Origin of the sequence: Acinetobacter terrae (assembly GCF_013004375.1) — a bacterium.
Taxonomy (GTDB): Bacteria; Pseudomonadota; Gammaproteobacteria; order Pseudomonadales; family Moraxellaceae; genus Acinetobacter; species Acinetobacter terrae.
This window is the reverse complement of the sequence record NZ_JABERI010000012.1, coordinates 1-57,671: the sequence shown is the minus strand read 5'-3', so window position 1 is coordinate 57,671 and position 57,671 is coordinate 1. Positions and strand designations below refer to the sequence as shown.

The 57,671-nt window shown below is 39.7% G+C and carries 47 protein-coding genes, 8 tRNA genes, 1 rRNA gene and 2 pseudogenes (1 of these 58 running past the window's edge); 18 read left to right on the top strand and 40 right to left on the bottom strand.

Annotated elements, in window-relative coordinates; all coding sequences use genetic code 11:
- The 4 genes from HLH14_RS06570 to HLH14_RS06555 all read right to left on the bottom strand — a co-directional run.
- Positions 1–58, bottom strand: partial view of an FKBP-type peptidyl-prolyl cis-trans isomerase gene (locus HLH14_RS06570; protein WP_067724328.1) — the 5' portion only. It extends 281 nt beyond the left edge of the window; the window shows 58 of its 339 coding nt (coding positions 1–58); its start codon is at positions 56–58; the stop codon falls past the left edge of the window.
- Positions 59–146: 88 nt separating this feature from the next.
- Entirely contained in the window at positions 147–287 is a 141-nt protein-coding gene (locus HLH14_RS15825) for a hypothetical protein (RefSeq protein ID WP_212815881.1), read from the bottom strand.
- A gap of 318 nt (positions 288–605) precedes the next feature.
- Positions 606–1,136 carry a YaeQ family protein gene (locus HLH14_RS06560; protein ID WP_067724329.1) on the bottom strand — a complete coding sequence of 177 codons (531 nt, stop codon included), beginning with the start codon at positions 1,134–1,136 and terminating at the stop codon, positions 606–608.
- A 42-nt stretch (positions 1,137–1,178) separates the two neighbouring features.
- Complete coding sequence (locus HLH14_RS06555) at positions 1,179–2,210, bottom strand: CobW family GTP-binding protein (protein ID WP_171532789.1); 1,032 nt, start codon at positions 2,208–2,210, stop codon at positions 1,179–1,181.
- Positions 2,211–2,798: 588 nt separating this feature from the next.
- Between HLH14_RS06555 and HLH14_RS06550 the strand changes: the two are divergent.
- Together HLH14_RS06550 and HLH14_RS06545 are read left to right on the top strand one after the other, a co-directional pair.
- Positions 2,799–3,019: pseudogene (locus HLH14_RS06550) on the top strand (hypothetical protein).
- A gap of 325 nt (positions 3,020–3,344) precedes the next feature.
- Positions 3,345–4,952 carry a bifunctional 3-(3-hydroxy-phenyl)propionate/3-hydroxycinnamic acid hydroxylase gene (locus tag HLH14_RS06545; protein ID WP_067723838.1) on the top strand — a complete coding sequence of 536 codons (1,608 nt, stop codon included), beginning with the start codon at positions 3,345–3,347 and terminating at the stop codon, positions 4,950–4,952.
- Between the two features lie 83 nt (positions 4,953–5,035).
- On the opposite strand, the gene HLH14_RS06540 is transcribed toward HLH14_RS06545, so the two are convergent.
- The 7 genes from HLH14_RS06540 to HLH14_RS06510 form a co-directional block, all read right to left on the bottom strand.
- Positions 5,036–5,650, bottom strand: coding sequence for a glutathione S-transferase family protein (locus HLH14_RS06540; RefSeq protein ID WP_067723840.1), 615 nt, complete (start codon positions 5,648–5,650; stop codon positions 5,036–5,038).
- A 141-nt stretch (positions 5,651–5,791) separates the two neighbouring features.
- Positions 5,792–6,685, bottom strand: coding sequence for a LysR substrate-binding domain-containing protein (locus tag HLH14_RS06535; protein ID WP_086193704.1), 894 nt, complete (start codon positions 6,683–6,685; stop codon positions 5,792–5,794).
- Positions 6,686–6,697: 12 nt separating this feature from the next.
- Positions 6,698–7,888, bottom strand: coding sequence for an MFS transporter (locus HLH14_RS06530; RefSeq protein ID WP_067723836.1), 1,191 nt, complete (start codon positions 7,886–7,888; stop codon positions 6,698–6,700).
- A gap of 27 nt (positions 7,889–7,915) precedes the next feature.
- Positions 7,916–8,485: a TetR/AcrR family transcriptional regulator gene (locus tag HLH14_RS06525; RefSeq protein WP_067723835.1), complete on the bottom strand. Its 570-nt coding sequence runs from the start codon at positions 8,483–8,485 to the stop codon at positions 7,916–7,918.
- 134 nt (positions 8,486–8,619) lie between these two features.
- Positions 8,620–9,141: an acyl-CoA thioesterase gene (locus HLH14_RS06520; protein ID WP_067723834.1), complete on the bottom strand. Its 522-nt coding sequence runs from the start codon at positions 9,139–9,141 to the stop codon at positions 8,620–8,622.
- Positions 9,142–9,508: 367 nt separating this feature from the next.
- Positions 9,509–9,706: a hypothetical protein gene (locus HLH14_RS06515; RefSeq protein ID WP_086193707.1), complete on the bottom strand. Its 198-nt coding sequence runs from the start codon at positions 9,704–9,706 to the stop codon at positions 9,509–9,511.
- A gap of 328 nt (positions 9,707–10,034) precedes the next feature.
- Complete coding sequence (locus tag HLH14_RS06510; RefSeq protein ID WP_067723833.1) at positions 10,035–11,027, bottom strand: patatin-like phospholipase family protein; 993 nt, start codon at positions 11,025–11,027, stop codon at positions 10,035–10,037.
- Positions 11,028–11,166: 139 nt separating this feature from the next.
- On the opposite strand from HLH14_RS06510, the gene chrA reads away from it, so the two are divergent.
- A complete protein-coding gene (gene chrA / locus HLH14_RS06505; protein WP_067723832.1) occupies positions 11,167–12,375 on the top strand; it encodes a chromate efflux transporter in 1,209 nt (402 codons plus the stop codon).
- A gap of 53 nt (positions 12,376–12,428) precedes the next feature.
- Here the strand turns inward: chrA and gltS are convergent, their stop codons facing one another.
- Positions 12,429–13,658 carry a sodium/glutamate symporter gene (gltS, locus tag HLH14_RS06500; RefSeq protein WP_067723831.1) on the bottom strand — a complete coding sequence of 410 codons (1,230 nt, stop codon included), beginning with the start codon at positions 13,656–13,658 and terminating at the stop codon, positions 12,429–12,431.
- Between the two features lie 588 nt (positions 13,659–14,246).
- Positions 14,247–15,545, bottom strand: coding sequence for a DcaP family trimeric outer membrane transporter (locus HLH14_RS06495; RefSeq protein WP_067723830.1), 1,299 nt, complete (start codon positions 15,543–15,545; stop codon positions 14,247–14,249).
- 387 nt (positions 15,546–15,932) lie between these two features.
- On the opposite strand from HLH14_RS06495, the gene HLH14_RS06490 reads away from it, so the two are divergent.
- Positions 15,933–16,640: a nitroreductase gene (locus HLH14_RS06490; protein ID WP_067723829.1), complete on the top strand. Its 708-nt coding sequence runs from the start codon at positions 15,933–15,935 to the stop codon at positions 16,638–16,640.
- 79 nt (positions 16,641–16,719) lie between these two features.
- Here HLH14_RS06490 and HLH14_RS06485 read toward each other — a convergent pair whose 3' ends face one another.
- Positions 16,720–17,937, bottom strand: coding sequence for a multidrug effflux MFS transporter (locus tag HLH14_RS06485; protein WP_067723828.1), 1,218 nt, complete (start codon positions 17,935–17,937; stop codon positions 16,720–16,722).
- Between the two features lie 136 nt (positions 17,938–18,073).
- On the opposite strand from HLH14_RS06485, the gene yccS reads away from it, so the two are divergent.
- The 4 genes from yccS to HLH14_RS06465 all read left to right on the top strand — a co-directional run bounded on the left by yccS (position 18,074) and on the right by HLH14_RS06465 (position 24,579).
- The gene (yccS, locus tag HLH14_RS06480; RefSeq protein ID WP_067723827.1) at positions 18,074–20,248 is read left to right on the top strand and encodes a YccS family putative transporter; all 2,175 of its coding nucleotides are present in this window, start codon (positions 18,074–18,076) and stop codon (positions 20,246–20,248) included.
- Between the two features lie 84 nt (positions 20,249–20,332).
- Positions 20,333–20,893, top strand: coding sequence for a YcxB family protein (locus HLH14_RS06475; RefSeq protein WP_067723826.1), 561 nt, complete (start codon positions 20,333–20,335; stop codon positions 20,891–20,893).
- A 176-nt stretch (positions 20,894–21,069) separates the two neighbouring features.
- The gene (locus tag HLH14_RS06470) at positions 21,070–23,694 is read left to right on the top strand and encodes a PepSY domain-containing protein (RefSeq protein ID WP_067723825.1); all 2,625 of its coding nucleotides are present in this window, start codon (positions 21,070–21,072) and stop codon (positions 23,692–23,694) included.
- Between the two features lie 102 nt (positions 23,695–23,796).
- On the top strand, positions 23,797–24,579 hold the full coding sequence (locus HLH14_RS06465; RefSeq protein WP_171532788.1) for a YdcF family protein: 783 nt from the start codon (positions 23,797–23,799) through the stop codon (positions 24,577–24,579).
- Positions 24,580–24,616: 37 nt separating this feature from the next.
- Here the strand turns inward: HLH14_RS06465 and HLH14_RS06460 are convergent, their stop codons facing one another.
- From HLH14_RS06460 to HLH14_RS06410, 11 genes are all read right to left on the bottom strand, one after another.
- A complete protein-coding gene (locus HLH14_RS06460) occupies positions 24,617–25,078 on the bottom strand; it encodes a DUF2750 domain-containing protein (RefSeq protein ID WP_171532787.1) in 462 nt (153 codons plus the stop codon).
- A 75-nt stretch (positions 25,079–25,153) separates the two neighbouring features.
- Positions 25,154–25,229, bottom strand: a tRNA-Val gene (locus tag HLH14_RS06455).
- Positions 25,230–25,320: 91 nt separating this feature from the next.
- Positions 25,321–25,397 (bottom strand) — tRNA-Asp (locus HLH14_RS06450).
- Between the two features lie 39 nt (positions 25,398–25,436).
- A tRNA-Val gene (locus tag HLH14_RS06445) sits at positions 25,437–25,512 on the bottom strand.
- Positions 25,513–25,543: 31 nt separating this feature from the next.
- Positions 25,544–25,620, bottom strand: a tRNA-Asp gene (locus HLH14_RS06440).
- 13 nt (positions 25,621–25,633) lie between these two features.
- Positions 25,634–25,709, bottom strand: a tRNA-Val gene (locus HLH14_RS06435).
- 21 nt (positions 25,710–25,730) lie between these two features.
- Positions 25,731–25,807, bottom strand: a tRNA-Asp gene (locus HLH14_RS06430).
- A 51-nt stretch (positions 25,808–25,858) separates the two neighbouring features.
- Positions 25,859–25,935: transfer RNA gene (locus HLH14_RS06425), tRNA-Asp, on the bottom strand.
- A gap of 25 nt (positions 25,936–25,960) precedes the next feature.
- Positions 25,961–26,036 (bottom strand) — tRNA-Val (locus tag HLH14_RS06420).
- Between the two features lie 288 nt (positions 26,037–26,324).
- A complete protein-coding gene (elsL, locus tag HLH14_RS06415) occupies positions 26,325–26,855 on the bottom strand; it encodes a cell wall-recycling L,D-carboxypeptidase ElsL (protein ID WP_067723822.1) in 531 nt (176 codons plus the stop codon).
- Between the two features lie 8 nt (positions 26,856–26,863).
- Positions 26,864–27,247 carry a YbaN family protein gene (locus HLH14_RS06410; RefSeq protein ID WP_067723821.1) on the bottom strand — a complete coding sequence of 128 codons (384 nt, stop codon included), beginning with the start codon at positions 27,245–27,247 and terminating at the stop codon, positions 26,864–26,866.
- 95 nt (positions 27,248–27,342) lie between these two features.
- Here HLH14_RS06410 and HLH14_RS06405 point away from each other — a divergent pair, with 95 nt between their 5' ends.
- From HLH14_RS06405 to dapE, 3 genes are all read left to right on the top strand, one after another.
- A complete protein-coding gene (locus HLH14_RS06405) occupies positions 27,343–28,212 on the top strand; it encodes a DUF1853 family protein (RefSeq protein ID WP_171532786.1) in 870 nt (289 codons plus the stop codon).
- Positions 28,213–28,338: 126 nt separating this feature from the next.
- Positions 28,339–28,488, top strand: a complete 150-nt coding sequence (locus HLH14_RS06400; protein ID WP_171532785.1) for an entericidin A/B family lipoprotein — start codon at positions 28,339–28,341, stop codon at positions 28,486–28,488.
- Positions 28,489–28,619: 131 nt separating this feature from the next.
- Positions 28,620–29,756 carry a succinyl-diaminopimelate desuccinylase gene (gene dapE, locus HLH14_RS06395; protein ID WP_171532784.1) on the top strand — a complete coding sequence of 379 codons (1,137 nt, stop codon included), beginning with the start codon at positions 28,620–28,622 and terminating at the stop codon, positions 29,754–29,756.
- Between the two features lie 70 nt (positions 29,757–29,826).
- Here the strand turns inward: dapE and HLH14_RS06390 are convergent, their stop codons facing one another.
- The 6 genes from HLH14_RS06390 to pilG all read right to left on the bottom strand — a co-directional run bounded on the left by HLH14_RS06390 (position 29,827) and on the right by pilG (position 38,310).
- Positions 29,827–30,285: a hypothetical protein gene (locus HLH14_RS06390; protein WP_171532783.1), complete on the bottom strand. Its 459-nt coding sequence runs from the start codon at positions 30,283–30,285 to the stop codon at positions 29,827–29,829.
- Positions 30,286–30,289: 4 nt separating this feature from the next.
- Positions 30,290–34,699 (bottom strand): hybrid sensor histidine kinase/response regulator, encoded by a 4,410-nt coding sequence (locus tag HLH14_RS06385; RefSeq protein ID WP_171532782.1) that lies wholly within the window; start codon positions 34,697–34,699, stop codon positions 30,290–30,292.
- A gap of 173 nt (positions 34,700–34,872) precedes the next feature.
- Positions 34,873–36,945, bottom strand: coding sequence for a methyl-accepting chemotaxis protein (locus tag HLH14_RS06380; protein ID WP_171532781.1), 2,073 nt, complete (start codon positions 36,943–36,945; stop codon positions 34,873–34,875).
- Positions 36,946–36,990: 45 nt separating this feature from the next.
- Entirely contained in the window at positions 36,991–37,527 is a 537-nt protein-coding gene (locus HLH14_RS06375; protein ID WP_067723814.1) for a chemotaxis protein CheW, read from the bottom strand.
- Positions 37,528–37,532: 5 nt separating this feature from the next.
- Positions 37,533–37,901, bottom strand: coding sequence for a response regulator (locus HLH14_RS06370; RefSeq protein ID WP_067723813.1), 369 nt, complete (start codon positions 37,899–37,901; stop codon positions 37,533–37,535).
- Positions 37,902–37,926: 25 nt separating this feature from the next.
- A complete protein-coding gene (pilG, locus tag HLH14_RS06365) occupies positions 37,927–38,310 on the bottom strand; it encodes a twitching motility response regulator PilG (protein WP_067723812.1) in 384 nt (127 codons plus the stop codon).
- A gap of 279 nt (positions 38,311–38,589) precedes the next feature.
- On the opposite strand from pilG, the gene HLH14_RS06360 reads away from it, so the two are divergent.
- The 4 genes from HLH14_RS06360 (at position 38,590) to HLH14_RS06345 (ending at position 45,361) form a co-directional block, all read left to right on the top strand.
- Positions 38,590–39,231, top strand: coding sequence for a hypothetical protein (locus HLH14_RS06360; RefSeq protein WP_067723811.1), 642 nt, complete (start codon positions 38,590–38,592; stop codon positions 39,229–39,231).
- Positions 39,232–39,291: 60 nt separating this feature from the next.
- Positions 39,292–40,422, top strand: a complete 1,131-nt coding sequence (locus HLH14_RS06355; RefSeq protein WP_067723810.1) for an efflux RND transporter periplasmic adaptor subunit — start codon at positions 39,292–39,294, stop codon at positions 40,420–40,422.
- Between the two features lie 22 nt (positions 40,423–40,444).
- Complete coding sequence (locus tag HLH14_RS06350) at positions 40,445–43,549, top strand: efflux RND transporter permease subunit (RefSeq protein ID WP_171532780.1); 3,105 nt, start codon at positions 40,445–40,447, stop codon at positions 43,547–43,549.
- Between the two features lie 96 nt (positions 43,550–43,645).
- Positions 43,646–45,361 carry a proline--tRNA ligase gene (locus HLH14_RS06345; RefSeq protein WP_067723808.1) on the top strand — a complete coding sequence of 572 codons (1,716 nt, stop codon included), beginning with the start codon at positions 43,646–43,648 and terminating at the stop codon, positions 45,359–45,361.
- Positions 45,362–45,417: 56 nt separating this feature from the next.
- Here the strand turns inward: HLH14_RS06345 and HLH14_RS06340 are convergent, their stop codons facing one another.
- From HLH14_RS06340 to HLH14_RS06315, 6 genes are all read right to left on the bottom strand, one after another.
- The gene (locus HLH14_RS06340; protein WP_067723807.1) at positions 45,418–46,842 is read right to left on the bottom strand and encodes a hypothetical protein; all 1,425 of its coding nucleotides are present in this window, start codon (positions 46,840–46,842) and stop codon (positions 45,418–45,420) included.
- A gap of 18 nt (positions 46,843–46,860) precedes the next feature.
- Entirely contained in the window at positions 46,861–49,164 is a 2,304-nt protein-coding gene (locus HLH14_RS06335; protein ID WP_067723806.1) for a DUF6160 family protein, read from the bottom strand.
- 29 nt (positions 49,165–49,193) lie between these two features.
- The gene (locus HLH14_RS06330; protein ID WP_067723805.1) at positions 49,194–49,916 is read right to left on the bottom strand and encodes a hypothetical protein; all 723 of its coding nucleotides are present in this window, start codon (positions 49,914–49,916) and stop codon (positions 49,194–49,196) included.
- A 12-nt stretch (positions 49,917–49,928) separates the two neighbouring features.
- Positions 49,929–51,818: a hypothetical protein gene (locus HLH14_RS06325; protein ID WP_067723804.1), complete on the bottom strand. Its 1,890-nt coding sequence runs from the start codon at positions 51,816–51,818 to the stop codon at positions 49,929–49,931.
- A 244-nt stretch (positions 51,819–52,062) separates the two neighbouring features.
- A complete protein-coding gene (gene dcd, locus HLH14_RS06320) occupies positions 52,063–52,632 on the bottom strand; it encodes a dCTP deaminase (RefSeq protein ID WP_067723803.1) in 570 nt (189 codons plus the stop codon).
- A 127-nt stretch (positions 52,633–52,759) separates the two neighbouring features.
- On the bottom strand, positions 52,760–53,353 hold the full coding sequence (locus HLH14_RS06315; RefSeq protein WP_067723802.1) for a LysE family translocator: 594 nt from the start codon (positions 53,351–53,353) through the stop codon (positions 52,760–52,762).
- A gap of 278 nt (positions 53,354–53,631) precedes the next feature.
- Here HLH14_RS06315 and HLH14_RS06310 point away from each other — a divergent pair, with 278 nt between their 5' ends.
- Complete coding sequence (locus tag HLH14_RS06310) at positions 53,632–54,174, top strand: DUF2062 domain-containing protein (RefSeq protein ID WP_067723801.1); 543 nt, start codon at positions 53,632–53,634, stop codon at positions 54,172–54,174.
- A gap of 291 nt (positions 54,175–54,465) precedes the next feature.
- Here the strand turns inward: HLH14_RS06310 and apbC are convergent, their stop codons facing one another.
- Positions 54,466–55,746, bottom strand: coding sequence for an iron-sulfur cluster carrier protein ApbC (gene apbC, locus HLH14_RS06305; protein WP_067723800.1), 1,281 nt, complete (start codon positions 55,744–55,746; stop codon positions 54,466–54,468).
- Positions 55,747–56,172: 426 nt separating this feature from the next.
- Between apbC and HLH14_RS06300 the strand changes: the two genes are divergently transcribed.
- Positions 56,173–56,457, top strand: coding sequence for a hypothetical protein (locus tag HLH14_RS06300; protein WP_131271618.1), 285 nt, complete (start codon positions 56,173–56,175; stop codon positions 56,455–56,457).
- A gap of 97 nt (positions 56,458–56,554) precedes the next feature.
- On the opposite strand, the gene HLH14_RS06295 is transcribed toward HLH14_RS06300, so the two are convergent.
- Positions 56,555–57,019 (bottom strand): hypothetical protein, encoded by a 465-nt coding sequence (locus HLH14_RS06295; RefSeq protein WP_067723798.1) that lies wholly within the window; start codon positions 57,017–57,019, stop codon positions 56,555–56,557.
- 290 nt (positions 57,020–57,309) lie between these two features.
- Here HLH14_RS06295 and HLH14_RS06290 point away from each other — a divergent pair.
- Positions 57,310–57,456 (top strand): annotated as a pseudogene (locus tag HLH14_RS06290) (dihydrolipoyl dehydrogenase); the annotation flags it as partial.
- A 119-nt stretch (positions 57,457–57,575) separates the two neighbouring features.
- On the opposite strand, the gene rrf reads toward HLH14_RS06290, so the two are convergent.
- Positions 57,576–57,671, bottom strand: a 5S ribosomal RNA gene (gene rrf, locus HLH14_RS06285); the annotation flags it as partial.

The window sequence follows — 57,671 nt, the reverse complement described above, 5'->3', positions numbered from 1 at the left end:
TAACTGCTTCTTTACCTTCACCCACTTTTAAATCAATAATTTCTAATTCATTTGTCATCGTCATTTACCTAAACTGAGTACTAAATTTTCAATACTTAGTATAAACCCGATTCAAGCGGATTCTTTATGATTTAAGGTTTCAGTATTTAAAAACTAAGCTCTTGAATATTCGAATCGTTGAGTAAATAAGCGGTCAGTTTTTTATGATTTTCAGCTGAACCAATTAAAATCCAGCGTCCACTAATTCGATGTTCGGTTTTATGTTGCACACTGCGAACCACCTTCATGTCATAAGCCCTAAATAAATCTTCATATTGATCTAGAGTCTTGCATTGATCAGGACAAATAATTCGATGCTTGTATGACTCAGGGCTTCAATATGCTCCTGAACATAGATCAGAAAAATAAGAACGATCAGCACAATCAAAGTAGCAAACAGGCTTAACCGTCATAGCCTGCACCGCTAATGGCACCAATAACCCAGGGCTATAAGCAAACGATATAAATCAGGAGGCATGTATTTCCCCCTTCTTCATTTTTATTATTTTCAGGTATACGCAATTTTGTGATCAGGATGCAAGCCTAAACCCACATCCTGCTTATATTTACTGTAACTGTTCCCATTCAACCACGACTTGCGCATGCTCACCAATCAGCGTCCATTCACCATCCATAACGTTTAATTGTAACTGCATGGTGCGTTCGCATAATTGTGGCAGTGCATCTGTGGTTGCTGTAGAAAGCTTCCAGACTTGAACATTACTTAAAGTTTTTAATTTGCTGTTGCGCTTATACCATTCATCAACCGATGAACCATAGGTGACCACTGCAACTTGCTTACAACGGGCGCTGGCTTTTTTGACTTTATCTTCATCTGGACTACCCACTTCAATCCACTTGATCAGCTGACCGGTTAAGTCTTTTTCCCACAAAGCCGGTTCATCAGTTTCAAACAGATCTTTGGTAAATTCTAAAGCTTCGCCAGCAAAACGCGCATAGGCCAAAATACGCACCATCAAGCGCTCAATGGTTTCAGAGGGATGTAGAGCCATCGTCAATTGATAATCAGCATATTGATGATCATCCATATTGGCAATATTCAAATCAGCCTTATAAATCGTTGCTTTAAGCGCCATAAAAAAGTCCTCAAATTTGGCGCTTAGCATATAAGATTTGGACTACTTTTGCTGAGTTGTTTTATCAGTTTCGCCCATATTCAGCTGACACTGAAATAATTGATCTTCAAAGTGTTGCCAATCTCGCTGATCTTGCACAATGATTTCAATGCGGTTATCAATGCCTTCTTCTGCAGACTGATAATTAAATTGATCTGGATTAAAATTAAAAGTTTTCCAACCCTGATTGGTATAAAAAATTCCTTTAATGCGAAGCCAATCCTTTTGCTCACAAAGCAAATCCAATAAAAGATAAAAATCGAATTGCCAACGCTTGGGTAGCTTCCAACCCGCCACACTATAGCCTTGAGTAGTCTCGACGTAATGATAAGGTAATTGTTTAATCTCTGGCAGACTTTGCCCGGTAGAAAATGTTTTTTGAATTTTCAGTAAGGGCTGAATCTTACGTTCAGTACCTACATACGGCAGATCAATTTGCTTAAGGTCAATTTCACCCTGCCCACTCATCAGCCAGATTTGCTGATAGGCTTGATATTCGCTCTTTAATGCTACCAAAGCCTGATCGTCTGCAAAATCCATGCGATCTGCATGAGAAACCACAATAATCTGCGCAGCTTTTAACTGATCTGCATACAGGTTTTGCTTGCTCCAATCTGCATCATGCAAACGCGAGCCATCCACCACCGTGACTAAGGCACGCATGGCAATACTCTTTTGCCAATGCGGTTCGGTAAGTTGTTCCAGTAATTGTGCAGGATGCCCCAAACCGGTCGGTTCGATAAATAATCGATCCGGTTTACTTTCCGACAATAATCGAGATAAAGCAATTTGCATCGGTAATTGACTGCTACAGCAAAGACACCCCCCCAATAACTCTTTGACTTCATAGCCTTGTGTTTGCGGCAACATCTGCTGATCTACACCAATTTGTCCGAACTCGTTCATCAGCACCGCCCAAACTTCATTTTCAGGTTTTTGACTGAGTAAATGCTTGAGCAAGGTGGTTTTTCCAGCCCCTAAAAATCCAGAAATGATATGCGTAGGGACAGCTTGTGTGGGAGAAATCAGTTTCAAAACTTACTCGCTATTCATTTGGTGGAAATCAATCAATGCAGTGGTAAGAGCAACTCACCTCAAAAATCTGCATATTGCTCCACTTTAATTTCTTCCTTGAGCTATGGCAACGTATTCACACTCTTTAAAAGGACTTACACAGCCTTATTATTAAATTTTACTTATATAAATGAATTAAATAATGAAATTAAACCTATCACTAACACGCTATTTTTACTGTATTAAAAGACCAAGTAGATGAAATACCTCATCATAATTTGAAAGATTTATTTACATTTAATACCAGAGCATAATTACTAAAAAATGATGATTCAGGCAGGTTTTGTTTGTTATTGGTGAAAAATAAGTCTTATAAAAGCCTATATAGAAATATCTACACACATTTTTCCGGCAATACTTTGAGCATTTTTTACACTAAATAAACAGTGAAGGTTTAGTTGTATTTCTCAGGTTAACCGGACTGTTTCACTTTGTTGCTTTGATTGCACCTCAATCCCATGCTCTTTAGCATGAGCTCTGTCCATATTTATGTGATGATAAATATAGACCCAATACAAATAATTTTTAAAGAATAAAAGGATGCTTAAAATGAAATTAACCCAAATATTACTTGCTTCTACTTTTACCATTGCTGCAGCAATAACTTTTGCTGCAAGTAATGATAAACAAAAAAAGAAGAAAAAGTGATTGTTTCTACCCAAGAACAACCTGAAGCTGCACCCTCTGAAAGTGCTGCAACCAAGCCAACATCAGCTCAACCTAATTCAGAAGGCGCTATTGAAGAAGCAACTGCTAAACCTGCTCAATAATACTCAAAAAGATCTCAATCAAATTGTTATCTCCACCTTGTTCACTCAAGTTAATGATTTAGAGATAAAAGCTGAATTATTTAAATAGTTCAGCTTTTTTATTTTTAACAAAGATATCTATAAATGATAGAAATAAATGATCATTGATTTAAAAAACCGTATAGTTAAATATCAATATATTTATTATCTTTCAATATCTTAATAAATAAATAGCATTTCATCTTTTTTATTTTCATTCAACATATCTACTATGGCATAGCTTGTTTAGACCCTCAATTTCACCGTTAATACACTTAAATGTGAATTGATTGAATGGACATTCGCTATGAGCAACAAAACAAATTACACCACTGAAGTGGCAATCTTGGGCGCAGGCCCAGTTGGTTTAACAATTGCGAACTATTTAAGCAAACAAGGTGTTCAAGTCACTATTATCGAGCAGCTGGATAGTTTGATTGACTACCCCCGTGCCATTGGTATTGATGATGAATCTTTGCGTACCATTCAATCACTTGGTTTAGTCGATCAAGTATTGCCGCATACTACACCAAACCATGCGATGCGTTTCTTGACCCCTAAAGGTCGCTGTTTCGCAGATATTCAGCCACTTACCCGTGAATTTGGTTTCTCACGTCGTAATGCATTTATTCAACCTCAAGTAGACAATGTCTTGCTGCAAGGTTTAAAACAATACGAAAAAACTGAAGTGCTTTTTTCACGTCAGCTCAATGAGTTTAGCCAAGATGCAAATGGCGTAACACTTAAGATTCAAGATAAAAACCAGAAAGAAGAAACTGTTCAAGCAAAATATTTAATTGCCTGTGATGGTGGCAACTCAATTGTACGTCGTACTTTAAACATTGCTTTTGATGGTAAAACTGCACCGAACCAATGGATCGTGATTGACATTGAAAATGATCCATTAGCAACACCACACATTTACTTATGCTGTGACCCAGTACGTCCATACGTGTCTGCTGCGCTTCCGCATGGTATTCGTCGTTTCGAATTCATGGTGATGCCAGGTGAAACTCAAGAAGAATTAAGCAAGCCAGAAAATATCGCCAAATTACTGTCTAAAGTCTTACCGAATGCTGAAAATATTGAAGTGATTCGTCAACGTGTCTATACACACAATGCACGTATTGCCGATAAATTCCGTGTCGACCGCATTTTACTTGCCGGTGATGCAGCGCACATCATGCCGGTATGGCAAGGTCAAGGGTATAATAGCGGTATGCGTGATGCTTTCAACTTGGGATGGAAAGTTGCACTGGTTGTCCAAAGTAAAGCGACTGCAGATTTATTGGACTCTTACCAAATTGAACGTAAAGACCATGCTAAAGCGATGATTGATCTTTCTGTGATGGCAGGTCACGTACTTGCGCCACCTAAAAAATGGCAAGGTTTTGTCCGTGACGGTATTGCCTTCGCATTGAATTACATTAAACCGATTAAACAGTATTTGCTTGAAATGCGTTTCAAACCTATGCCGAAATATAACGATGGTGCATTGCTAGCAGATGGTAAAAAAGAATCTCCAGTCGGTAAGATGTTTATCCAGCCACATTTGAAACTTGAGTCTGGTGAAAAAGTTTTACTGGATGATGTGATTGGCAACGACTTCGCAATTATTGCTTGGGGTGTTGATCCTCAATGGGGACTCTCAGATGCCACTATGCAAGTCTGGAAAAATTTAGGTGTTAAATTTATTCAGATCATTCCTGAAGTTCAATTCGGCAATGAAAACCGTAAGAAATTTGACGGCGTGATTACCCTTGGCGATATTGGTACCGATATCCGCACATGGTTTGGTAAAACGTCTGAATCGGTTGTGATTTTACGTCCTGACCGTTTTGTGGCCGCCCTTGCGATTCCACAAACCTTAGATCACGTCAGCCAACAGCTATTCAAAAAGCTACATGTAAAATAACAAATCAACTGAATCATATTTAGAGGCCTGACCACGCGAAAGCGTGGTCTTTTTTATTCAGTTTTTTCACTGTTCAAATAACATTAAGCATTTATTTTTTGAAACCACGGCACATCTTTCATCGAATCCCGGCTTCCGATGAGTTGAATAAACGGCTTAAATTCATCTAAATACGGTAAAATTTTAAAAGAAATTGCAAAGACCAACCAGTAAGCCAAATATAAATCTGCTGCCGAAATTTTCTCACCTAGTAAATACGGATTTGCCTGTTGCATGCCACTTTTTAGAAATAAAAAGACGCTGTCTTCATTCCCAAAGGTCAAACTGCTTCTTTTCGCTTCAATCTGTTCATTAGAAATATGAAAGCCTTTTATATCCATATATTCAGTCAAAGGACCATGACAAAAGAACATCCATTTCAAATATGCGCCACGCTTGGGATCATCCAAGGCGGGTGCCAAACCTTGTTCAATATATTTATCTGCCAGATAGGTAAATATGGCTGCAACTTCTGAAATCACGATACCCTGATCCACCAGACAAGGGACTTTCCCCATTGGATTAATGCTGGAATATTCAGCTTGATGCATCTCTTCATAAGGCACTTGAATCTGTTCAATCTGGTCTTCAATACCCAGCTCTTTCAGCAAAGGCAGAAGCGTCATTCCACGTGATTGTGAATTGTTATACAGCTTCATCATTTTTGTTCGACCTGTCTTGTTGTTTTAGGTTTTAAGTATAAATCGTTTTAGATGATGTGTTGATTATTGTTATGTGAGGCATGACTTTGACGACGATGCTTTTACTTAATGAAAAGCATCGTGTGATAGAGATAATTTTTAAAAGAAACCCATATAAAATTGTTCTTTTAAGATTTTCAAAATCAGTTCAATCACTTCATTTTTTTGACCTTTACGGTAACTTACGTACAGGTCAATCATCGGTAAAGGCTCAATGGTCTTTTTCACCACAATTTTGTCGCCCAACAATGGAATGACATAGGCAGGCACCAAGCTCCAGCCCACTCCCATTCCGACTAAATTGACATTCAATAAAATATTGGTGGATTGCTGCACCACATTGACATTCAATTTGGACTGCTTAAAGAAGTCGGTAATAATTTTATGCAACTGAGGTGAAGCAATTTCATCACTAATAATAAAATCCTGGTTGTTAAAACTCTTGATACTGACGTGACGTTGCTCGGCAATCGCTGAATCTTTTGGAACAATTAAAGCCAAAGGCTCACTAAAAATTTGTACATGCTCAAGTTCACTGGACTCATCAATATAGCGAGTAAAAGCGATATCAATATCGCCTTTCTTGAGTGCCTTGAATTGATTGGCATCGGTCATACTGTGAAAGTTGATTTTAATTTCTGGAAAATGCACCCGAATATTCGGCATGATATAGGGGAATATTTTCATTTCAGCTACAGGCACAAAACCAATATTCAATTGGTCTTTATTTAAATTAGCAATTTGACGTGCATCCTGAATGGCTTTTTCAGCATGTTCCAAACTTAATAGTGCTTCTTTTAAAAATGCTTTACCTTCTTCTGTCAGTTCGACTTTACGATTCGATCGAACCAGCAATTGCACCCCAACTTCCTGTTCAAGATCTTTAATCTGCTGGCTTAAAGATGGCTGTACCGTGCACATACGTTGTGCAGCTTTAGTAAAATTCAGCTCTTCTGCCACTGCAACAAAATAGCGTAAATGACGTAATTCCACAGCCGTACCTCTTTATTTGGGTTGTTTAAGTGATGCTGAAACGGTGTATTTATAGACACCTAAAGTTGCCACAGTAATGACCGCACAGAATAGATAAGTCATTTGATAACCATAATAGGCAATGATCAGACCCAGAATCACTGAACCAATCGCCATACCTAAATCAAATAAGGTGAAGAAGGTCGAGATTGCATGTCCCATTCGCTGTTTAGGCACAGACTGAATCGCCAGAGTTTGAAAGCATGGAAATAATGAGCCATAGCCAATCCCAATAAATATAGCAGATAGCCAAAGAATCCATTGGTTTGAAACAAAGCTCACCACCACCAAACCTAAAGCAAAGAAAATAAACGAAGGATAAATGACGGCGCTGGCCCCTTTACGATCATAAACTTTCCCGACCCAAGGCCGTACTACAATCATGGAAATTGCAAATACAATAAAAAAGAGACTGGTATAGGCCAGTAAATCCTTGGATTCACTATAAGCAGTAATGAAACTCATAATGCTGGAATAGGCAAATGCAGTCAGTAAGGCCACAAAGCCAATTGGAACTGCACGAATTTCAATAATGTCATGAAAAGCTAAAGGTTTTTCTTCTACTGTGTTGGTTAACTTGTCGAGTTTATTTTCTTGTACCGGAACCATCAAACAGAACATAAAGCCCAGACAAATTACGGCAGTCAATATTGCAAACAAGTTGATAAAGTCAGTAAATTGCAGCACGGTTAAGGCAATCAATGGTCCAAATACCACGGCAAGGTTGGTCGACATCACGAAATAGCCCATCCCCTCGCCCTTACGATGATCAGGAATGAAATCATTGGCAATCGGCACGGTCACGGTAGTCAATATGCTAAACCAAATTCCATGGATAAAACGAATCACCAATAAAGCCCACATGCTATCGGCAAATAAATAGCTAAAAGCAAAAAGGACAAATAAAAACTCGGAACCACGAAAGGATATTTTTTTCCCTAATTTTTCGACAATCAGTCCAGAAAATGGGCGAACTGCAATTGAAGAGATCAGAAATAAAGTCAGTGCCAAACCTGCTTCTTTGACCGTTCCACCTAAATTTTTCATGATATAAATCGGTAAAATGGTCAGTAGCGCATAATAATAAGTAAATAAAAACAGGTTATTGAACAGACACAATATGAAAGAGCGATTCCATAAGCGCTCGGTGTTCGGGGTAGTCATAACGATCAACTTTCTGTGTAGCCATGGCTACTTTTGAACAAGAGCGGGTTGCATAAGTAGATGCACTAGATTTTGAATGTAGCTTTCATCGGGCATGCGATTGAAGAAAATAATTTGATAATGTATCGGCCCATACAGTGCATCCAGCATCAGCTCAAAAGGATAGTCAGCAATAATTTCATGCCGTTCAATTGCAATTTGAATCAGCTTACGGGTTTGCTCACGGCGTGGTAATAAATACTGTTTAAAGAATTCACCCGCAGCTTCGCGATGCTCTGCCATCACCACCAACAAGGCTCGACCAACAGGATGATTCAATGCATGCGATAACTTTAAAAGTTGCTGATTGAGATTAAATTCCAGACTTTGCTGAAAATCCAGTTCAAATACTGAAGCGGTTTGTGCTTTGAAAGCATCAAAGACCAAATCAGACTTATGCTTCCACCAGCGATAAATCGTGGATTTCCCGACCCCTGCCCGTGCCGCAATATCTTCTACAGTCAAATGACTGTAGTCATATTCTTCTAATGCTGTGATTACAGCTTTCAAAATACATTGCTTACGGCGTGAAGTTTTCTCTACCTCTACGTCAGTCATAGCACCACCAAATAAAACGAAACGATACGTATCGTTTTATATTATGCCGATTTAATGCTGCTGTATAGACCAGAAGCACATTTTCATATTAAAAAAAAGACCGCTTCAAAGCGGTCTTTTTCATTCAATACTGATTAGCATTGTGAAGTTTTCTTATAAATACTGCATGATGGATGATGACTTTCTTGTAAACGTGCCACTTTACGATGCTCTGCGGCTTCAAAACGGCAACGTTTCCAGTCATTGTCTAGCTTTAAGGCAGGAATTTGTTTGGGTTTGCCCTCTTCATCCACAGCGACCATGGTGAAATAGCAACTATTGGTATGACGTACAGTGCGCTTTTGAATATTCTGCGCCTCTACACGAATCCCGATCTCCATAGAGGTACGCCCGACATGGTTGACACTGGCAAGGAAAGTAACAAGTTCACCGACATGAATCGGTTCTTTAAAATTGACTTTATCGACCGACAAAGTGACCACGTAGCTACCAGAATAACGGCTGGCACATGCGTATGCGACCTGATCCAACAATTTTAAAATTGTTCCACCGTGAACATTACCTGAAAAATTTGCCATATCTGGAGTCATTAAAACCGACATAGTTAATTCAGACTGGTCATCTAATGCTGGAGCAATTTGATCTAATGGGGACATCGCGTTCTCTAGACTCTTGGATAGACAATAGTATTTAGTCATTATTATATCGTTTTTCTACGAAATAGAATGTCCAAATCGGCAATAAAATCATCATTATTATTTATAGTGATTTCACTATCATTCAAAAAAATATATATCAATCTGTTTAATACACTGTATCTGCTATCTTTTTAATTTATTGCGGTTTTTATAGAATAAATACTCAAAAATATGATTACAAAAAATACATCAGCATTCATTTAAAAGCATTCCATTTTAAATGAATGCTGTGGTTAGTCTGATGAAGACTCAATGCAAATCCATTTGCAGATATTATTTTAAGGATTTAATTGCTCAAAAATAAAATACAGCCTATTAAATAAAATTACGAAGCGATTTTACGCAACATCTCTTTGGAAATATTGCCGTAACTGAGCACATTCTGCTGATCAAGCTGTGTTTCGATACTAAAGGTACCGTCCGCATTTTCTGCAATCACAGTAAAAACAAGATGTTCCATAGTAGCCATTTTGACTTTATGCCCGATGCTAATTTTTTCTATATTCATACTGCTGTTATTCATTTAACTATCCTTACAGAAATATGTTTTGATATCGACTTTAATGAAATGAAGTTTATTGACTTTCCACCTAGCGGTAAACTTAAATCATTGAACAAAAACATATTAATATAAAAATAATATAGTATGAAACTTTTAGCCACTTAATTGATTTTATTCAGCAATATCAATTGATTAATTAATCTTTACAATAGAATCGACCTTAATTAGCTCATTGATTAATCAAAATAAAAATATTCATGACACTATTGAAAGCAGGAACAAGACTTCATCCAGTAAAAAATTTATGCCTTGTTCTTGGTTCACTCATCATTTCAGTTAATTTATAGCTTCAATCATGCGCACTCAATTGTTGAATTTTATTCAGTGGTGAATAGTGCTTTTGATTGAATACTGTTGAAATGGCATTTAATTGATTTTGTGCTGCTTCAGCGCCCGCTCGCATGGTCATTTCACGACCTTTGACATCAAAAATATGTGCTTTTTCTCTTAAATCGGGCTGAATCACAATATCTGCATGTTTAAGTTCTTCTCTGGCCAAATGGTTCTGCATGATATTAATATTTTGGTTAAACAAGCCCCAAACATTGCTGGTTTCAGTATTCACCGGTTGAGCCAGAATATCGACTGCAATAATAATATCTGCACCTAGCTCACGCGCGACATTAACAGGTACAGGACTGACCAAGCCGCCATCTACATATTCATCTTTACCAATTTTAGTGGGCACAAACATACTTGGAATAGATACGGAAGCACGTACTGCTTGCCCGGTGTTGCCATAATTAAAGACCACTTTTTTGCCTTCTTTTAATTCTGTCGCCACTACATACATGGGCGTTTTAAGCAATTCCAACGGTGTATTATTGACTTGCTGATTAACGTAGTTTTCAACTTTTTTGCCGTCAAAAAAACCTTTCATATCCAGTTTTACATCACGGACATCATTGGCTTTCATATTTAAAGCAATTTCACGCAATTCATCCGCGGTTTTGCCGCTGGCATAAATTGAACCCACAATACTTCCTGCGCTGGTACCGACAATAAAATCAGGATGAATGCCTTGTTGTTCTAATACCTGAATGACACCAATATGTGCATAGCCGCGTGCCCCACCACTACCCAGTACCAAAGCTACAATCGGACGATTTTCCTGTTTTTTTAATTTTTTAAAATCAATGCGGTCAGCATGTACTTGTGCATCTACACTTGGGGATTCAGATAAGCCTGTAGAGCCAACAGTAAGCTTAGAGTGTGGAACACTTTGGCATCCCACTACACTTACTACCGCTAAAGCAATATAACCAAATTTGATATTTATCATGAATCACCCAAAGATTAATAAGCTTATCTTTTAAAAGTCGTACAGTTTAAGAACTATATGTTTTTCACATTGTAGTATTTCGTTAAACTGCCATCGAAAAATATTAGACTTTAAAAAATTGACCCTAGTGAAATTGCCAATGCCATCTCTTCATTATCGCACTATTTTTCTGATTTTTTTAAAATTAGGTTGTCTGGCATTCGGTGGTCCCGCCGCACATTTGGTCTTTTTTCATCAAACCTTTGTAAAACAATTAAATTGGTTAGATGACCAGCAATATGTCCAACTGGTCGCATTGGCACAAATTTTACCTGGACCGACCAGTAGCCAAGTTGGTTTAGCCATTGGCTATGTGAAAAAAGGCTATTGGGGTGCCATACTCGCATGGCTGGGTTTCACTTTACCTTCTGCACTACTGATGACCCTAGTGGCACTATTAGGCAAACAATTTTCCCCACTGCTTTCTTCAGCCTTTTTTCATAGTATTCAATTGATTGTTTTGGCTGTGGTGACATGGGCTTTCTGGCAAATGCTACGAAGCTTTTGTACCAAACTTTGGCAATACATTTTAATGCTCTGTTCCACCCTATTTATTTATACTGTTTCACTGCCGATGAATCAAATCATTGTGATTTTTATCGCGGCATTGTTGGGGATATTCTTCGCACAAAAAAGTATTCCCACAAAAGAAAATAAAGTGGAAACCTCTTCTTTAACAGACGCTATTTCTTCTACAAAAAGATCATATGCTTATCTGTGGTTAGTGCTTTTTATTCTGCCTTTCTTTATCTTTTCAGTTCTGAACTGGCTACACAGCAGTGTGTTCAGTCAAAGTGTTGAAAGTTTTTATCGTACAGCTTCGCTGGTGTTTGGTGGTGGTCATATCATTCTGCCTTTTTTACATCAGGATTTCGTTGCCACAGGTTTACTTTCAGCAGAAAAATTCGATTTAGGTTATGCCTTTGCTCAGCTGATGCCAGGTCCTTTATTTAGTTTTGCCAGCTATATTGGTGCGTTAACACCTTTAACCCCATTTCCTGTACTTAATGCAGGTATTGCTACCTTGGCTATATTTACTCCTTCCTTTTTGCTAATTTTTGGAACCCTGCCTTATTGGTCATGGCTGATGAATCAAACTTATATTCGTCATGCGGTAGTTGGTATCAATGCGGCGGTAGTTGGATTGCTCCTGTGCATGGTTATACAAATGGCGCAGCATTATATTGTACAGCTGACTGATCTTTTATTTGTAGTAGTGGTCATTGGATTACTTAAAACCAAACTTCCCGTCTGGTTGTGCCTAATTGGCAGTTGCATAGGCTACCAACTTATCCTGACTTTTTTATAATATTCAGTACTAAAAAAGCCCCAGTTTTCTGGGGCTTTTTTAACATCAATCAATTAACCAAAGATTTGTAAAATCCCTTGAATCACAATGACGTTTACAAGGTCAATAAAGAATGCACCGACCAATGGAACAATTAAGAATGCTTTATGCGATGGTCCATACATGTTGGTAATGGCTTGCATATTGGCAATTGCATTGGGGGTTGCACCCATACCAAAACCACATAAACCCGATGCCAACACGGCAGAGTCATAATTTTTACCCATCACCCGGAATGAGATATAAACGGCAAACACCCACATCGCAATAGATTGAGCAATCAACAAGATAATCATTGGAATCGCCAAATCAGCCAACTGCCACAGTTTCAATGATACCAAGGCCATGGCTAAATACAGTGCTAAGGCTGTATTACCAAATACATCAATTGAACGATCAAAAATTTCACGTTTGAAGCCTGTTTCTACCACATTACGCAGCAGAATACCGCCAGCCAATGCCCAAACAAATGTGGGAAGCTCAAATGCTGTACCTATTGTCAGATTTTTCAAGATTTCTGCAAATGCCAAAGCAAAAGCAAACATTCCTAAGGTGACAATCGCGTTATCGGCAGTAATTAAACGAACTTTATAGGGTGCTTCAAATGCATATTCATGTTCAGTTAAAGGTACTGCATTTTTTTCCTTACGTACTTCATAATTTAACGGTGCAGCCAGTTGATGCTTTTTAATCAGATAGCGCGCTAAAGGTCCACCCATTAAACCGCCAATCACCATACCAAAGGTTGCACTGGCAATCCCCATCGGTAATGCGCCTTCAACGGCATATTTGGTTTCAAAAATTGGACCCCAAGCACCGGCTGTACCCAAACCACCAATTAAAGCAATAGAACCTGCTATTACCCCCATCAATGGATCAAGACCCACCGCACTTGCAACCGCCATTCCTACGCCATTTTGCACCACAACAAAGGCTGAAATTGCAACCAGAAAGATTAACAAAGGTTTGCCACCTTCCCTGAGTTTGGCAAAATTTGCACTTAAACCAATCGATGCAAAGAACATCAACATAAATGTTTCTTGCATCGGCTTGTTAACTGAAATGGTATAGCCTGCAAAGTGGTGAAGAAGATAAAAAATAATTGCACCCACCAGACCACCAGCCACAGGTTCAGGAATATTATATTTGGTCAAAAATGGAATGTATTTATTTAAAATACGTCCCATATACAGCACCAACACAGCAAGCATTAAACTGAATGTTGGACTTAAGATGTAATCCATAACTTTTTCCTAAACGACCAAAACTGCACTTTTGTATGCACTATTGATATAAATCTTAACTTAGCTTTTTACAATGAATCAGGAGAAAACCTCATAAAGCAATCAACAAAAAATAGAACCTTTTCTTGATAAAAAATGTGCCCTATAACACTAAGCTAAAATTCATAACAAACACAAATTTGGTTGATTTCGCACCAAATTTAATGGCATACAATGCGCTAAAACACGATCTAAAAATCAAAATTTTAATCAAACGGACAGCAAGAAATCCCTTTCACAATGTGATTTATAGAATTTCTATGTCATCGGTATTTAATCCATAAAGCACTAATTACCATCAGTGCAGTATTCACATTCACAATGAAATCAAGACCTCAAAAAGATGAATGTGAATAAAAGTGCGACATTATGCAGTTTTTTTGAAAGAAATCTTTAGTTTTTTACAATTTTATCTATCACTGTAAATTATAGTTTTTTTATATTTATTTCTTAAATAAATAGCTTTTACAAACAATGACTCATATTTTCAAACTTTCAATAAAAAAGAGGCGATTTATTCGCCTCTTTTTTCAAATTTCTAGTTTTTAATTAGAAATTATATTTTGCCATTAAGCCTACACGATTATCTTTGAATGACTGTCCAGCAAAGGTATCACGTTTTCCGTTGATGTATTCAATACCTAAGTCAATCGGTGCAGCCGGTGAATAGATAAAGTTAATCCATGCTTGTTGAACCTTTTCATTCGCTGCAGTATTGAGTCGTGCATAGTCAGTACCATCATCAGCAAAGAGTGCACCATACGCCAATGTTGAACGTAACTTAGGCGAAATTTTATAAGTTGCACCCACTTGAACAGCATTAAATTCATTCTGCTCAACACTATTATTCACAGTATCAACTGTATAAGCTGAATTGCTGCCATATAAGTAATTACTGTTACCAACGACATGTGAAACATCAGCGGAAACTTTTAAAGGTTCAGCCACTTGATAATTTACACCTGCAGCTACACCCCAGCCTGTTTGATCATCATCAGTTGTAGTCGCTTTATAATTTTCAAGCAATGCACGTGCAGATACTGAACCCTTACCTTCTGCAAAACCTTGAGTTAATTTTGCTGTCAAATTCGGTAGACGATATTTAATTCCTGTCCCTGAACTATCCCCTTCTTCTGCAGAAATAAGTAACTGAGTAGCAGGAGCGAGTTTAAGACCATAACGTACTTGTGGAACACGGGCCGTACCACCACCAATATTTGTACTGAAGTCAATCATTTCCGGCGCATGATTGGATAGGAAGTTAGAAGTGGTTTGACCGAATAACCAGTCGTTATAAGTCAAATAAGCATGACGAATACGCAAGCTTTCAGTTGTACTTGCAAAGTCAACTTCTACTTTACCACCGACTTTTGCATCACCTACCGGGGTATTAAAATCGAGACCAATACGTGTGGTTTTAGCAGTCGCACGAAGTTTGTCATTTACTGATTTAGGATCTGTAATTCCCGTCCCATTTACTTTATGTACCGCATTAAAGTCATCATCTGCACCTTCAATGATATAGTTCGCATCACCACGGACAAAACCATATAAATTTACACTTGCACCCGCTTTGGATTTAAAGCCGGTTAATGCTGATTCAGACTTCGCTGCAGGTGCTGCCGCAAGTTGAACAGGTTGCGCCTTAACTTGCTCAATTTGAGTTTGCTGCTGTTGTTGAACTTGATGTTGCTGTTGAATTAAAGATTTTAATGCTTCAACTTCTTGACGTAGTTCTTGAATTTGTTGTTGCTCAGCTTTACCTGCATGTGCTGTGCTTACCATTACAGCTGTGACTGCCAATGCTAAACTTTTAGCCATAAATTTACCGTTGAGTAAACGACTCATTCTAATCTCCTATTTAAGTATTTCGCATCCGTGCATAAATGACCCTTAAAAACTCAACAAATCAATAAAAAATCATGATTCAAAATTTTAAAAAGCTTCAAAAATCATTGCATTTTCTGCTTATCAGTACAGTGAAAAAAGCTTAAAATTTTATAAAAGTACAACATATGTAACCCATATGTAGCCATCAATCTATCAAGTTCTCTACTTGATTAAAATCAGTTTTATTGAACAATGATTAAAAAATCATCTTGTTTTTAGATATTATTTCAAAATAATGAATACATTCTTTAACTTAGCAAAAAACCACACAAAGTCTTACGTACAAATATTCGACTAATGTATATAGTCATAAGCGCTAAAAAACTCATTTCAAAAGGAATTTTTATGAATTTGCAACAAGTTCGTCATGTTGATGAGGCAATGACTTCACGCCATTCAGTACGTGCTTTTTTGAATAAAGCGGTTGATCCGCAAATCATTAAAGACATTTTAACTGTGACAAGTCGAGCACCCTCTGGAACCAATACACAACCCTGGAAAGTTTATGTTGTGACTGGGAAAAAACGTGATGAAATGGTTGAACGTGTATATAAGGCACAAGTCGAACTGTTCACCAAGCCAGAACTTGCAAGTCAGTACCAAGAAACATTTGCCTATTATCCAGAAACGTGGATTTCACCCTTTATTGAGCGTCGTCGTGAAAATGGCTGGGGTTTATATAGTTTATTAAATATTCAAAAAGGTGACAAAGAAAAAATGGCGCGCCAACAGCTGCGTAATTTCCAGTTATTTGATGCACCTGTTGGCCTATATTTCACCGTGAATAAAGTCATGGGTATTGGCGCTAAAATGGATATTTCCATGATGATTCAAAATGTCATGGTCGCGGCTAAAGCGCGTGGTCTGGATACCTGCCCTCAAGCAGCCTGGAATCATTTTCATTCCATTGTACTGGATGTACTGAATGCTCCAGAAAATGAAGAACTGGTCTGCACAGTTGCGCTCGGTTATGCCGATACGGACGATATCATCAATACCTTTATTACCCCGCGTATTGCGGTTGAAGAATTTTCCGTATTCTTGGATGAATAAATTGATTCACTTCATCTAAACCCAAAAGAGACCTCATTCAGGTCTCTTTTTAATTCGATTTTTGCTTTTCTTTGCAATATTAAGTGTTTGTTCGCTCATGATGTACAGGCGTGTTTAATTGCATGATTGCCAGAAAAGCCACGACTACAAACATGAGCATCACCAAGCCCATGTTTACGAGTGCATTCCAAATCAGAAAATTCAAGATCACACCACCGAGCAAGCCACAGGCAAACTGCATACTACCCATAATGGCACTGGCTGTTCCTGCGCGCGAACCTTGTTCCGACATCGCCAAGGCCATGGCATTTGGTCCGGTAAAACCAATACCTGCAACCGCCAAAAACATGCCTGAGAGTATAATCCACAACGGGATCTGACCCATTAAACCGGCAATGAATAAAATAGATGAGCCTATCAGCTGAAGCATAGCGCCTATTTTCAAACGACTGAGTACTGAAAATTGATGCGCGAGTCTTTTATTTACAGTTGATAACAACACAATACCAAAAGCATTCATACCGAAGGCATAACCGAATTGCTGCTGATTCAAGCCATAATCATCCATCAATACTGAAGCCGATGAACTGATATAGCAAAACAACACCCCGCCCGAAAAACAGCCGGCCAGCATCGGCAATCTAAAGCTACGGTCAGTAAAAATCACAGCATATAAATTGCCTATCTGGTTTAGATTCAATTTTAAACGGCGTTCAGGCGTTAGACTTTCCTTAAAGAAAAAGTGTACGCACAGCAAGCAGATCACACCTATCAGCGTTAAAAACACAAATACGGCATGCCAAGTAAAGAACTTCAATACCATTGCCCCTAAACTTGGCGCAATAATCGGTGCAATCCCCATCACAATCATCATACTGGCAAAAGCCTGCGCCGAAGCTTGCATATCTAAACGGTCACGAATGGCAGCTCGCGCAATAACGACCCCGACACAGCCCCCAACGGCCTGTAAAATACGTGCTGCAATTAAGCTCCATTCATTGGTCGCAAAAACGCATAGCATGCTTGCCACGATATAAAGCACTAAACCAAAATAAAGTGGCTTTTTACGGCCAATTCGATCGCTCAAAGGCCCATAAATCAGCTGTCCCAATGCCAAACCTAAAAAATATGCAGGTAAAGTATTGGCCACCATTTGTGTGCTTACCCCAAAGTCATTGGCCATTTGTGGCAATGCCGGCAAGTACATATCGATGGAAAGTGGACCCAATGAGGTCAGTAACGCCAACAACATAATCCATGCCGTAGAATATTGTTGAGTAGACTGCTGTTCAGACATATCGATATTTAATTTTTAAATGGCTACCTTGAAGACAAGCTTACACTGTACATAGTATTATTTCCCAGAATTGAGAGTGAAAAATCACATAATTCACCTCGCTGATGCATAGATCACTTTGTGGTAAGGACATAATTTGAAATCTTGGCTCACACGTCTTAAACAAGCGACGTATAACACCACCTTCATGTATAACCTGCGCATGGTGATTGCGTTTTCGGGTACGGCTTTTGTTCCTTATTTTATGGGATATCAAATTGCCACTATTCCGCTCACACTAGGTGTAGTCGCCGCAGGTTTAAGTGATATTGATGACCGTTTCTCGGTTCGGATCATGAACCTAATTTATACCTATATCGGCTTCTTTATTACTGCCTGCTCTGTTTATTTCTTGTTTCCTTATCCGATTTTATTTGCCTTAGGCTTGATTGTCTCCTGTATTGGCTGGATTCTGCTGGGGTCATTGGGACGCCGTTATGCCACCATTTCCTATGGCTGTCTGGTGATTTCAGTTTATTCGATGTTGGGCGTTGAGCTATTTGACAACTGGTATAGCCAAGCCTTGCTGTTGGTTGCAGGTGCTGCATGGTATGGCCTGATTTCAACGATCAGCTTTTTATTGTTTCCTGTTCGCCAAGTGCAAGATAAATTGTCGCAGTGCTATTCATCCTTAGGCGATTTTCTGTTTGCAAAATCAAACCTGTTTGATGTCGACATGACACCAAGCAGTTATCAACAAAGCATGATTGAACTGTCTTTGGAAAATGGCAAACTGGTCGGCATTTTCAATGAAATGAAAACTGCGCTCCTGACCCGTTTAAAGGGTGACCGTGGGCAAAAAGATACCCGTCGCAGCTTACAATATTATTTTGTGGCACAAGATATTCATGAACGCGCCGATTCAGCGCACATTGACTATCAAAAACTGGTTAAAATTTTTGAACATAGTGATATTTTATTTCGCTTCCAACGAGTTTTATACCTTCAAGCAAAAGCCTGCAAAGATCTAAGTTACAGCATTTTGCACCGTGAAACCTATCAGCATAACAAGCGCTTTAAGCCTACTTTTGCCAATTTAAAACTCTCTTTAGAGAAATTACGTGCTGAACAACAATATGACCCAGTCTGGGTCAATGCCCTGTTTTCCCTGTATCAAAATTTAAAGTCGATTGATGCGCAACTACGCAATGTAGAAACAGAACGTCATATCAAATTCGATAAAGCTAAACATATTGAAAACCAGCTTAAAGATGATGACTTAAAAGGTTGGAATGATGTGGTGATCCGCATCAAACAGCACTTAACCCCGGAATCTGTGTTGTTTAGACATGCAATCCGTGTCTCGATTGTGTTGCTGATTGGCTATATTTTTGTCCAGGTCACCAATATTGAATATGGTTACTGGATTTTATTGACAGCTCTTTTTGTTAGCCAACCCAACTTTAATGCCACCAAACGTCGTTTACGCCTGCGTATTGTCGGTACTTTAGTCGGTATTATTCTGGGTTATGCCGTTTTGTACTTTATCCCGTCGATTGAAGGACAATTATTATTATTAGTGTTCAGTGGTGTGCTGTTCTTTGAATTGCGCAGTAAACAATATGCGCAAGCCACCGCATTTATTACCATTCTTGCGCTGATTAACTTTAATCTGGATGGTATGGGCTTTGAAGCAGCCTTACCGCGCATGATTGATACCTTAATTGGCTGTGCTTTGGCATGGTTTGGGGTCAGTTTTATTTTCCCGGATTGGAAATTCCGTCGCCTGTCGCGCACCATCAATCGCTCTCTCACGGCACAATGTGACTATTTGGCCGAAGTGATTGAACAATATAAACAAGGTCGTAATAACGGTTTGAAATATCGTGTGGTTCGTCGTGCCGCACATAATAATGATGCTGAAGTTGCCTCCCTGATTTCAACCCTAGCTACTGAGCCTGATTTCGATCCGACCCAAAAAACTTTAGCTTTTGAATTCTTATGTTTGAATCACACCCTGCTCAGCTATATTGCCGCGCTCGGTGCGCATCGTGAAAAAATACAAGATCAAGAAGTGTTAAAGCTTTTGGACTTGGCTTTAGAGGATATTCAAGGTTCTTTATTAAAAGATGAAGTTCCCGATCTGACAGCGCAAAATATGTTGAATACGATTCGTCAACGCTTAACCCACAATAATGAAGATGATCAGAAATCGCTGATTGTTTTGCAGCAACTCTCTTTGATGTTAAGCATTCTGAATCAACTCAGTCGCTTAAAGCAAAGTTTGAGTCATGACCGTGATGAGAAAGCCACCGAATTGGCTTCCTTATAATTCGAATGATTTTGGAACAATATACTCACTGAATTGGTATAAATAATGCTAAACTTTTTACAGTTCTAAATTTGTTAATTCACTATGACCACGAAAAATTTATACGCTTATACCCTACAGCCTGTGAACTATGAAATTTCAGAGGCTGAACAACGTCAAGCTCAACTTGCTATCTGGCGTAGCACCAACAAAATCGGCACTAAAACATGGGCGATCATGGCTGTCGTGGCTGCTCTATCTATTGTTGGTATTATCTTATTAAAGAACTATTCGACTATTTTTTGTTGGGTTGCATTGGTCTGCGTCGTGGCGTACTTCCTTATCCGTAAATTTGGCCTGGAATGGTACGTTAAACGTAAAATGAATGAATTTCCGGTGCAGGAAATCAAAGGCATTCGTTTAGGCGTACAGCCACACGGCATTATCATGCGTCAAAAAATGGGTGCGCAAGAAGGTGTTGGTTCAATCGGCTGGAAAGATATTTATGAATGGTATAATACACCTGACTTTATGTTGATTAATTTCAAAGTGAAAGGTCAGCAAGGTGCTTATATTCTGCCAAAACGTATGGATTCAAAGAATTTTCCATTCAACACCATTCGTAAGCATTTAACTGAAACAGTGGGCGAAGCTAAACAGGTTTAAGCCCTGCTGTAATCAAAAAAATGGCATAAAAAACCTCCAGAATTTTGGGGGTTTTTTAATAAAACAACTATAAATGATAATGAGAATGAATATTACCTGCAAAATCCATATGATTTGCTAAAAATTCAGTTATAATTTGCGCTAATACCATTCACCTCCCGCATCTTTTTTCAGCTATGTTAAAAAAAATCTTTTTTCAGATCCATTGGTTCCTCGGGATTAGCGCTGGGTTAATCCTCTCGATTATGGGGGTTACCGGTGCCATTTATTCATATGAACAACCGATTCAAAAATGGCTGAATCCAGATAGTTATACCGTACAAGCTGAAAATCGTGACAAGTTAACACCTGCAGAACTGTATCAGCACTTTAATAAAGCTGCTCCAGAGATGAAAATTAATAGCATCACTGTTGCCAAAGACCCCACTGCATCTTCTAGCCTAAATATTGTCAAAGAAGGCGCACGTAAGGGTTATAACATGATGATTAACCCCTACACGGCCGAAGTTTTACCAGAAATCAAAGGGCGAGAGTTTTTTAAGTTTATCGAGCAGTTGCATCGCAATTTAACCATCGGACCAGTCGGCAAGCAGATTACCGGTGCATGTACCCTCATGTTGCTGTTCTTTGTGTTGAGTGGTTTATACTTGCGTTGGCCTAAAAAGCACTCTTTCAAACAATGGTTGATGATTAAACCGCAACTGAAAGGTCGTAATTTCCTTTGGGACTTACATGCGGTTGTGGGTACTTGGGTGGTTATTTTCTTCCTGATTATCGCATGTACCGGCTTAACCTGGTCTTATGGCTGGTGGCGTAGCGGTCTGTATACCGTGATGGGCGTCGAACAACAAAAAGAATCAAAAGGTGAAGCTCCACAGCGTGGCGCTGGAGAAGGACGTGGTGGCGCTGAACTGGCACAATCCAGTAACAAAGATCGAGAAAGTTCTAAACAGGGTTCTCGTGCTGAAGGTGGTGATAAACCTGGTCTAAGCCCTGAGCAAATCAATCTTGCCCTAAGCCAAACCTGGACAGGATTTAATGCACAAGTCGGTCGTGATTATTCAAGCCTGACCGTCAATTTGCCGAAAAAAGCCAATGGCGAAGTTGAACTGAGTTTTGTAGATGCTGTTCCACAACATGAACGTGCACGCAATAAAGCCACATTTGACTATAAAACTTCATCCATTAAAGACATGGAAATTTATGAAGATAAAAAGTTAAATGAAAAAATCATGAGCAGTATGTTACCTGTTCACCGCGGTAGCTTCTTTGGTCCGGTTTACCAATTCTTGGCCATGTTGGCCGCTCTATCTATGCCATTGTTCTTTGTAACGGGTTGGATGCTGTATCTTAAACGCCGTAAACAAAAGAAACTGACTCAAGCTGCGCGGAATAGCTTAACTGCTGTCAATATTGATCCAAATGCCAAACCTTGGCTGATTGCTTATGCCACCCAAACCGGCACTTCTGAACAACTGGCTTGGCGTACAGCAACAAGTTTACAAGAGGCTCATCAACCTGTAACCGTGAAATCCGTACAACATTTAAGTCTAGATGATTTAAAAAATGCTGAACAAGTCTTATTTGTGGCAAGTACTTACGGTATAGGTGAAGCCCCGGATTTAGCTTCAAGTTTTGCCAAAAAAGTACTTTCATCACAGGTTGATTTAAGCCATCTGCACTATGCTGTCTTAGCTTTGGGTTCGAGTGAATATCCAGATACCTTCTGTAGTTTTGGTCATGAAATTGATGCCTGGTTAAAGCAAAATGGCGCGCAACAATTGTTTGCCACCATTGAGGTGGATAATGCCAATAATCAGCAGATTCAGGCATGGAATAGCGCTTTAGCCAAAGTGACCAAACTTGAGTTACAAGCCATGAATATCGAAAAAACTTTCGATACCTGGACATTAACAAAACGCGATGTGCTCAATCCAAATAGCTTAGGTGCACCTGCCTTTAATATCGAATTAAAGCCAACCCATGAAGTGATTTGGCAAGCCGGTGATATTGCAGAGATTCAACCTGGCAATAGTGCTGAACGTATTGCAGCCTTTCTGCAGAAGCATCAAATACAGCCGCATACACAAGTGGATTCGTTACAAATTAGCATTGAACAAGCTCTATGGGATAAAGATTTAACCACAGAGGTTGAACCTTTTGCCAATATGGAACATTTACTGGAACAGCTAAATACGCTGCCTTCGCGTGAATATTCAATTGCCAGCATTCCATCGCAACAAGTGCTGCGTTTAGTGGTGCGTCAACAATCGGATGCTCAAGGGCACTTAGGTTTAGGTTCGGGCTGGCTGACTCAACATGCCGCATTAAATAGCCAGATTGCATTACGTATTCGTACCAATGAATCTTTCCATCTGATTAATGATAATCGCCCAATCATTTGTATTGGTAACGGTACCGGTCTTGCTGGCTTAATGAGCTTGTTACATGCGCGTACCCGTCAGAACTACACGCAAAACTGGCTCATCTTTGGTGAACGTCAACGTGAACATGACTTCTTCTATCAAAGCACGATTGAAGCTTGGCAAACGACAGGCATGCTGCAACGCCTTGATTTAGCCTTCTCCCGTGATCAAGAAGAAAAAGTCTATGTGCACCATAAACTACGTGAGCAAGCCCAAGAACTTAAAGCCTGGGTGGATAATGGTGCGGTGATTTATGTTTGCGGTAGCATTAATGGTATGGCCAGTGATGTTGATCAAGCACTGATTGACATCCTAGGTGAAGCAACTGTCGATCAGCTTCGTCAACAAGGTCGTTACCGTCGTGACGTTTACTAAATATTAAAGCCCAAAAAAACCGAGTCTTAGCGCTCGGTTTTTTATGCTTAAAACATACAAATTGTTTAAACTAACAGCAACATTCACCCAGACTCTCAGCTTATGTCGGACCCTCTAAAACGCAGCTTCAGTTTTATCATAGGCAGTTTATTGGCACTGGATGGCTTATGGTTACTTTCACTGGATAAAATCCATTTAGGCATTATTCTTCCGGTGATTATCGGCATCGGCTTAATCCTGTATGCCCTATGTTTCAAGTGGATTCAAAAATTTATCCAAGCCAGTAAGCTACGACAGACTTTATGGCGTTGTGCCTGGGCAATATTTTTTCTGTGGATTACTACGCTACTGATTTTTTTCGGTTATCTGCAATATACGATTCAGCAGAACACCACACCACAACCGGCAGCCGCCATTATTGTACTCGGTAGTAGCATAGAAAATGGTCAGCCCTCTCCGATTTTAAAACAGCGTTTAGATGTCGGGGCAGCCTACGCCAAGCAATATCCGGAAGCTATCCTGATCATGACTGGAGGTTTAGGTTTTAAAGAACAAATGACTGAAGCAGAGGTGATGTCCACCTATCTGCAAAAACAACATCAAATAGATCAATCACGGATTTTATTAGAAGATCAAAGTACCAGCACGGAAGAAAACCTGCGTAATGTGCAGCCCTTACTTAAAGCACGTCACATTTCATTGAGTGAGCCCATTGTCATTGCCACCAGTGATTTTCATATTTTACGCGCCAAAGCCATCGCCAAACATCAAGGCTATCAACAGATCCTCACGATCAGCGCACCAACACCCTTGTATATTCGCTACAACTCTTGGCTGAGAGAATACTTTGCCTTTATGAGTGGATGGGTATTTAATGAATATTAAACCAATGCACAACCTTAAAAATACTGGATAACAAGCATTAATTTAAACGAATGCTACGTGGCATAGGCAATTTGGTGTCTTTAAATAGCTCTGGTTTTTGCAAATAGATCTGATACAGATAATTTTTGATGTCTAATAATAATTTTTCAGGGGCAACCAAGACATTCTGCCCTTCAGGCGTTAAATCCATAGACACAGAGGTATTTTCTTGACGTAAAAAAGGAATAACTTTTTCAACAAAATCTTTGAGTGAAATATCCTGAATTTGATAATGTTCCCAATTATCTTTGATTAGCAATTTTGCCAGACTTTTATGTTGCCAAACTGCAAAAGAGCGCTGACCTGTAGGCGTCGCACATAAGGCCCAGCCATCATCATATAAAGCACTAACAGAACCTTGAGCAACAATGGTTTCAATGAATTGTTTATAAATATCTTGAGCATTATAGGTGGTATTTAGATTTTTGGAGGCAGCTTTGCGTTGATATGGATTTCTCATCGTTTTTCAATAGTTAAAATTATTATAGTCTTGAGATTCTATGAAAAAAACACGATTTGAGCAAGGATAAATATATGGTGGGCGCTGACGGGATCGAACCGCCGACATTCTGCTTGTAAGGCAGACGCTCTACCAACTGAGCTAAGCGCCCTTGAGGAATAAAAATAGCATGGCCATTTTTATGACGCAAGAAAGAAATCTTGCTGGATGTAACCATGATCTAGAACAAGGAATCTAGAAAATGGCGCAGCGGACGGGACTCGAACCCGCGACCCTCGGCGTGACAGGCCGATATTCTAACCAACTGAACTACCGCTGCACGGCAAACTTATAAAAACAAGTTTCATATCCGAAGATATGGTGGGCGCTGACGGGATCGAACCGCCGACATTCTGCTTGTAAGGCAGACGCTCTACCAACTGAGCTAAGCGCCCTTAAAGGGTGTTACATTTTCGATTTTAGGGATGGCGCAGCGGACGGGACTCGAACCCGCGACCCTCGGCGTGACAGGCCGATATTCTAACCAACTGAACTACCGCTGCATCACAAAAAATCTGGTGGGCGCTGACGGGATCGAACCGCCGACATTCTGCTTGTAAGGCAGACGCTCTACCAACTGAGCTAAGCGCCCTCAAAAGGTCTATCATGTAAATGGCGCAGCGGACGGGACTCGAACCCGCGACCCTCGGCGTGACAGGCCGATATTCTAACCAACTGAACTACCGCTGCATCTACACAATGTCTCTATTGTGGTACAAACAACTTGTTATCTGAATTAAGTGGCGCAGCGGACGGGACTCGAACCCGCGACCCTCGGCGTGACAGGCCGATATTCTAACCAACTGAACTACCGCTGCACTTAAAACATTTAACGTAAAGGCTTGGTGGGCGCTGACGGGATCGAACCGCCGACATTCTGCTTGTAAGGCAGACGCTCTACCAACTGAGCTAAGCGCCCTTTACGACTTCATCGTTTGTGTGGTGCATTATAGAGAATCTATGCAGCCTGTCAAACGCTTTTCTACCTGTTTTTGGTTTTTTACGTTTGAGTGATTAAAAAATAGGTTAATCGCTATAAAAACAAACAATTTCTGTAATTTATTTAGAATTTTATGCAAAAAACCACAAATTCATACTGTAGTTTTGACTTAAATTTCTCAGGTTTTTTGAACAACTGGGAAATAATGCTATTTTTTAGCCAACATCGATAACGGAGTTTTCACTTTTCATCTCTTAAGATGGTGCTTTAGATGTTTGTGCTTATTTTACAGTCAATTAAATTTAAACCGTGTTCAGAAATATAAACCAAAGCTTGTTCAGGAATAAGGTCGAACAGTTCAACCACATCATCATTACGCATACGGATACAGCCATGTGACATCGGGATACCCATAGGCTCTGTATCGGGTGTGCCATGAATGTAGATATAACGTTTAAATGTGTCGCAGCCCTCACCCTGATTAAAGTTCTCTTCCAAACCACTTAACCAGAGAATACGAGAGAGAATCCAATCCCGTTCAGGAAACTGTGCTGCTAATGCTTCATCATAGACTTCGCCAGTTTCCTGTCGCGCTTTGAAAACTGCATTTTTAGGTGCGCTGTGACCAAACTTGAGTGCAACCTTGTGCCAGCCTCTAGGGGTCTTGCCTGAATCTTCCTGCTCCCCAATACCATTCTTACCTGAAGAAATCACATAAAACTTATTATGCTTTGGCAAAGTTAAGCTTTGTTCAGCCAAATCAATCCAGACATCTGCTTGTTCTAAGGCATATGACATGATGGGTATCACTCTGCTTCTTTTATCTGTTCAGTCGAGGGTTCAGGACGTAGCCACAGCCAGATTGAAACTGAAAGCATGGTCAAGTCGGTAAATACCTTGACCAATAACGGCGCATAGGTAAAAAGCATAATCATAGCGCTGATCAGCATCATGATACTGGCGAACCATTTCGCTTTACGCGGTACGGTGCCGTTTTCACGCCATGATCGCAAGGTCGCACCATATTTAGGATGGTTGAGTAACCATGCATCCATTTGCGGCCAACCTTTTGAGGCGGACCAAGCGGCTAAAATAAGAAATACTGTTGTTGGCATACCCGGTATAAGTGCTCCGATAAAGCCCAGGATGACGAAAATCATCACCAAACTTCGCCAAAACAACATCTTCATAGCACTGCCCTACACGACTAATTGCGGTAGTATAAAGTGTTTTTAGCTATTATCCGTTGTAATTCTGCACTTTTAATTTTGCGCTGGGTGTTTCTATGTTTGCTTTAAATCAAGCCTCTGATCTTGATGAATCTTGGCTTCAATTTAAAAATTTACTGGTTCGACAACTGGCATTTTGTGTATCCAGTCCGAATATTTTAGCGACTATTCCACCAGAACTGATACTCAAGCATTCTTTTCAATTACATTCCAATGAAACATGGGCAAGGCATTTTCAGAATTATCGTTCAAGACTGCTTTATTTAGATCAACATCCTCAAGAACTAGAAATCTTTTTACAACAGCTGAAAAGTACCCGTTTAGGTTTGCGCTTTGAAATGTTTATCTGGTTTTGGCTGCTCGATCAAAATTATCATCCTTATGAATTACTCGGTCATAGCATTCAAAAGATAGCGGGCCCTAAAACCTTGGGTGAACTCGATTTTCTATTACTCAATACTGAAACCAATAAAATTGAACATTGGGAAGTTGCTTTAAAATATTATTTGGCTGAACGGGATTTTTCTTTAGCCTATTGGTATGGCTTAAACCGTAGCGACACCTTAATTCGAAAATTAAATCACTTTAGTCAAAAACAGTTTCAATTTGAGGAAGCACTTGATCATCAAATTGATCAACGTTTCGCCATATTAAAAGGTCAACTCTATCTTCCTGTTGAACATACCCAGCAAGTTATTCCGACTTGGGTGAATCTCAAGCGGCGTTTAGGCTATTGGGGAAGCCATGTTCCTCCTCAAAATGCACATTTTTATCGTTTACAACGCCAAGAATGGATTTGCCCGCAACAGCATATCAGTAGCGATACAGCACAGTGGTGGAGCAATGGTTTATATATGCAAAAAGATGAAAACAATTTCTATATGTTCAGACATGCACCGCTGCTTTCTCAGAAGTCTAAGCATTAACTTTATGAGAAAAGTCTACCTTTATAACAATTGATTACTTTTCTACCATCAAAAACTCATATTTTTTACGCTGAGTATTAATTAACCTGAATCCACATCAAAATAATGAAATACTTGGAGATGATGATGAAAAAAATTCTAGCTGCTTCGCTTATTCTTGCGTTTGTTTTAACCGGTTGTAATACATTTAAAGGTATGGGTAAAGATGTATCCAAAGCCGGAGATGCCGTAACCAATACTGCAGAAAAAACTTCTGAAGAAATCCACAAAAGATAGTTGGTCTTTTGTGCATATAGAACCCTATCCAAGATAGGGTTTTTTTATGGCAATTTTATGGCAGTCATTCACATTCAAGGGCATATTCGCCTATTATAGTGCTGACAAATTTATCGACTGATGAAAATCGCATGACATCTTCCGCTACCCTTGATTTAAGCCTGCAACTGTTACGTCAGCCTTCTGTAACACCGATTGATCATAGCTGCCAAAACATTATGGCCGATCGTTTAGAAAAAATTGGTTTTAACATTGAATCGATGCGTTTCGAAGATGTCGATAATTTATGGGCACGGAAAGGAACTGAAGCGCCTGTTTTATGTTTTGCAGGTCATACCGATGTTGTCCCAACAGGCAGTTTAGACGACTGGAACTCCGACCCATTTGTACCCGAAATTCGAGATGGTAAGCTTTACGGTCGTGGTAGTGCAGACATGAAAACTGCACTTGCAGCCATGGTAGTTGCATCTGAACGCTTCGTTGCTAAACATCCAGATCATAAAGGCTCTATTGCATTTCTGATTACTTCTGACGAAGAAGGTCCGTCAATCAACGGAACGGTAAAAGTGGTTGAAGCTTTAGAAGCACGTAATGAGAAAATGACCTGGTGTCTCGTTGGTGAGCCATCAAGCACCAATCAACTCGGTGACATTGTTAAAAATGGTCGTCGTGGTTCGTTAAATGCCAATTTAACCGTTAAAGGCAAACAGGGGCATGTGGCCTACCCTCACCTTGCGATTAACCCAATTCATACCGCTTCTAAAGCCTTAGCTGAACTTTGCGATACAGTTTGGGACAATGGTAACGAATATTTCCCTGCGACTTCTTTCCAAATTTCAAATATCAATGCCGGTACCGGTGCAACCAACGTTGTTCCTGGCACAATGAACGTGTTGTTTAACTTCCGCTATTCAACTGAAGTGACAGCAGAAGAACTCAAGGCACGTACTTTAGAAATTCTTGACCGTCACAATGTGGACTATGACATTTCATGGACGCTTTCAGGTTTACCGTTCCTTACTCCAGTCGGTGAATTGGTTAATGCTGCAAAAAATGCGATTCGCAATGTGACGGGTATTGAAACTGAACTTTCGACCAGTGGTGGTACTTCAGATGGTCGTTTTATTGCTCCTACCGGCGCACAAGTACTTGAGTTAGGTGTTTTAAATGCCAGCATTCATCAAATTGACGAACATGTAAATGTGGCTGATTTGGAACCGCTTGCTGAAATTTACGAACAGATTTTAGAAGGCTTATTGGCTAACTAAAACTCCAACAAAAAAAAGGAACTTAAATAAGTTCCTTTTTTTATCACTCACATTTGAGCTGTCGCTAAAATTACACCCCTAAAGAGGATTGAATTTGCGCCAGATTAGGGATATGAAAAACTTGGTCGGCCATGCGTACGTATTGAAATACAGCCGGATCATTTAAAGCCTGTTCTTCATCGACTACTTCCGAAATACGTAGACGAATGGTTTTTGGCATCTTATTGCACATCAGGGCAAAACGTTGACTCACGTCATCACCTTCAATCACCAAAGCCACCCCTGCTTTCTGTTCTGGATTATTCACCGCATAGACAGGTAGCTTGAGTTCATGCCACTCCACAAATGGAACTTGCGTAGCACTGTCCAGTGCGGACAAGACAATATTTTGCGGCAATAACATCGCCCCTTTACCATGACAATCGATAATATAAGCATCGATAAATCCAGTCGACACGGTAATAAGGTGATGTAACTCTTGTTGCGTCATTTGATGTGCAGCAGAGTTTGAAATGCTATTTTGGCTCATTTATTTACCCCTGACTGGTCTCTAACAAGTTTTCAACATTGCTCACCAATTCGGCTTCCTGGAACGGTTTACCCATATAGTGGCTTACACCCAGACTGAATGCTCGTTCACGATGCTTCTCACCCGTTCTTGAAGTAATCATGATAATTGGTAAATCGCGATGCACTTCATGGTGACGAACCAGATTCGTTACTTCAAAGCCATCCATACGCGGCATTTCAATATCCAGCAACATCAAGTCCGGTTTGACATTTTCCAGTTGTTCCATCGCATCGACACCATCTTTTGCCGTCACAATGTCATAACCATGACGTTCAAGTAAACGTGATGTCACCTTACGTACAGTCACCGAGTCATCCACGATCATAATCAAACGACGTGCATTATTATGACGCGATAGCTCACGCTGATCTGATACGTGTTTAATGCGCTGCGTGGTTTGAATTTGTCGAGCAATGTTTTGACCATCCAGAATCAGACAGACTTGACCATCGCCTAAAATGGTTGCTCCGGCAACAACACCTACACTAGAGAATTGCTGACCAATGGGTTTCACCACAATTTGTGCACGTGAACCAATCAACTGATCCACCAATAATGCGATGGTTTGACCACTATTACCTTTAATGAGCAACACCGGTAAAGAATGCGCAATATTACTTAAACGCGGTAATGGCTGGTTTGAAACAAACTCGGATAAGTAACGCAGTTTGTAGTTGGTATTATCAATTTTAAAGAAGTCATCTTTACTATTGAAATACTCTTCCAAGGTAGAAGGTGCAATTCGGACAATACGTTCAATTTGAGCCAATGAAATCGCAAATTGCTGATCGCCCGCTTTCACCATCAAGGCATCACTTACCGCTACTGTGGTTGGTACACGAATGGTAAAGGTTGTTCCTTTGCCCAGCTCTGAATCTACAGAGACATGACCACCGAGGGCTTTAATTTCACTCTGAACCACGTCCAAACCTACGCCACGACCAGAAATCTGGGTAATTTCTTTCGCAGTACTGAATCCGGGATGGAAAATCAGTTGCAGGATTTCCTGTTTATCAAGGAATTGATCAGCCTTAATTAAACCTAAGTTTAAAGCCTTCTCTTTAATCTTCGACTCATCAATCCCTTTACCATCATCACTAAACGATACCAGTACGTCCGTACCTTGACTGCTGATATTTAAGACTATTCGTCCTACTTCAGGCTTCTGTACTTCTTGTCGTACTTGAGTGTCTTCCAGACCGTGGTCAATCGCATTACGAAGCATATGTTCAAATGGCGTCACCAAACGCTCAAGAATGGTACGATCCAATTCACCTTCAGTATTTTGAACAATCAACTCTGCTGGACGGTTCAAGGTAGACGATGTTTGACGCACGATACGTTGTAAACGTGGCAATAGGCGATCGAATGGTACCAGACGCGTACGCATCAGGCTTTCTTGAATCTCGGCTTGAATACGTGATTGTTGTAACAGCAAACCTTCTGTATCACGAATTTTATCGGCCAACGTTGTTTTAAAGTCAACCAAGTCGGATGCAGATTCCGCCAAAGATTTTGACAATTGATTTAAAGATGAATATTGATCCATCTCTAATGGGTCAAAATCGGCATAGCGTGAATTTTCTGAACCATGTTTTGCAATAATGTGTGATTCTAGCTCACCTTCCATTCGACGTAATTGGTCAGCTAAACGCTTCATCGCCAATTCCATCTCATTCAAGGTGTTGCCGAGTTGGCCCAAGTCCATTTCGATACGTGAACGGTTAATTGAATTTTCACCAGACAAATCGATCATCTTCTCTACCAGGTCGGCAGAAATACGGATCATTTCATTGCTGTTATCTTGTTGCGAACTTAAGTCCCACTCACCCAGCATTGCTGGTGGTTCAGCACCATCACCTTGAACAAATTCAAAGGTTTTCGGTGCAGTTAACAGATCGGATTGCGTAACACGATTTGGTAATTGAACGGTTACATCAACAAATCCAATCGACTCTAAACTTAATTTCAGACTATCAAAATTGCTGTAATCACGTTCGAAGATGGCCTGTTTTAACCATGCAAACGTGGTTTGTAATAATAAGTCGTATGCATTTGAATTAAAGTGATGGACCGCGAACTGCTCGAAGGTGGTTTCCAATTGATACGAAATGACAGCTACAGGTTCATTTTCAACCATACGCGCGCCACCTTTCAGACTGTGGGCAGCACGTTGTAATTGAAGCAGTAAGCTACGGTCGCTTCGTTGATCAAACCATTGTTTTAATAAATTATCGGTAGCTTCCAGAATCTCTTCCGCTTCTTCTAGGAAGGTTTCTTCTGCAATTAAGCGAATACTATCCTCAGGATCCTCAACCGTTGCTACATTTTGTGAAACAGCTTCTTGTTCTGTTTCAAATTTTTGTTCTGTTTCAACTTCTGAAGCGAATATCTCAGCTACTGGTTCTGCTAATTCATGACCCTCGATTTCAGCAGCAACATTTTCAACCACGGCAGCACTTGCAAACTTGCCTTGCGCAATCTGTTGGATATTACGCAAAATCTCAATCGATTCAGCACCAGAGTAATCTATATTATCTTCACGAATGGTTTGAATTCGATCTGATACATCATCTTGGACTAAACGGATAATACTAATCAGCTGTGGCGTAACTGTAATTTGTTGACGAATCACGCGCTCATAAATCGACTCTAATTCATGTGAAATTAAGCCGATATGAGTCGCTTGAATCATATTTGCACCCCCTTTCAAGGTATGCAAATAACGCATTAAATTATTCAATGCAGTGGTATGGGCTGGATCTTTGCTCCAAGTATTTAAATCTTGGTCAATACCCCCCAATAACTCCTCTGCTTCTTCCAGAAAAATATCCAGTAAATCCGCATCAAAATCACTGTTTGCATCCGCTGCATGCATTTGAGCACGATCAGAACGCATTCTTTGTGAAATCTGTGCCAGATCAACCGTCGTAGATGCGGTATCTGGTATTGTTGCAAGCAGTTCTTCAACGACAGATTTACTATTTTCAAACTGTTCAAGGTCTTGCTGAACAAAGGCAGAAAGATCACTCAATATTTTCTGAACTTCATCGGTTAATATGACACGTTGCCCTGCGGCCAAGGTATCAAACAAATGAATAAATTCTTGGTGCGCCTGTCCAAACAACTCATATGCATAATCAATATTGAGTAATTCTGGCTTTAACACCAGCGCTTCATAACCTGACTTTAATTCATGGGTAAATTGGTGAATACCCACCGCGGCACGATTATCAGTATGATCCAATAACTGTTGAGCTTGTTCACTTAAGGCCTGAATATATTCTGGATATTCAACTTTGGCGCGTTTTTCAAATTCGAATTCAGCATCCAACAACAAATCAATATTTAGTGCGATCAGCTTGGAAACCAGACCTTGAGGATTAACATCTTCATCTAGTTCTGCTGAAGTAAAGCCATAGTTATTCCATGCCGTATTAAAGGTTTCATAAATCGCATCAAGTTTCTGCATTTCACCTTGTCTGAGGGTATGCAAATAATCACGCACAAATTCGGCATACTGAATCAGCAAAGCCGTTTGCTTAGAGGTCGAAACGATTTCTTCTTGCAATAAAGTTTTAAATAAATTCTCTGCCTTGGTACTGGCTTCAAAAATTTGCTCGATATGAGCCATTGATGAACTGCCACGCAAGGTATGTAATGCACGAATCAGAGCATTATAATCTTGTTTATTTTCATGCTCATTCTGCAAGAACTGGTCAATGGTTGCTAAATGATCTTCAGCCTCTTCAATAAAGATAGCAACAGTTTCTTCGATATCATTATTTGCTTCTGTTTCTGTTTCTGCTTCTACTTCTGTGTCTAGTTGAGTTGATACTTCATCATTCAACTCTAAACCAGTAACACCATCTTCAGCAGTCAAGCTTCTAGAAAGCTGCAGTAATTCTTCCAGAGCAGGTTCTAAACTTAATCTTTGCTGTATTTGCTGACCCAGTAAAACCAAAGGACGCAAATCAATATCAGCAAGCTGAACAGTTTTAAAAATTGGATATAACTTATATTGATAAATTTTAAATACAGTTTGCGCGAAGCGTTGAACCGTTGTATCTAATGGCACAGCGCCTGAAATGACACGATTTAAAGTGTCTTCAACTGCCCAAGCCACTTCACCGGCAGATTTCGCCCCCACCATGCGTCCAGAGCCTTTAAGCGTATGGAAATGACGGCGAATGGTGTTCAAAATTTCTTGGTCATTGGGATTTGCAAACCAAGTTGGAAATAAAGTACTTAATTCAACGAAGATTTCCTCGATTTCTTCAACAAAAATTTCTAGAATTTCTGCATCTTGATCAAGATAACTATCTTCAGGAAGCGTAGTCGTTTCAACTAAATTTTTTAATATTTCTTTCATAGCTTAGGCTTCTTACGTTTATCTGCCACCAAGAAGGGCGCTCAAACTTAATTGTCACCATCACGCGAGACCTAACTTTGAGGTTAAGTTCATCTTGTCGATGCTTTATCTGTGATTTATTGATGCACCTTACCCGAAAGTAAGGCACATCACCCCAAAGCTTTCGTATTACCTTAATCAGGTAATTTAAAGTCAGTTACAGATTCACGTAACGATTCGGCCATATTTGCCAATTCAGATACTGAACGTGCGGTATCAAACGTTGCTGTAGTGGTTTGTGAGGTAATTTCCTGTACAACATTCATCGTGGTTGCAATATGACCTGCAGAAGCAGACTGTAGTTTTGCAGCATCCGAAATGTTGGCAATCAATTTTGCCAAGTTGCTGGATACGGTTTGAATTTCATCCAGTGCCACACCGGCATCTTTAGACAAGTTCGCGCCACGTACAACCTCGGAAGTGGTTTGTTCCATCGAGATTACGGCTTCGTTGGTATCCGTCTGAATGGTTTTTACCAAGCCTTCAATCTGTTTGGTTGCAGATGCTGAACGTTCCGCAAGACGCTGTACTTCATCGGCTACCACGGCGAAACCACGACCTGCTTCACCTGCCATCGACGCCTGAATTGCAGCGTTTAATGCCAAGATGTTGGTTTGGTCGGCAATATCGTTAATCAAGGCAACGATGTTACCAATCTCTTGCGAAGATTCACCCAGACGTTTAATACGTTTCGAGGTTTCCTGAATCTGTTCACGAATCGTATCCATACCTTCAATTGAACGGTTTACGACATCCGCACCATTGGCAGCAATTTGTACTGAACGCTCCGCAACGACCGCAGATTCTGTTGCATTTGAAGATACCTGGTCAATCGACATGGCCATTTCGTTAATCGCGGCAGATGCACCGGCAATTTCTTGCGCCTGATGTTCAGATGCTTCCGCTAGCTGGTTGGTAATGCCCTGTGTATTCGCAGTATATTGTGCAACTTCTTGAGATGTTTCAGTAATACGCGATACCAGGTCACGTAATTGGTCAATCGCGAAGTTAATCGAATCGGCAATCGCACCAGTAAAGTCTTCCGATACCGTTGCGTATGAGCGTAAGTCACCGTCTGCCAAGTCAGCAATCTCATCCAGTAAACGTAAAATCGCGTTTTGGTTACGGTCATATTCTTCTTGCAGGTTAGCCACACGCTGTTTATCTGACTGACCACGTAATGTAAGCAATTTAAATACACAGATCAAAAAGCCAACTAAACACAAGATTAAAAATAGTGCAGGAATAGCAATCGACAAACTTGAACCGACAGATAACTTATTCAGGTTGGCCAACAATTCATCTGATTGGGCAAAAATTGAAGATGAGGCTTGACGTACTTTTACAATTTGCGTTGAGTTTTTAAGAATCGTTGCAGAAGCTGTTTTTAGTACATCATCGTATTCGCTCTTAATCCCTTCCAGTGATTCACGCAATGCTGGATCATTAATACGTTCTACACCCAGTTCTTCACTACCATTTAACTGTGCATTGAGGTAAGAACCGAAGGTTTCAGTATCGGCACTAAAGTCATCCGCAGATTCACGCGAGTTGTCGTTACCTGTGAGTACCGAACTGATCGAACGAAGAATACGTTCTGCAATGAATACCTGGTTTTTCGCAATAACTACCTGGTTACTCGGCATGTCTTGACGTGCCATTTGGTCAACCATCAAATTATATTCAGCCTGAATCCCAGGAATCGTTTCACCAATGGCAATATTGGTATCATAAAGCTGGTTAATCATTTTTTGTTGAGAAGAAATTAAATCAATCCCTTCTGATACCATTTTCCATTGCTTTTCAACTTCACCCAACGCTAGAGTCTGCGGATGAATATCCTTCACTGTTTCAAGATTTTCCGCAAAACCTTTTTGAGATTGGATTAACTTCTCAATCGACTCTTTAGTCCCTGAAGCTGTTGCTTCGGTTGCCTGACGAGAAATCGTCTGTGATAAAAGACGTAAATCACCCACACTACGGGTTAATTCATTGTTACGCGGCACGCTATAGAATAAGTACAGCAATAGGAATAGTGCGACGACCAGACAGAATGCTGCGCCCAAAATTAAGGGTTTGGACTTCTCACTGTCACCAAATACACGTGATAATTGATCAGTTTGTGATTGAATCTTTGCCAATAAAGCATTACCAACCTTACGGTTGCTGCCTTCACTTGTATTTTTCTTTTTAAGTTTAAAGCCCATCCAGCCTCTCCCCGACTTTCGCCATCATTCTTCAGCGCGCGACTATTAGTTTATAAATTTTATAGATGCATTCATGTATTTTGGGTTTTGCAATAAACGACTAAATAAGAAAACATGCCAGTGTTGATTATGTTGATAAAAATATCCCTGACAATATTCTTGTAAATTGCTGTCTAATTCACTGTGTTTAGAAAAGAAACTTTTCTTATTAAAGTGTTGAATCCCCAAAACTTGATCTACAACCAAACCGACATAATGGTCATTATGACTAATACACAGTACTTTTTGAGTGGGTGAAAACTGACTTCGATGCCCGGAAACATATTGAGCCAAATCAGCCACTGAAAGTAACCGCCCCCGAATATTAGCCAGCCCCATCACCCATGATTGAGTATTCGGAACCGGCGTATATTTAGGTGGATAAATCACTTCAGATACTTCACCTAAGGGGGCAACAAAGTATTGCCCCATCATCTCAAAAGCAATGCCTGACCATCGGTTTACTTCATTTTCAGTTGAAACGTAGTTTTTGTTACCACGTTTAGCAAGCCGAAGTAATTCGATAAATCCATTAGCTGCCATAGAGCTTATCCTGCATTGAGGTGTTGTTTAATCACATCAATTAATTGTTTTTCGTCTACAGGTTTTGTTAAATAATCACTTGCCCCTTGACGTTTCCCCCAAACTCGGTCAGTTGCTTGATCTTTGGTGCTGACAATCACAATCGGAATGTGTTTTGTCGTAGCGCCACGCGCAATTTGACGTGTTGCTTGGAAACCATTTACCCCAGGCATCACCACATCCATTAACACAAGATCCGGCAACTCTGCTTGTGCCATTGTGACACCATCAGCTCCATTCGCTGCTTCAATAACATCAAAGCCGTGTTTAGTTAAAATCTCTTTAAAACGAAATGTTTCTGTTGGTGAATCATCAACAATAAGGATACGTGACATGCTTTCTTTTCCCCAAAAAATAAACTTATGCTGTTACGTGATTACGGATTGCGTTTAACAATTCATCTTTACTAAAAGGTTTAGTTAAATATTCATCTGAACCGACAACACGACCTTTGGCCTGATCAAATAGACCATCTTTACTTGACAGCATAATGACCGGGATATTTTGATAATTTTGAGAGTTTTTGATTAAGGCACAAGTTTGATAACCATCCAGACGCGGCATCATAATATCGACAAACACGATATCTGGATTTGCTTCAGCAATTTTTGCCAATGCTTCAAAACCATCTACTGCGGTTACCACTTCACAACCTTCACGCTGGAGTAATGTCTCTGCTGTACGACGAATGGTTTTTGAATCATCAATCACCATCACTTTTAGATTTTGGAATTTATCGTCCATTTAATGACCCTTCCCATTTTTAGAATGTACAAACAATTTGAGTAGAAAGTTTGATTACAAGTTACAAACATTTTTAACATATCTTTACTTGCGTTTTCAATGCGCATTTTCTGCCCAAAGACTCATTTTCCAAGGTTTTCAACAACAGCTTCACACTTTCTGTCGACCAATGATTTTTTTTTGACTAAGAGAGGTTTTTTATTCATGATTTTGAGTCTAATATAGCATTTTTATTACTTAAAAATAAGTAATTTAGTCAACTTTAAATTGGGGGTTACAATGCAAAGTCAGTTTAAACAAAAACTTGCTTTCATTGCGCAAAAAAAAATGACTAGAAAATTCATGTTTCTAGTTTTGATGTTTTTTCAATCGATCGCTATTTTTGCCGAGACTCCAGCTAAAGCGACATGGTATCGTTACTATGATAGTAAAGGCGTCGCTAATATTAGTAGCAATGTAACGCCAAATCACATTCGTCATGGTTATGAAGCCTTAGACCAGAACATGCAAGTGATTCAACGTAACCGTGCCTACAACACCGAAGCAGATATAAAAAAAGCACCGCTACGTGCCGCACAAGCAAGACAAAATGCAGCGGACTTAAAACTTAAAACGGCATATACCAACAGTCAGGTTGCGGCAACCAAGCGCGATGATGCATTGAGGCACGTTAAAAAACAAATTGCCTTTCAACAAGACCAGCTTAAACAGCTGCAAAATGATCGGATCTACTTTAAACGTCAGCAAATTGAACATTTACGTAAAGCCGAAAGCCTTCCAACAACTTTAAAGAATAGCCTCGATAACAACCAAAAAAATATTGAAGCAAAAAAAGAAAGTATTCAGTCGTTACAAATGCACTATCGAAATACACAGCTAGAATACGACAGAATCATCGCTCGTTTAAAAGCTATTGAATAAATTGCATTTGTTATAACACGGCTTAATTTATGCCACGATAAATAAAAAGGATTTGCCTGCATGCTATTTGGACAGCGTATTATAAAAAGAACCAAATTAAGCCACAACAAGAAATATTTAACCTATAGCACCCTCTGTTTGAGCCTGCTGCTGTGTGCTTGTCAAAAAAATGAGACAGAACAGCCAGTTCAGACTACAAATAAAACTGAACTGATTCAACAAGATTTAGTTTTAGTCAAGGATGGTTTTTCTGTTGCTAAAACAGCATTTACCGGCACACTTCGTGCAGTGAATCAAAGCAGCATACAGGCTCAAGTCACTGCAACTGCAACGGCTGTCAATGCACAAGTGGGACAAGCCGTTTCCAAAGGTCAGGTCTTGGTTCGCTTAAATAATCAGGATAATGCTGCACGTCTTGCACAAGCTCAAGCCAATCTTAGTGCGACTCAGGCACAAGCCACCCTTGCAAAAAACATGATGCAGCGAAAAAAACGCTTACTGGATCAAGGTTTTATTTCCAAAGTCGAATATGAACAGGCAGCGGTGGATTATCAAGCGCAACTTGAAAACGTGCGTGCACAACAGGCCAATGTCAATATTGCTCAAAAAGCCGATCGTGATGGAACCATCTTGAGTCCGATATCGGGTGTCATCACCAAACGTGAGGTTGAATCTGGGCAAACTGTAGCGGCTGGCCAAACCCTATTTGAAATAGTGGATCCGAATCAACTCGAAATACAAGCCAAATTACCAAGTGACATGCAGGCAGCATTAAAAGTCGGTCAAAAAATTGAATATACCATTCAAGGGAACCCTGCCCAATTGACGGCGGTATTGACCCGGATCTCCCCTGTTGCCGATCCTGCAAGTCGTCAAATTGAATTCTTTGCCAAGCCAAATGAAACCATCAACTCACTCAGTATTGGCTCTTTTGTCGAAGGCAGTATTCTGTCCTCTACCCAAATTAACGGCCAGTTGATTCCACTGGATGTGATCCAGAATTTGAAAGATAAGCCCTATGTATGGGTAATCCGCCAGAAAAAAATCGAAAAAGTAAATCTAGTCATTTTAGAACAGCGCTATCGCGACAATCTAGCCGTGGTTCAAGGACTGCAACCCGGTGACCAAATCAGCCGTATTAAATTCAATGACCAAGACCTTCATCAAGAAGTCATAATCACTCAAAAATAAAAATAAGCACAGGATTGCTGTTATGTGGTTTACCCGAATTAGTGTTAAGTATCCTGTTTTCACCATCATGATGATGTTGTGTTTACTGGTGTTGGGGTTCGCGTCTTGGCAACGGATGAGCGTTGAAGAATTTCCGGATGTCGATTTTCCATTTGTGGTGGTCTATACCAGCTATCCTGGTGCATCTCCTGAAATGATTGAATCTGAAGTGACCAAGAAACTGGAAGAAAGAATCAACACCATTTCAGGCTTAAAACAGGTGATTTCACAGTCAAGTGAAGGGCTGTCGACCATTATTGTCGAGTTTAATCTGGATGTTTCGTCCACTGTCGCAGCACAGGATATTCGCGATAAAATTTCTACTGTCACTGCCGGATTTCGTGATGAAATTCAGGATCCTGTGGTGGAGCGTTATGACCCAACAGCCAATGCGGTGATGTCGATTGTTTTTGAATCGGATACCATGCCGTTACGCGACTTAAGTTCCTATTTAGATCAACGCATTGTCCCGCAATTGCAAACCGTGACTGGCGTGGGTGCGGTCAATTTACTCGGTGATGCACAACGTCAAATCCGTATTGAAGTCGAACCGCAAAAACTACAAAGCTTCGGCATTGGGATAGACCAGGTCATCAACACCTTAAAAGGTGAAAATATTGAAGTTCCAGGCGGAACTTTGAAACAGCCGACATCAGAGCTGGTGGTTGAAATCAAATCCAAGGTGCTTCATCCACAAGCATTTGGTGATTTAATTATTGCCAATAAAAATGGTGCACCGATTTTCTTAAAACAAGTGGCGAAAATTGAAGACAGTCAAGCGGACTTAGAATCAAGCGCCTATTTAAATGGTAAAACAGCCGTCGCCATTGATATCTTGCGCAGCTCTGATTCCAATGTCATTGAAGTGGTGGATGCAACTTATAAAGCCATGGAGAAAATTGAAAAACAATTACCTCAGGGCACCGTTGCCAAAGTCGTGGTGGATAGCTCTAAAAGTATTCGCGGCAGCATTAAAGATGTTGCACGTACGATTATTGAAGGGGCTGTTTTAGCCGTTCTGATTGTGTTGCTTTTTTTAGGTTCATTACGCTCTACTATAATTACCGGCTTAACCCTTCCCATTGCCTTACTCGGAACACTCACCTTTATTTGGGCCTTTGGTTTCTCAATCAATATGATGACGCTATTAGCGCTCTCTTTGAGTATTGGTCTTTTGATTGATGATGCCATTGTGGTTCGGGAAAATATTGTTCGCCATGCCGATATGGGCAAAGACCATGTTACCGCAGCACTGGATGGCACGAAAGAAATTGGGCTTGCGGTTTTAGCCACAACGTTGACGATTGTGGCGGTGTTCTTGCCCGTTGCTTTTATGGGCGGAATTATTGGTAAATTTTTCTATCAGTTTGGGGTAACGGTCAGTGCTGCAGTGCTGATTTCGATGTTTGTCAGCTTCACCCTCGATCCGATGCTTTCTGCACACTGGGCTGAAAAGCATGATCCAAATAAGCAACCGGGAAAAATCAAACGCTTTTTTAACTGGATCTCCAACAAACTCGACAATTTAAGTCACTACTACGAAAAACTGTTAAAACTGGCGCTACGTTTCCGCATTCTTACCCTCATGATTGCAGTCGCATCACTTTTTGGCGCATTAGGACTATCCAAACTGGTGGGTACAGAATTTGTTCCGGTTCCTGATAAAAGTGAAATTCGGATTAAGTTTGAAACACCGGTAGATGCCTCTTTGGAATATTCACAAGCCAAGTTATTGCAAGTTGAGCATATTATTCGCCAACACCCTAATGTACTTACTACTTACAGTATTATTAACGGCGTGACTGACCGGGGTAAAAACCATGTCAGTATCCGGGTTAGCGTAACCCCTCGTTTAGAGCGTAATAAAACCCTGACACAGCTCAATAACGAGTTTCGTCAACGCTTGCAAAGCGTAGCGGGTATTACCATTACTTCAGTTGCCTCTGCCGATGAAACGGTCTCTGGTGGGCAAAAGCCGGTTCTTATTTCCATTAAAGGCCCTGAACTGGATGAGCTACAAAAAATCTCGGATCGCTTTCTTGCAGAAATCTCTAAAGTGAATGGTATTGTCGATCTGGAAAGCTCACTTAAAGAACCGAAGCCGACCTTAGCCGTTCATATTAACCGCTTGCTTGCGAGTGATTTGGGTCTTTCAGTCAATCAAATTGCCAATGTAGTTCGCCCATTGCTTGCGGGTGATGATGTGACGACTTGGCAAGATGAAAAAGGTGAAACATATGATGTCAATCTTCGCCTGACCGAAAATAAACGCAGCTTGCCGAGTGACATCGAAAATCTTTATTTAAGCTCACAAAAAACCGATGCTTCCGGTCAGCCTATTTTAGTCCCACTGGCAAGTGTCGCATCCTTTAAAGAAAGTATGGGTGCATCACAAATTAATCGTCGCGATTTGGCACGTGAGGTATTGGTTAAAGCCAATACGGCAGGTCGTCCTGCGGGTGATATTGGCCAAGATCTTAAAAAGATTCAAGATAACTTTGATTTGCCACCGGGTTATAGTTTCGTCACCCAAGGCGCAAATAAAGATATGGCTGAATCTGCAGGTTATGCCATGACTGCGATTACCCTCTCCATTGTATTTATCTATATTGTGCTTGGATCACAGTTCAATAGCTTTATTCACCCTGCTGCAATTATGGCATCCCTCCCCCTCTCACTGATTGGGGTCTTTTTGGCCTTGTTCCTGTTTAATTCAACCATGAATCTATTCTCCATTATTGGCATCATCATGCTGATGGGATTGGTTACTAAAAATGCCATCCTGCTCATCGACTTCATCAAGAAAGCCATGGATCGTGGTGAAGATCGTTACGATGCAATTATTGCTGCAGGTAAAACCCGTTTACGTCCTATTTTAATGACCACCAGTGCCATGGTGATGGGGATGATTCCCCTGGCATTAGGTTTAGGTGAAGGCGGTGAACAAAGTGCGCCTATGGCGCATGCCGTGATTGGCGGTGTAATTACTTCTACGCTATTGACCTTAGTGGTCGTGCCGGTGATCTTTACCTACCTGGATGACTTTAAGAATTTTATGACGCGCCAAATACGAAAAATCATGTCATAATTTATGACATCACAATGAGGTGACATTCAGAAATGTTCACCTCATTTTTTATTGTATAATCTTGGCTTTCAAGGCTTAATTTTTAGGACAGCTTCCATGCGCGCGAGTCGCTTTTTATTTGCTACGTTAAGAGAAACCCCAAACGATGCTGAAGTTATTTCACATCAGCTCATGTTACGTGCGGGTATGATTCGTAAATTGGCTTCGGGTTTATACACTTGGTTGCCGATGGGCGTACGTGTGCTAAATAAAGTTGAAGCGATTGTACGTGAAGAAATGAACCGTGCGGGCTCACTTGAAGTGTTCATGCCGGTGACTCAACCTTCAAGTTTATGGGAAGAATCAGGTCGCTTTGTGCAATATGGTCCTGAACTGCTACGTTTCAAAGATCGTCATAACAATGATTTTGTGCTTGGGCCTACCCACGAAGAAGTAATTACCGATCTTGCGCGTAACGAATTGAAAAGTTACAAACAACTTCCGATCAATTTCTACCAAATTCAAACCAAATTCCGTGACGAAATTCGTCCACGTTTTGGTGTAATGCGTTCACGTGAATTCATCATGAAAGATGCTTATTCTTTCCATATAGATCAAGCATCATTACAAGAAACCTATGACGTGATGTACGACACCTATTGCCGTATCTTTACCCGTTTAGGTTTGGATTTCCGTCCAGTTCAGGCGGATACTGGCTCAATTGGTGGTTCAGGTTCACATGAATTCCACGTATTGGCATCAAGCGGTGAAGATGATATCGCCTTCTCGACTGAATCTGACTATGCAGCCAATGTTGAAATGGCTGAAGCTGTACTTGTTGGCGAACGTGCTGCACCGACTAAAGAATTAACTTTGGTGGATACGCCAAATCAAAAAACTATTGCTGATGTCTCTGCATTCCTTAAAACAGAAACCAAAGATTCAGTTAAAGCCTTATTGGTTCAAGGTATCGCAGACGAAAATGGCCATGTTCCAGTCGTTGCATTATTCCTTCGCGGCGACCATGAACTCAATGAAATTAAAGCGGAAAAACATGCTGCTATTGCTGTGCCTTTAACTTTTGCCACTGAAGAACAAATTTCTGCACTCGGTTTAACTACAGGTTTCATCGGTCCTCAAGGTTTAGTTGAGAAAGGCTTAACCGTGATTGTGGATCGTGCAGCCTCTGTATTGTCTGATTTTGTTGCGGGTGCTAACGAAGCCGATAAACACGCAACTGGCGTAAACTGGGAACGTGATGCAAAATTCACAGAAGTTTATGACTTGCGTAATGTGGTTGAAGGCGATCCATCACCTGATGGCAAAGGTACTATCCTTATTAAACGTGGTATTGAAGTCGGTCATATCTTCCAACTCGGTAAAAAATACTCCGAAGCTTTAGACTGTAAAGTACTTGGTGAAGATGGTAAACCGCAGGTTGTAACGATGGGTTGTTACGGTATTGGGGTGACACGTGTGGTTGCTTCTGCCATTGAACAAAACTTCGATGATAAAGGTATTATCTGGCCTGCTGCCATTGCACCTTTTGATGTTGCGATTGTGCCAATGAACGCGCATAAATCACCACGTGCTTTAGCTGCGGCAGAAGAGCTATATGCTGAACTTCAAGCTGCGGGTTATGACGTGATTTTAGATGACCGTAATGAACGTCCAGGGGTTAAATTCTCTGATCTTGAGTTAACGGGTATACCACACCGTATTGTGATTGGTGAGAAAGGTTTGGATGCAGGCACCTTTGAATATAAAGGTCGTACTGATGCAGAATCTGTGAATATTTCGAAAGAAGAGTTACTTGCGAAATTCGCAAAATAATTTTGATTTGATATAAAAAATCCCGCTTAGGCGGGATTTTTTATGAGACAAAGAAATTAACAGAATTTATGCCCACCAAAGCAGTTTGTAGGAACTGTCTGGTTTTTCAATATCTTATCCTGCAATGTTAAGCTTGCAGGTCGACCAGTGTCATAGCTGGTAAAACCACCCACATTAATGTTCAATTTTTTAACTACAGGAACATCGGCAATTGTTCCCAAAGCCTCAGTCAAACTCACATTGATCAAGTTTTCAGGTCTTAATAAAAAGTCTGAAATTGCTGTAGCAACTTGCGGCAGTACGTAAGAAATATCAACTTCATCTTGTGTTTGCAAATAGCCCAATTGAATGGGGTCTTTAAATGACATCCACCAACCTGGGCGCGCTATATCGGCTGCATCTGTACCCTGCCATTTCACGTTCTGATTCTGTAAAGACAAATATCCACCGGTACCGTTCAATGGAATATTATGAATCATGCTCAGTGCCTGAACAAAAGTAATGTCCATGTTCAAGTTATCAAGTGAAGAGCCTGTATCCATTTTGAAGAAAGAATGCTCACCTACATTCAGGCCCAAAAGACTAATCAAGGGATCAAAGGTTACAAAAAGCTGGTCATTGGTAAAGTTCGGGTTACCAATGACATTTGCAGGCATCGCAGCAGTCGGTGCTGCCAAAGGAATACTCGCAATACTTGAACGAATACCCGATACCGTTGCCGATTTCATACGCGAACCGGTCACAATGGTTTCTGGCATGACAAACTCTACGCGCATTGATGGAACGGTAATACCGGTATGACCTTCTGTCTGCTGACCATTGGTAATGGGCTTACTGGTAAATTCACGTGTTTGCCCTAGTGCCTTTAAATTACCTGAAATTTTTTCATTTTCGGCCAACCCAAACTTGGTGGCTTTGGTTTTTGATTCGCCTGCCGTTTGCGCCATCTTCATATAGCCGGTAAAGCTTTGAATACCATCACTTGGATTTTGTCCGTTTTCAGTCCCTAAGGTCAGGAGACCCATAATATTTTGTGCACCTAGACGGAAGCCGGCAACTTCACGTGTCGCAGCAGTATTTCCTTTGATTGCAAATTCAATAAAAGGGTTGGTGATTGAGGCACTCGTAGCAGCACGGCCATCACCACTAAATGTAGGGCTACCATTTGCATCGGTACCAGTATTCAACCCACTTAAGGAGATGTTGGAAATATCAATATCACAGCCTACTTTAATACTGTTGTTAGTGCCACCACAGCCTAGCTGCAGAGATTTAATATTGACGTTAAGTTCCATCAATGCTGCAATACTTAACTTATGGAAATTTAAGCCTTGAGAAGCATCTGAACTATTTTCTAAATTTAATAACGCCTGCCCATCAACTTTCGACAATTCGCTGTCATCTAAAACAATCATTGCATGACTATAATGGCTTAGATTCAATGCAGCAAAAATTAAACCACTTAATAATTTCTTTTTCATTGTTATATCTTCCTGATTTTAACGTGGTGTAATGCCCAAAGTGCTACGAATCATGCCACCCGTCAGTGCGATTGATGCGATATTCTGCATATTGCCATTGGTCGACATGGCAAAATTGGTTCTAAATGGTGTTGCGATATTATTGCCAGCATTTAATTTAACTTGATTATCAAAGGTTACGGTATCTGCACTCACACGAACTTTCGCTTTCATCGCAAGATCTCCTTCAATACGGTTAAAATGAATCCCTGAAGTCTTTAATTTACCATCTACATCAATATCTTCATTGGTAAGACTAAAATAACTACCTAAGTTTGCGATGTCAGCGACCTCAGCTGTGCTTAATGGTCTAAATTTAAATTTTGCATCGAAGGCTAAGAAATTACTATCCGGATTCTCAGTTGTTGGGTCTATGCCTGGAATAATTAACAACTCTCCACTGCCATCAAGCTTAAAAGCGATATTAGTGATTACATCGTCACGCTTCGAAAAATTATCATGTGGCACATAGGTGCCACATTTAGCGTAAGTACCTGATGCACAGTTATATTTTGAACCAGGTAATTGGCCAATCGCAAGTTCCGCTTTTGCAGCAATTAACAACTTGTCGGCACGAATATAAATCCCTTCATTTTCATAACCAATAACGCCGTCAGATTGAAAAAAAGCATCTATATTTCGAAAACCAGCATAATAATTAACAGGTTCACTATGAACCCCATTTTGACCATCAATTAATATAATAGACGTGGTACTTGGTAAACCTGTTTTTGAATCTATGCCATAGCCCTCTGTAGATGCCATAACATTGTAAGCAATTCCGCTCTTGTTGGCTGTCCCATAGGTACCAGCAGACAATGCGACATTGGCATTCAAGTTATAAATGGGAATACCAATCCCCCACGTCCCCCCATTACCATTCAGTTTTTGCAACGAATTGTCTGAAATAATGCGCGCTTTTGCTGCAATGGATTGGAAATCCATACCACGAATAGCAATTAAAACAACATCTTTAGGATTAGCTGCGGTGGTTAAAGTTTGTTTCAGTATTGGACTGGTAACAACAAGCGTTTTTTGAATATTTTCATTAATAATGAAATCAAGGGTTTTCGTTGTTACCGTATTAATATAAATGTCACCAAAGTCGATATATGCATTTTTCTTATGTAAGGTGCCATCTGCGGCCCGAGTGGTAAGCTGTCTTAAATTTGAAAATTCAATAGCATGACTGCCTTTACCCGTATGCCCAATTTCAAGCGTTGTTGCTGACATCGTCGCAGGAAGATTAGTATCAGATGCATTGGTGAAATCCGCCGCTAAACTTAAATGCAAACCACCGGAGCCAACAAGTCCAGGGTCATTGCCCGCACCATTATAGCCTGATGCTGTTTTAGTCTCTTTCGTTAATACGCCATTGACCTTGTTATTGACTTCAAAATTAGCGACCTTTGTTTGGTTACCATTCACAGCCAATTTGGCATTCGTTACTGCACCGGAAGCACCTAAGCGCATAATATTTTTACGTTCATTGCTCGGAGTATTATAACGTAAATCGATATTTACACCTGGATTCGTCGCATCAGTACGCCCAATGGCAATATCTGTCGTATCGGTAACGCGTTTTAGATCAACATAGTGATTTTGATTTTCATTATATGTACTTAATACAAGCCCTTCGTCTTGGTCGATATACATATAACCGTCACCGGAAAAATTAAAATTAAAATCATTCAAAATAAGGCTATTAAGGCCTAATTTGTGACTAATGGTGGCATTTTTTAATTGAAAATCGATACTCGCTTTTGCATATTTATTAAACAAACCACCGGTCGTTTGCAAAACGAAATTCAGTGGCGTAGAAGTGCTGATCCCAAGCATACCTAAACTTTGATTAGATTTAACCCCCGGGGTACGTAAACTATTCGCTGCTTGCTGACATGGATTGGTACTACAGGTATTTTTAACCAGTACTAAATCTGCTGTTGCTGTAAATGGGGCTACACTTGCGGCAAGACGAATCCCTGCACCACTAGATGTTCCACCCACGTCAAATTCAATCTGGCTGACAATAGGCTTATTATTCGCACCATCAATCTGCACGTTATGTAATCCTAAACCCATTTGCACATTTGCTGCTGGATTTGGATCATACCAATTTGCTTGCTCAATTTTGACACGCGACACTTCATGCGTGATCACGATGCCATCTTGCCCCGTCACACTGCTCAGTTCTTGCTCGTCAATTTGCTCTAATGCATATCCTTGCTGTGCAAGACATATACATACCGTCAGCACATTTAACTTCATTGTCGTTTTTATCATATTCATACCCTTATTATGTACTGAAGCCTCTAGCAACGGATGTTTACACCGCCAGTACAGTTATAGCTAAATATTTTTAAATTACCCGACATATGTAAGTTGCCATGCATATTCAGTCCCAGGAAGCCTTTCTCTGTATTTCTATCAAATGTTGGAACATTCGTCACAATATCAGTAATAGTGCCATCATCTTGAATGGTCTTGGCTGTATAGGTGCTATAGGTAGATGTATTGGCATAGCCTTCATTGGCCCCTGTGCCTGTACCGGTTTCAACACCGACCGTACTAAAACCCAAGTTACGTATTTTTAACGGTTTATTGTCATAAAAAGTCACTTGCATCGCGGTTTGTGCTTCGTTACGACTGTTGCCAACTGTTACAGCATCAATAGAAAATTGATCAATTTGCAAGGTGCCTTGAATGCCTTTGAAAACTAGCCATCTTTTATTACCCAAAGCATCTACATGATTATTCGGTGCAATAGCTAAACGACAAAGTTGCTTTTCTGTGCCACATACCGTTGGATCGAGTGAATAAAAAACTGAGGTTGGCTTACCATTAGCATCGAGTATCGAAATCGAATTTTTCGTCATATCTGTGGCATAAAGATGGTTTAACGATAAAGTCCAACTCAAGTCAGCGCCCCCTTGACCCACTGTATCTTTAAGCTCTTGTGGACTCATAGCTTCAAGACCCGCATGGGCTGTAAGTGCCGCACTTAACAGTGCAAAAAGTGTCATTTGCTTTAGCATTGCTGTACTCCCTTACAAACCTGTTGTTTTAATTTTAAGGTGTTGAATCAGAACACCATCAATGACGGCAGATCCATAATTTTTAATATCCCCATTGGCATTTTTAAACATAATCCCGGTTGAGTTATTGTCTTGCTTGGCACGCAACAGATTGGTGCCCGGAATACGTTCTGTACTGCCAATGGCTATACTGCTGTGGGTTGCTGTACGTCCTTGATAAAGTGCAGAAGCATCAGTAGATACGTTTTTAATCGCCTCACCACATTGATATACATTACAGGTTGAGCCTTTTAAGGCCATTGTGCCTAATCCACTGCCATAGTTTTGATAAATTTTATTATAAATTTCAGGCACGTTTGGAATACGCGTCACTTCCAAAATAATGTTATTACCATCTGAGGCAACAATAAATGGCTGATCCATGGTGCCCAAGACCAAGTTAATATTTGGGCTATAAATATACATACCTTCCAATTCGTGGAAGGTCGGTGCGGCAGACGAATTCAGCGCTGGTGTTGAGGCAGTGCCATCCGATTGATCATTCTTGGCTGCGGTACTGATACGAATTCCCTTGCTGTCTAGATTCGTAGAAGCAGTGGTTAAATTTTCGGGCGTATCATTGGTATTGATTCGAATAACACTAGCTAAACCCAAAGTTTGACTATAATCCTTCGTCGGAGAAGTGAAGGTTTGAAACAGGCGGAATTGAGAGCCATTGAGACTTAAACCATTAGCAACAAATTGCAGTCTTAAACGCTCTGATACCAAAAGATCACCTGGTACATTAGGTGCTCCTGTAATTGGATCGACAGAATTAGATGAGCTAAAACTGCGTGCAAAAATATCCGTCCAGAAACCCAGTTTAATATTATTGTCTGCTTCATTGGCTGCCACAGTAGCCAATGGTGCCTCCAGAGCAATATATCCAAGGTCTTTTTCTGTAGCACTGAATTGTCTTACTTTTTCCGTACCTGCGCGGAATAGCCATGGGTTAACCGTCGAACCCCAATTAAAACCCTGATTACTGTAACGCGTATTTAATGAACCATCACTCTTGGATAAAGCTAAACCATAAATAAACACATCTGCTTTGGTTCTTTTATTACTGATTTGTGCCGCTGTTAATGAAACAGCCGAAGCATTTCCAGCTTTAATCCCTTCAGCAATTGGATCTTTCTGAGACAACTGAGCTTGCCTAATTGCCTCGGCAGTGATCCATGTTCTAGTATCTGTGACAACTTTAGCTGTTGCATCAGTAATAACGGGTTTTTCAGCTTTGATCTTTTCTATTGTTCGACGTTCAGCTTCTGCAGCACCACGCCAAATAATAGAGTTATAGTAAGCTTGATACTCATTAAAAGGTTTACTTCTGTCCCAATATCTATCTATTTCTGCTTTTTCATAAATTGTATATTTGCTTGAATAAAATTCATTATATTTAGAAGTATATAAAACTGGATCGTTATTTACGCTATTTTGAATCGTTGTATACGTTGTTGCATTTGTAGTGACTGTATTTTGATAGGTACTATTGTAGGCTACAGAATAATTTTTTTCGAACGCTGTATCATATAGTTGTTGGTAGTTTTCACCCGTGGGAATAATGCGAATAAGACCTGTATCAAGCTGCCAAGGATTCGCTACGCCTCGCGCATAACTCGACCCTGTCGAAGTATCATAAATACTTCTTGAAATATCATTTAACGCTGTTGAACGGTCGTTCGCTCCTTGAAAAACCATTTTGAAATTTTCAAGGCTTAAACCAATCCCCTCACCTGTTGTTTCAGCAAGATGGTCATCTGATAAAGATTCAAGTGCATAAACTGACGGGCTAAGTAAAACTGCGATTAAACTCGCCAAACAAGATTTTTTAAATCTTGCATTATTCCAACTTTGAGTCATCACGACCTTCCTTTTTATCAGATGCTCCGCATCATTATTTTTTAGTTCATCCTAAGCTTGGTATATCTCTTTTATTTATTTGTCATTACAACAATGTTCTTACCAAGTTTGTACAACTTTTTATTATGCTGAATATTTACCCAATTGCAAAAAAAACTGGGCGAATGAACCCAGTTTCCGATGAATGAATCCCACAAAAAATAAGCGGACCACAATGATCCGCTTATTCAATTATTTATAGCATTTATGCTTTCGGTAGTGTCACGCCAGTCTGACCTTGGTATTTACCACCACGGTCTTTATATGATGTTTCACATACTTCATCTGATTCAAAGAACAACATTTGAGCTACACCTTCACCCGCATAAATACGAGCAGGCAAGTTGGTTGTATTTGAAAATTCCAAAGTCACGTGACCTTCCCACTCAGGCTCAAGCGGAGTCACATTCACAATAATACCGCAACGTGCATAGGTAGATTTACCTAAACATACGGTCAATACATTACGTGGAATACGGAAATATTCTACTGTACGTGCTAAGGCAAATGAATTTGGCGGAATAATACATACATCCGATTCAATATCGATAAAGCTTTTATCATCAAAGTTTTTGGGATCGACAATTACTGAATGGACATTGGTAAATACTTTAAATTCACGCGCACAACGAACATCATAACCATAGCTTGAAACGCCATATGAAATGAGTTTTTCACCTGTTTCATCATAACGCACTTGGTTTTCTGCATACGGTTCAATCATGCCGTGATTTTCGCTCATTTCACGAATCCAACGATCAGACTTAATTGCCATTATTTCTATACCCAAAAATAGTTAAATCAATTATTGCGCTGTACTTTAACTGAAATTGGCTGCAATGGAAATGATGATGAGGCGATGATGTCATTTTTTACAAAATGCGTATTTTCATCGCCTCATCTTAAAGACTTAAAAGAGCAGAATAACCCAGAGGAATAGAGAAACTGACCAAAACTAAAGAAGCGGTTTTTTGTAAGTTAGATTGATTCAGCCAACGTACTTTATTCGAGGCCAAGATAGAACCAATAAAAGTCCAAAACAAAGCAATTGGCACAATTAAAATGAGAAACATGCCAATATGAACTAAATAATTATTCAGTGTTAACCACGCTGAACTTGGAAAGATAGCAGAAGCAAAGAGTAATGCTTTAGGGTTTAATAAGGTTGCACAAAACAATTCACGTGCACGAATGGTCGGCAGATTATAGCTGGCTTCGATATCTGCCGTTTTCCAAAGTTTAATCGCGAGAAAAATAATATACAGCGCGCTTAATAACTTCAGAAATATCGGGAGAATAGGAAATCGACTTGAAACTGTACCAATAATGATTCCCCAAACAGTAATTGAAATTAAATAACCAATTGATTCTGCGGGGATAAGTCGTAATGATTTGCGCACACCTACCTGTATACCAGAAGATGCAAGCAATGTATTTGTTGGGCCCGGTGTCAATAAAATAGTGACCACTAAACCGATGAACAGCCATGAAATCATATGCGACCTCTCTATAGAGTGCGCGAAGAGTAAATCAGTTTATTGTACTTAGCAAATACGGAATTTTACATCTTTTCTAAAGCCTTCAGAACAACCAAATAAATATATAAATTTCAATTATTTAATAAATTAAATAACATATAACTTGATAGTCATTTGTTATAAAAAATTTCAAAAATCATATTTTTAAACACTCATCATCACATTCGCTCATGCTTGAACTGTCACTCAGTGATCAATTCAGGCACAATGTATCATTCCTTAAGCACCCTACTTTTATGGCAAAACAATTCTTTCAATCATGGCTTCCCTCTCCTCATAAAGTCGCAGAGACGAAACTGATGAAGATTTTTGGTCAACGCACCTTAAATCCTTTGCTGTGGTATGTGAACAGAAAGTCTATTTCAAAAGCCATTTTTATTGGTACGTTTTGGGGCATGTTGCCTTTGCCTTTTCACAGTATTTTAATTGTTTTGACGGTGTTACTCTTTGAAGTCAATTTACCGGTGAGTTTATGTCTCGCGTGGCTGACAAACCCCTTCACGCTTGTTCCCATTTTATATATTGGCTTTTGGTTGGGTGCGAAGGTGTTTCAAGTGAATATGATTGATCAAGATATGATATTGGGTGTTCTGCATCAGATCAGTCACTGGATTACTCACTTTGGGAATGGACATATCGATTTGAGTCTGGCGAAAATTCTATTATCCGGTTTATTGTTGGAAGCTTTAATTTTTGCCGTGATATTATTTGTCATTACGCGGCTGTTTTGGCGCTGGAATATTATTCAACATTATAAGCGTCGTCGTTATATGAAATAATATCAAATAATCATCAAACCTTTAAATATAAGAATGTCACTAGACGCATTATTGCAACTGCCTTTGCCTATAAAGTTTGCTTTATGAAATTTTTCCTGACGGAGCCAACTTGTTTTTGCTCTGCGATTAATACTCTTCCACAACGCAGTTTTGATATTTTTATTAAGCATTATTGAATCCTGCTTTTGAACAGCTTTATCCTATTACTTTGTACTTCAAAAAACACAATCCTACTCAATAAAAAAGCCCCACTGAAGCAGGGCTTTTTAAATATGACTATTTAATCAGCAATTAGAAAATTCTATTTTGCGGTTTCTCTACTTTCGGTAATTGATCTGCAATTTTTTGAGCAATCGACATATAGCTTTCAGCCGCATCATCCCCTACAAGTACAGAAGGTTTGCCTGCATCGGCATTTTCGCGAATTTGAACATTTAAAGGCAAACGGCCCAGTAACGGAATATTGTATTGTTCAGATAACTTGTCGCCACCACCTGTACCAAAAATCTGCTCCTCATAACCACAATTCGAACAAATATGTGTCGACATATTTTCCACGACACCCATGACAGGAATCTGAACTTTATTAAACAGTTCAATTCCTTTTGTTGCATCTAAAAGTGCCACATTTTGCGGCGTAGTCACAATCACAGCACCAGTTACTGGAATTCGCTGCGCAAGTGTCAATTGAATATCCCCTGTCCCTGGTGGCATATCAATCATCAGAACATCTAGATCTGGCCATAAAGTTTGGTTAAACAACTGCATCAATGCACCGGTTGCTTTCGGACCACGCCAAGCCACAGGGGTATTGTTATCCCCCGTTAAATGCCCAATCGATAGAACCGCCATACCATACGCATCGATTGGAACAAAATTTTCCGCTTCAATCATTGGGGTACGCCCTGCATTACCCAACATGGTTGGAATACTTGGACCATAGATATCAGCATCTAACACACCGACTTTTAAACCTAATTTTTGCAATGCCAATGCAAGGTTTACAGTGGTCGTCGATTTACCCACACCACCTTTACCCGATGAAACTAAGATCACATTTTTAATACGTGGATGCTTAGGTACATCCCTTTGTTGCGGTGCCGGTTTTTGAATCGGTGGATTGTTTGGATCTTCCTCATTTTTTGTTTCAGCTTGAGCTATTTTGCCTGAAGCATCCACTACAGGCGGAAGTTTTTGGGCTTGAGGAGTTGCATTTTCACCCTGAGGTTTGCTTGAACAGCTATGTCCTTCTTTTCCATGATCATGATTAGAACAGCTTTCACCTTGTGCATGTTTTTGCTGAATCACATGCATATTGAGTTCTTGGATACCACATTTTTCTAAGGCATCAGCCAAATCATCATGGATTTTTTGCAAATGATCCGCTTCCTCAGGATAAGTATTAATGGTTATTTGTAATACTCGCCCTTCGACATTGACTTGGGTAATTCGGTCTTTCAGTGCATTGTTTGAATTTGGCAATATATAGCCTTGTAGCACATTCTGGATTTCTTCCTCCTTCACCTCCTGCGAGGGTGAAAAAACAGATTTAAGCGAAGAAAGCCACGACATAAGTTTACTCCAAGTACGAACATACAGCTGAATATCATAGTTTAGCTTTAAATGAGGCGAAGGTTAAGTAAAGTTCTAGCTTGCTTTATGAATGTTGCTAAAAATCCGACCTAATCAGTAGGTTTTAGAGCTTAACTCTTTATTTTAAAGATGATATTGCATTATTACTGAACCATCTATAAATATACTTTTATTAAATCATCCACTAGCATGAGCTAAAGCAGATACATTCGAAATAGTTCAAAAAATTTACTTTTTGGTTTACCTATCTAAATAACGATTATTTTTCGTAACAATTATTATGCAGACATATCTTTATTTTGTTCTTTATATTGGATGCACATTATTATTTTTATCATAACAATATTTTTATTTGGGGATCATATTTTGCTAAAACAATTACTTGCATGCATTTTATTGACTGCTATGTCATTTGCCCACGCTGCAAATGAAACTTCTTCTATACGTACCCCGGAAGGACAATTAATCAGTTTAGGCGATACTTTTACGGATATGCAAAATCGACTAACGTTATCTCCAAATTCAATGATTACACGTGAATTCAAAGAAGGTAAAAATCTTAATTTAGCAATGGACTACAAATACGAGATAGAAAATATGATGTATACCATCACCATTGTGAACGACCGTGTAAAGAAAATTGAATGGCTCAATACCGATCAGGAAATTAAAGATAAAATAACCCAATAACTTTTTTATTTTGTAGGAAATCCTTATTCTTACCTCTGATCATTCCAGCTAAATGCTCTTTAATTTAGCTGGAATAGTTAGTTAAAACTTAACTGAATTAACCTTGGTCATCTTTTTTAAATTTGTTAAGTTTGTCTGTTGCTGTTTTCTTTAACTCATCCAATTTAGTACCTGCCTGCGCTTTTAGTTCATCAAATTTAACTGAGGCTTCATGCTTAAATTCAGTCGCTTTTAATTTTGCTTCCTCAAATTTATGGCTGACTTCCGTTTTTAAGTGCTCTAATTTATCGTGCACCTTATTTTCTGTCTCTGAAGATTCAGTTTTTACATCATCCATTTTTTGATTAAATGACACTTTAGCTTCAGTATATTTAGCCTCAGTTTCCTTGTGTAAATTATGAAGCGCCTTTTCACTTTCAAGCTTAATTTCAGAAGCTTTATGTTTTAAATCATCAACTGTTTTTTCACCTTGAAATTGTACTTCTTTAGCTTTGAGCTTTAGGTTTTCACTTAAATCAGATGCTTTGTTTTTTAAGTCGTCTAATTTATTTTCATTTGTCATGATTTTTTCCTTTATGTTATTCAATATTTAGCTCACTTATTAGTTATACAAGGACTTTTCTATCAATAAAATCCAAAACTGCATTTTGAAACAAAGGGTGTACAGGATGTAGCGAAGTGATATAAGACATTAAATTAAAAGTATCTGTAGGATTTTTATAGATACTTTCATAGTAAAGATTAAATAATTAATTGTTCGGCTGAATAACTATAACCATTTGAAAATTTTGCATAAATTTAATATGTATCATTTAGTTTATACACTGCACCTAAATTAGATCACTCTCGGCATCTGCCGAACATATGGCACATCTATTATGCTGGATGATCTCCGGAGGCTTAACCCTGGATGAGATATTGGATAAACCGTTCTACCATCCCACCCTGGAAGAAGGCCTCAGAACGGCCTTTAAACATGCCCGACGGCAGCTGGAATAAAAACAGGATTCTAGTTTCTCTTTATCTTTGAGCTTATTGCGGAAGCCTTCTTTTTGCTTTCTTTTTTATGCATAAAAAAACACCCTGACCGATTAGATCAGGGTGTTTTCGGAATAATGAGCTGGCGATGACTTACTCTCACATGGGTAACCCCACACTACCATCAGCGCAAAGAGGTTTCACTTCTGAGTTCGGGAAGGGATCAGGTGGTTCAC

Bases quoted from the DNA above. Each gene is read 5' to 3' on its own strand.
- HLH14_RS15825 (WP_212815881.1), bottom strand. From the start codon at position 287: ATGAAGGTGGTTCGCAGTGTGCAACATAAAACCGAACATCGAATTAGT.
- HLH14_RS06560 (WP_067724329.1), bottom strand. From the start codon at position 1,136: ATGGCGCTTAAAGCAACGATTTATAAGGCTGATTTGAATATTGCCAAT.
- HLH14_RS06545 (WP_067723838.1), top strand. From the start codon at position 3,345: ATGAGCAACAAAACAAATTACACCACTGAAGTGGCAATCTTGGGCGCA.
- HLH14_RS06540 (WP_067723840.1), bottom strand. From the start codon at position 5,650: ATGAAGCTGTATAACAATTCACAATCACGTGGAATGACGCTTCTGCCT.
- HLH14_RS06530 (WP_067723836.1), bottom strand. From the start codon at position 7,888: ATGACTACCCCGAACACCGAGCGCTTATGGAATCGCTCTTTCATATTG.
- HLH14_RS06525 (WP_067723835.1), bottom strand. From the start codon at position 8,485: ATGACTGACGTAGAGGTAGAGAAAACTTCACGCCGTAAGCAATGTATT.
- HLH14_RS06520 (WP_067723834.1), bottom strand. From the start codon at position 9,141: ATGTCCCCATTAGATCAAATTGCTCCAGCATTAGATGACCAGTCTGAA.
- HLH14_RS06515 (WP_086193707.1), bottom strand. From the start codon at position 9,706: ATGAATAACAGCAGTATGAATATAGAAAAAATTAGCATCGGGCATAAA.
- HLH14_RS06510 (WP_067723833.1), bottom strand. From the start codon at position 11,027: ATGATAAATATCAAATTTGGTTATATTGCTTTAGCGGTAGTAAGTGTA.
- chrA (WP_067723832.1), top strand. From the start codon at position 11,167: ATGCCATCTCTTCATTATCGCACTATTTTTCTGATTTTTTTAAAATTA.
- gltS (WP_067723831.1), bottom strand. From the start codon at position 13,658: ATGGATTACATCTTAAGTCCAACATTCAGTTTAATGCTTGCTGTGTTG.
- HLH14_RS06495 (WP_067723830.1), bottom strand. From the start codon at position 15,545: ATGAGTCGTTTACTCAACGGTAAATTTATGGCTAAAAGTTTAGCATTG.
- HLH14_RS06490 (WP_067723829.1), top strand. From the start codon at position 15,933: ATGAATTTGCAACAAGTTCGTCATGTTGATGAGGCAATGACTTCACGC.
- HLH14_RS06485 (WP_067723828.1), bottom strand. From the start codon at position 17,937: ATGTCTGAACAGCAGTCTACTCAACAATATTCTACGGCATGGATTATG.
- HLH14_RS06475 (WP_067723826.1), top strand. From the start codon at position 20,333: ATGACCACGAAAAATTTATACGCTTATACCCTACAGCCTGTGAACTAT.
- HLH14_RS06470 (WP_067723825.1), top strand. From the start codon at position 21,070: ATGTTAAAAAAAATCTTTTTTCAGATCCATTGGTTCCTCGGGATTAGC.
- HLH14_RS06465 (WP_171532788.1), top strand. From the start codon at position 23,797: ATGTCGGACCCTCTAAAACGCAGCTTCAGTTTTATCATAGGCAGTTTA.
- HLH14_RS06460 (WP_171532787.1), bottom strand. From the start codon at position 25,078: ATGAGAAATCCATATCAACGCAAAGCTGCCTCCAAAAATCTAAATACC.
- elsL (WP_067723822.1), bottom strand. From the start codon at position 26,855: ATGTCATATGCCTTAGAACAAGCAGATGTCTGGATTGATTTGGCTGAA.
- HLH14_RS06410 (WP_067723821.1), bottom strand. From the start codon at position 27,247: ATGAAGATGTTGTTTTGGCGAAGTTTGGTGATGATTTTCGTCATCCTG.
- HLH14_RS06405 (WP_171532786.1), top strand. From the start codon at position 27,343: ATGTTTGCTTTAAATCAAGCCTCTGATCTTGATGAATCTTGGCTTCAA.
- HLH14_RS06400 (WP_171532785.1), top strand. From the start codon at position 28,339: ATGAAAAAAATTCTAGCTGCTTCGCTTATTCTTGCGTTTGTTTTAACC.
- dapE (WP_171532784.1), top strand. From the start codon at position 28,620: ATGACATCTTCCGCTACCCTTGATTTAAGCCTGCAACTGTTACGTCAG.
- HLH14_RS06390 (WP_171532783.1), bottom strand. From the start codon at position 30,285: ATGAGCCAAAATAGCATTTCAAACTCTGCTGCACATCAAATGACGCAA.
- HLH14_RS06385 (WP_171532782.1), bottom strand. From the start codon at position 34,699: ATGAAAGAAATATTAAAAAATTTAGTTGAAACGACTACGCTTCCTGAA.
- HLH14_RS06380 (WP_171532781.1), bottom strand. From the start codon at position 36,945: ATGGGCTTTAAACTTAAAAAGAAAAATACAAGTGAAGGCAGCAACCGT.
- HLH14_RS06375 (WP_067723814.1), bottom strand. From the start codon at position 37,527: ATGGCAGCTAATGGATTTATCGAATTACTTCGGCTTGCTAAACGTGGT.
- HLH14_RS06370 (WP_067723813.1), bottom strand. From the start codon at position 37,901: ATGTCACGTATCCTTATTGTTGATGATTCACCAACAGAAACATTTCGT.
- pilG (WP_067723812.1), bottom strand. From the start codon at position 38,310: ATGGACGATAAATTCCAAAATCTAAAAGTGATGGTGATTGATGATTCA.
- HLH14_RS06360 (WP_067723811.1), top strand. From the start codon at position 38,590: ATGCAAAGTCAGTTTAAACAAAAACTTGCTTTCATTGCGCAAAAAAAA.
- HLH14_RS06355 (WP_067723810.1), top strand. From the start codon at position 39,292: ATGCTATTTGGACAGCGTATTATAAAAAGAACCAAATTAAGCCACAAC.
- HLH14_RS06350 (WP_171532780.1), top strand. From the start codon at position 40,445: ATGTGGTTTACCCGAATTAGTGTTAAGTATCCTGTTTTCACCATCATG.
- HLH14_RS06345 (WP_067723808.1), top strand. From the start codon at position 43,646: ATGCGCGCGAGTCGCTTTTTATTTGCTACGTTAAGAGAAACCCCAAAC.
- HLH14_RS06340 (WP_067723807.1), bottom strand. From the start codon at position 46,842: ATGAAAAAGAAATTATTAAGTGGTTTAATTTTTGCTGCATTGAATCTA.
- HLH14_RS06335 (WP_067723806.1), bottom strand. From the start codon at position 49,164: ATGATAAAAACGACAATGAAGTTAAATGTGCTGACGGTATGTATATGT.
- HLH14_RS06330 (WP_067723805.1), bottom strand. From the start codon at position 49,916: ATGCTAAAGCAAATGACACTTTTTGCACTGTTAAGTGCGGCACTTACA.
- HLH14_RS06325 (WP_067723804.1), bottom strand. From the start codon at position 51,818: ATGACTCAAAGTTGGAATAATGCAAGATTTAAAAAATCTTGTTTGGCG.
- dcd (WP_067723803.1), bottom strand. From the start codon at position 52,632: ATGGCAATTAAGTCTGATCGTTGGATTCGTGAAATGAGCGAAAATCAC.
- HLH14_RS06315 (WP_067723802.1), bottom strand. From the start codon at position 53,353: ATGATTTCATGGCTGTTCATCGGTTTAGTGGTCACTATTTTATTGACA.
- HLH14_RS06310 (WP_067723801.1), top strand. From the start codon at position 53,632: ATGGCAAAACAATTCTTTCAATCATGGCTTCCCTCTCCTCATAAAGTC.
- apbC (WP_067723800.1), bottom strand. From the start codon at position 55,746: ATGTCGTGGCTTTCTTCGCTTAAATCTGTTTTTTCACCCTCGCAGGAG.
- HLH14_RS06300 (WP_131271618.1), top strand. From the start codon at position 56,173: ATGTCATTTGCCCACGCTGCAAATGAAACTTCTTCTATACGTACCCCG.
- HLH14_RS06295 (WP_067723798.1), bottom strand. From the start codon at position 57,019: ATGACAAATGAAAATAAATTAGACGACTTAAAAAACAAAGCATCTGAT.